The sequence below is a fragment of the Streptomyces glomeratus genome (assembly GCF_021462825.1).
Taxonomy (GTDB): domain Bacteria; phylum Actinomycetota; class Actinomycetes; order Streptomycetales; family Streptomycetaceae; genus Streptomyces; species Streptomyces glomeratus.
On record NZ_JAKEEB010000011.1, the window covers coordinates 169,591 to 226,556 of the forward strand.

Below are 56,966 nucleotides of genomic sequence, written 5' to 3' on the forward strand. Positions count from 1 at the left end.
TATCGAGTTCAGCTCCTTCGTCCACTTCGCGCGGACCGCCGAACGCGCCAAGTTCGACTTCCTCTTCCTCGCCGAGGGCCTGCGTCTGCGCGAACAGGGCGGGCAGATATACGACCTGGACGTCGTCGGCCGGCCCGACACCTTCACCGTGCTGGCCGCGCTCGCCGCCGTCACCGAGCATCTCGGCCTGACCGGCACCATCAACTCCACGTTCAACGAGCCGTACGAGGTGGCCCGCCAGTTCGCCAGCCTCGACCACCTCTCCGGCGGTCGTTCCGCGTGGAACGTGGTCACCTCCTGGGACGCCTTCACCGGCGAGAACTTCCGCCGCGGCGGCTTCCTGCCGCAGGAGGAGCGCTACTCCCGTGCCAAGGAGTTCCTGGCCACGGCGAACGAGCTCTTCGACTCCTGGCACGGTGACGAGATCGTCGCCGACCAGGAGACCGGGATCTTCCTGCGCGATGCCAAGGCGGGCTCGTTCGTCCACACGGGGAAACACTTCGACATCCGTGGTCAGTTCAACGTTCCGCGCTCCCCGCAGGGCCGCCCGGTGATCTTCCAGGCCGGTGACTCCGAGGAGGGCCGTGAGTTCGCCGCGTCGAGCGCCGACGCCATCTTCAGCCGGTACGCGACTCTGAAGGAGGGCCAGGCGTTCTACACGGACGTCAAGTCGCGGCTCGCCAGGTACGGCCGCGGCTCCGACCAGCTGCTCGTCCTGCCCGCCGCGACCTTCGTGCTCGGCGACACCGACCAGGAGGCCGCCGAACTCGCCCGCGAGGTGCGCCGGCAGCAGGTCAGCGGCGCCACTGCCATCAAGCACCTGGAGTTCGTCTGGAACCGGGACCTGTCGGCGTACGACCCGGAGGGGCCGCTGCCCGACGTCGACCCCGTGGTGAGTGAGGAGCACATATCGCGGGGCCGCGCCCAGGTGCGGATGTACCGGGACCCGATCGCCGTTGCCCGCGAGTGGCGGCAGCTCGCCGAGGCCAACAAGTGGTCCATCCGCGACCTGGTCATCAACACCGGTAACCGGCAGACGTTCGTCGGCTCCCCGGCCACCGTCGCGCACACCATCAACGACTTCGTGCAGGCCGACGTCTCCGACGGCTTCATCCTCGTCCCGCACATCACCCCCGGCGGCCTCGACCCCTTCGCCGACAAGGTCGTCCCGCTCCTGCAGGAACGGGGCGTCTTCCGCACCGACTACGAGGGCACGACCCTGCGCCACCACCTCGGCCTCGCCCTCCCCCACTCTCGGCTTCGCTCGAGCGGGGGGACCCCCATGGACGACCTGCGGGGCGAGGAGCGGGTGGCGTCGTGAAATTCCTGGCCATCACACTCATCGTGCACCGCCCGGATCCCATCACCGGGATACAGAAGCCGACCCACGACCGCTTCCGCGAGGTCCTCGACAACGCGCTGCTGTCCGAGGAGCTGGGCTTCGACGGCTTCGGCGTGGGGGAGCGCCACGAGCGGCCGTTCATCTCCTCGTCCCCGACCGTCGTACTCAGCCATGTGGCCGCCCTGACGAAGCGGATCCGCCTGTTCACGGCCGTCACGACGCTCAGCCTGCTGGACCCGGTCCGGGCATACGAGGACTACGCCACGCTGGATCACCTGTCCGACGGGCGCCTCGACCTGATCATCGGCAAGGGCAACGGCGCCGCTCAGCGTGACCTGTTCCACGTCACGCCCGAGGACCAGTGGGACCGCAACGCCGAGAGCTACGAGGTCTTTCGCAAGCTGTGGCGTCAGGACAAGGTCACCGCCGCTACCCGCTTCCGTCCCCCGCTGACGGACGCCGAGGTGTGGCCACGGCCGTACCAGCGGCCGATCCGGGTCTGGCACGGCAGTGCCACCAGCAAGGAGTCGGTCGACCTGGCCGCCCGCTACGGCGACCCGCTCTTCTCGGCGAACGTCACCAACCCCATCGAGCCGTACGCCGAGTTGATCCGCCACTACCGCGAACGCTGGAAGCACTACGGCCACGACCCGGCGAAGATCGCCATCGGCGCGGGCACGGCGGGCGTCCACGTCGCGCCCACCTCGCAGGAGGCGCTGGCCGCGTACCGGCCGGTCTTCGAGGCCAATCTGGCGTTCTTCAAGAAGGCCGGCCTGCCGGTCGTCTTCGAGACCCTGGAGGACTTCGCCGAACGCAGCTCCGCTCTGATCGGCAGCCCGCAACAGGTCATCGACAAGGTGCACCGCTACCACGAACAGTTCGGGCACACCGTGCTCCACCTGAACGCCGACGCGAGCGGGCTGACGGAGTCCCGGCACCGTGCCTCCCTCGAGCTGTTCCAGTCCAAGGTCGCCCCCGTGCTGCGCCACGAGATCCCGGACCCGCCGTTCGCATGGGGACCCGTGCTTCCGGCGCCACCGCTCACCCAGGAGTCCGCCCATGTCTGACATCCCCCTCGGCATCCTCGACCTGGTCCCGATCCCGTCGGGCTCGACGGCAGCCGACGCCCTGCGCAACTCGATCGACCTCGCACAGCGGGCCGAGCGCCTCGGATACGCCCGCTACTGGTTCGCCGAGCACCACCTCAACCCGGGCGTGGCCGGCACGTCACCCGCCGTCGTCCTGGCGCTGACCGCCTCCGCCACCTCCACCATCCGGCTCGGCTCCGGGGCCGTACAGCTCGGGCACCGCACCGCGCTGTCCACCGTGGAGGAGTTCGGACTGCTCGACGCACTGCACCCGGGCCGCTTCGATCTCGGACTGGGACGCTCGGGCGGCCGCCCACCGGGACAGCCGGCCGCACCGTTGCCGACGGCGACCCCGGTCGTCGACGGCCGCACCCCGAACGGCCTGCTGATCCCACCCCGCTTCTCCTTCGAGCACCTGCTCGGCTCACCCCGCATCGCGCTGCAGCGCAGACTGCTCCTGCTGCCGGGCGCCGAGTCACAGGACTACGCCGATCAGATCGACGACATCCTCGCCCTGCTCGCCGGCACCTACCGCTCCCCGGAGGGCGTCGAGGCGCACGTCGTGCCGGGGGAGGGCGCCGACGTGGAGGTGTGGATCCTGGGCAGCAGCGGTGGTCAGAGCGCCGCTGTTGCGGGCCGCAACGGTCTGCGGTTCGCGGCGAACTACCACGTCAGCCCGGCCACGGTCCTGGAGGCGGTGGAGGGTTACCGCGCCTTCTTCCAGCCTTCCGAGTTCCTCGACAAGCCGTACGTCAGCGTCTCGGCGGACGTCGTCGTCGCCGAGAACGACGCCACCGCCCGCGCACTCGCCACCGGCTACGGTCCGTGGGTCCGCAGCATCCGCACGGCCGAGGGCGCCATCGAGTACCCGACGCCGGAGGAAGCGCGCGCCCACCCATGGACCGACGAGGACCAGGCCCTCGTCCAGGACCGCCTCGACACCCAGTTCGTCGGCTCACCGGGCCGGGTGGCCGACCAGTTGGAACAGCTCCAGGAGGCCACGGGCGCGGACGAGTTGCTCGTCACGACGATCACCCACGAGCACGCCGACCGGGTCCGTTCGTACGAACTGCTCGCGGAGGAATGGCGCCGACGGGGGCACTCCTTGCAGCCGAGCTGACGTTGGGGTGACCTCACCGGCCGGCTGCACGCGACCGCTTCGGCGCGGCCCTTCTCGTCTCCGCGCCGACAGCGGAAGACCTCTGTCTCAGCCCGATGCCAGGCCGCGAAGGAGCACAGCCAGTGACTGTTGCGGGCTCTGTCCCGCGGTGTCGACGACGACGCGCTCGCGGTCCCACGGCTCGTACTCCCGGTCGACGACCTGCTGCCAGTCCGGCAGCGGGCAGATCCGGAGTGTCGGCCGACCGCGAGGTCACGCGGCGCCGGTGCTCCGCCGGATGCGAGCACACCACCTCAACCTCGACGACACGCACGCCCGTCCCGGCGGCCGTGTCCCGCCAGGCGTCATGCGTCACACTCAGCGGATTGGCCGATTCCGCGATCACGGTCAGTCCCTGCCGCAGATGTTCCCCGGCCAGGGCATATCCGACGACGTAGCCCACGGGACCCACGGGGTGCCGGGCCACTCCGGAACGGACGATCGCCTGCTCGATCGTGTCGGCCCGCAGATGCACCGCACCGATCCGGGCCGCCAGGAGACGCGCGAACGTGGTCTTGCCGGTGCCGGGCAGGCCGCCCATGACGATCAGCACCGGATCATTCCTCCGTCAGCCGTCGCGACGAAGCGCCGTACGCCTGGGCGTTGCGCACGAAGAGCTCGTGCAGGTCGCGGACCGCCCGCGGCACGGCGCCGGAGTGGCGGCGCTGCAGTACCAGCAGCACGTCGGTCGCATCCCGCGCGAGCGGCCGCACAGTGATCGCGCCCCGTCGCTCCAGCGGGTCGCCGACGACGCTGAAGTCCGGCAGCACCGTGGCCCCCAGCCCCTCGGCCACCATCAGCTTGCCCATCTCCGCGCCGTCGGTGGAGTACGAGAAAGACGGCGTCCGGCCGCGCAGCAGCCGGTGCACGAAACGGTGCATCACATACCCGGACCGCATCACGATCAACGGCTCGGCCAGGAGGCTGTCCGCGTCCACCGCATCCAGGGCCGCCAGCGGACTGTCCGGACGCACGCACACCACCGGCCGCCCGCAGAGCAACTCCGTCGTCTCGAAGCCGGGCGGCAGGTCGTCGCCCCGCAGGTAGTTCACCAGTCCCAGGTCGAAGGCGCCCTCCAACAGCCCGCGGTGGATGTCGGCCTGCTGCGCGCCGACCAACTCCACCTGGGTGACCGGGTGCGAGGCCCGGAACTCGCGCACGGTCGGGATGACCAGCGGCACGGTAGCTGTGTTCACCGTGCCGAGCCGGACCATGCGGCTGATGCGGTGCTGGTCGCTGGCCGCGCCGCGCAGCCGGTCGACCGCGTCCAGCACGCTCATGATGTGCGGCAGCAGCTCGCGTCCCTCGTCGCTGATCTTCGCCCCGGACCGCTTGCGCTCCAGCAGGTCCACGCCGAGCTCGCGCTCCAGATTGCGTACGGTTTCGCTGAGCGCGGGCTGGGACAGGTGCAGTGCCTCGGCGGCGCGCCGCAGCGAACCGAGCCGCGTGACGGAAGCGATGTATTCGAGCTGTTCGGTACGCACGAAAAGGAGACTGCGCCGTCCCCGGACCGGGTTCAAGGGAATCCCTGTCACAACCTCGTGAATACCGACTCTCACCATGTGGAATCACCACCGGTCATTCTTGACCGGCCGGACTCCCTCCTGGTTCGATCGGTTGCATGAAGCGACAGGACCTCACGCGGCGACGCCACGTCGACCTTGCGCGTGTCTCCAGCGCCTTCTGTCGCTGTCGAGCCTGAGCGCACCCGAGGGAAACCCTCCCACCCGCTCCCTCTGTGACTTCCTTCCGTGAATTCCGGTCCCGGCTTGTTTCCGTCGTGACGACGGCTTTCCCGGAGACGCCGCTCCAGCGTGCCTGAATTCCGCGGAGCTCATTCGTCCTGCCCGCGCAGCATTCTCCTGCCAGGAGTTCCCATGCCCGCATCCTCCGCACACCCCGGATCCGACCCCGTCCGCTTCGCCTACTGGGTGCCGAACGTCAGCGGTGGCCTCGTCACCAGCACCATCGAGCAGCGCACCGACTGGGGCTACGACTACAACCGCGAACTCGCCGTCCTCGCCGAGAACAACGGCTTCGACTACGCGCTCAGCCAGGTCCGTTACATGGCCAGCTACGGCGCCGAGTACCAGCACGAGTCGACCAGTTTCAGCCTGGCCCTGCTGCTCGCCACGCAGCGGTTGAAGGTCATCGCCGCCGTCCACCCCGGCCTGTGGCACCCGGGCGTCCTGGCCAAGCTCGGCGCCACCGCCGACCACCTGTCGAACGGCCGCTTCGCCGTCAACGTCGTCAGCGGCTGGTTCAAGGGCGAGTTCACCGCGCTGGGCGAGCCTTGGCTGGAGCACGACGAACGTTACCGGCGCTCGGAGGAGTTCATCCGCGCCCTGCGGAAGATCTGGACCGAGGACCACGCCGAGCTCGCCGGTGACTTCTACCGGTTGCGCGACTTCTCCCTCAAGCCCAAGCCGCTGAACACCCCCGAGCGTCCGCACCCGGAGATCTTCCAGGGCGGCAACTCCACCGCCGCCCGTGCCATGGCCGGCCGCGTCTCCGACTGGTACTTCTCCAACGGCAAGGACTTCGACGGCGTCACCGAGCAGATCGCCGACGTCCGTGCCTCCGCCGTCCAAGCGGGGCGTACGCCGCCGAAGTTCGGCCTCAACGGCTTCCTCATCGCCCGCGACACCGAGGCCGAAGCCCGCGACACGCTCCGCGAGATCGTCACCAAGGCCGACACGCAGGCCGTGCACGGCTTCCGCGACGCCGTTCAGCAGGCCGGTCCGTCCACCGGCGACGGCAAGGGCATGTGGCAGGACTCGAGCTTCGAGGACCTCGTCCAGTACAACGACGGCTTCCGTACGGGTCTGATCGGCACCCCTGAGCAGATCGCCGAGCGGATCGTCGCCTACAAGCGGCTCGGCGTCGACCTCTTCCTCCTCGGCTTCCTGCACTACCTGGAGGAGGTCGAGTACTTCGGCAAGCGGGTGCTGCCCCTGGTGCGCGAACTGGAGGCACGGGAAGCCGCGTACGAGCCCGCCGCCGCCCACGCCTGACCGCGGCCCGCACACGAAACGACCCACCGAAAGGTCCCACCATGGCCACGATCCTGTCCGTCTCCGGAAGTCCCTCCGCCTCCTCCCGCACCGCTCGGCTGCTGCGCCACCTGGACGAGCGGCTCATCGCACAGGGGCACGAGGTGGTCCCGCTGGACGTTCGAACCCTCCCCGCCGAGGCGCTGCTCGGGGCCGACTTCGCTCACCCGGCGATCGTCCGGGCCACCGCCCTGTTCGAGCAGGCGGACGGGGTGGTGATCGGTACCCCCGTCTACAAGGCCGCCTACTCCGGGCTGCTGAAGTCCCTGCTCGACCTGCTCCCGCAGTACGCCCTGGCGGGCAAGACGGTCCTCCCGCTGGCCACCGGCGGCTCCACCGCCCACGTCCTGGCCATCGACTACGCCCTGCGCCCGGTGCTGGCCTCCATGGGCCCCGCGCACATCACGCCGGGCTGGTTCACCCTCGACAAGGACATCACGGTGGGCGAGGACGGCACGCTGACCGTCGCGCCGGGATCGGCCGAGGCTCTGGCGCAGGTCACGGACCAGTTCTCGGCCGCGCTGGGCGGGCGTACGACGCTGCTGGCGGCCGCCGGATGAGCGCCGCGCACGTCATCGCGGATGACGCCGAGGCCCTTGCCGTGGCCGCGGAGCTGGCCGCGGACTTCCGCAAGGGCGCCGCCGAGCGGGACGCGCGGCGCAGGCTCCCGCACACGGAGCTGGAGCGGCTGTCCGCCTCCGGGCTGCTCGCCGTGACCGTGCCCGCCCGGTTCGGCGGCGCGGACATCCGTGCGGACGCGCTCGCCGAGATCTTCCGACTGCTGGCCGCCGCCGACGCCAGCCTGGCCCAGATCCCGCAGAGCCACTTCGTGTACGTCAACGTGCTGCGTCGGCAGGGGACCGACGAGCAGCAGGAGTTCTTCTTCGGCGAGGTGCTGGCGGGCAGGCGGTTCGGCAACGCCCAGTCCGAGGCGGGCACCCGGCACGTCCAGGACATCCGCACCCGTCTCGCCCGGCTCCCGGACGGGTCGTACGTCCTCGACGGCGTCAAGCACTACTCCACCGGCGCGCTGTTTGCCCACTGGATCCCCGTCCTCGCCCGTACCGAGGACGACACCCTGCAGGTGGCGTACGTTCCGCGTGACGCGCCCGGCCTCACGGTCGTGGACGACTGGGACGGCATGGGACAGCGCACCACCGCCAGCGGAACCGTCCGCCTGGAGTCAGTGCCCGTGCCGGCCGACCGTGTCGTGCCGCACCACCTCACGTTCCAAGGTCCCCAACTCCACGGCGCGGTGGCCCAGTTGCTGCACGCGGCCATCGACGCCGGGATCGCCTCGGGGGCGCTGGCCGAGGCGGTGGAGTTCGTCCGCACGAAGAGCCGCCCCTGGTTCGAGAGCGCGGCCGAAGGGCACGAGAGTGCCGCGGAGGATCCGTTGCTGATCCAGCGGTTCGGCGAACTGGCGATCAGAGTACGGGCTGCCGAAGCGCTGCTGCGCGAGGCCTCCCGCGCGGTCGACGCCGCCCGCGCCGACCTGACCGACGACTCGGCCGCTGAGGCCTCGATCGCGGTGGCCACGGCCAAGGTGACCGCCGCCCAGGCCGCCGTCGAGGTCGCCGGCGCCCTCTTCGAGGTATCCGGCACCCGCTCCGCGCTCGACTCCCTGAACCTGCACCGCCACTGGCGCGACGCGCGCACCCACACCCTGCACGACCCGGCCCGCTGGAAGGTCCAGCACATCGGCCGCTATGTGCTCAACGGCACCAGGCCGCCCCGCCACGGCCTCCTCTGACAACCAACCTGATCGCACTCCTGATCGGAGACGCCGCGTGTCCCTCATCTTCCACTGGTTCCTGCCCACCAACGGAGACAGCCGCCACGTCGTCGGCGGCGGCCACGGCACCCCGGCCACCGCCTCCGGCCGGGATCGGCCGCCCACGGTCGCCTACCTGAGCCAGATCGCCCGCGCCGCCGAGGACCTCGGCTTCGTCGGAGCGCTCACCCCGACCGGGGCGTGGTGCGAGGACGCGTGGCTGACCACCGCCATGGTCAGCCAGAACACCGAGCGCCTGAAGTTCCTCGTCGCCTTCCGCCCCGGCTTCGTCTCCCCGACCCTCGCCGCGCAGATGGCCTCCACCTTCCAGCGGCAGACCGGCGGACGGCTCCTGCTCAACGTCGTCACCGGCGGCGAAAGCCATGAGCAGCGGGCCTACGGCGACTTCCTCGACAAGGACGCGCGGTACCGCCGTACCGGCGAATTCCTGCAAATCGTCCGGGGATTGTGGGAGGGCAAGACCGTCGACCTCGCCGGCGAGCATCTGCTGATCGAGGACGCGAAGCTGGCGCGCCTGCCCGATCCGATCCCCGAGGTGTATTTCGGCGGATCCTCGCCGATCGCGGGCGAGGTCGCGGCACGGCACGTCGACGTCTACCTCACCTGGGGGGAGCCGCCCGCACAGGTCGCCGAGAAGATCGCCTGGATCAGGAAGCTCGCCGCGCAGGAGGGGCGCACGCTGCGCTTCGGCATCCGCCTGCACGTCATCACCCGCGACACCTCCGAGCAGGCCTGGGCGGAGGCCGACCACCTCTTGGCGGGCTTCGACCCGGAGACCGTTCGGGCCGTCCAGGCCGGCCTCGCCCGCAGCGAGTCGGAGGGACAGCGGCGGATGCTGGCCCTGCACGGAGGCGGGAGCCGGGACGGGCTGGAGATCCACCCCAACCTGTGGGCGGGCATCGGGTTGGTGCGGGGTGGGGCGGGGACCGCCCTGGTCGGCAGCCACGACGAAGTCGCCGAGCGGATCAAGGAGTATGCCGCGCTGGGGATCGAGGAGTTCATCCTCTCCGGCTATCCGCACCTGGAGGAGGCCTACTGGTTCGGCGAGGGCGTCCTGCCGAAGCTTCAGGCGCAGGGTCTGTGGCAGCACCCGTACGGGCAGCAGGCGGCCCTCTCGGCCCAGGTGCCCTTCGCCGGCACCGGGACCCCGGGTTGACCCACGTGATCGCGGCGGAGACCAAGGCCGGGAAGGCCGACATCGCGAACTCGCCATCTCACCCCGGAGAGCTGAAGCCCGGAAACCTTCCAGCGGCGGCAGGGGCGCCGCTCGATGACGACCGGCGCGAAGGACTGGATGTCCCGCCGCCACGGATGCTGGACGCGAACGGATGCGGAAACGTTCGCGTGGTCACGAGGGACGGCGCCCTCGGCGCCCCTTCCGGGAGGCACGGACCGCAAACACCTTCAAGAAGACCGCCGCCGCCCCGCTCGTCGCCATCCTCGCCGCGGACAATGAGTCCACGAGGAACTGCCCAGCCAGTTCCCGCACTTCCCACGGGCCAGGGATCTCTTCGCCGAGCGTGCGGTGCTCGAGCGGTCCGCGAAGCTCAACGCGCTTCTCCAGGTCGGCTTCCCGCGCTCCCCGCGTCTGGCGTACGCGCAAGTGGTCACTACCGTCTGATCACGGGGCAACGGCCGGCAGGCGGCGCACCCGCGTCAGAGCCGGTGGGGGACCACGCCGGTGAGCGGGAACCGCCCCACCGCGGCGGGTAGGGTCTGACGCAGGCTGGGCACCCGGCCTGCACGATCATGAGCGGCCCAGGAGACACGGTGCGGCAGGAGCACGGCAGCCCGGACAGCGAACTGCGCTACCGCAGGGTCGCGGCCGAACTCCGCGAGGCGATCATCGCAGGCGAGTACGCCACCGGCGCGAAGCTGCCTCCCGAGGGGACGCTCGCCGAGCGCTACGGCGTCTCCCGGGGCACGATCCGGCACGCGCTGGCCGTGCTGCGCTCGGACGGCCTGGTCACCTCCCGGCGCGGCACGCGGCGCACGGTGCTCGGCGGCCCCCGGGCGCAGAGCTTCTCGGAGCTGCTGAGCTTCACCAACTGGGCCCGGTCCATCGGCGAGACGCCGGGCGGCCGGCTGGACCGCGTGGTGCGCCGACCGGCCGAGCCGGACGAAGCCGCGCAACTGGGCCTGGAGGCAGGGGCCGAGGTGTATCTGGTACTGCGGCTGCGGACCCTGTCCGGGGAACCGGTCATGGTCGAACGATCGCTCTACCCGGCCCGCGTAGGAGCGCTGGTGGCCGAACTGCAGCCGGACGTCGTCTCGCACACCGAGGCACTCGTCACCCACGGCGTGCTCTTCACCGACGCCGACCACACGATCGACCTCGCGTGCGCCGACGCCGACGACGCCCGGCTGCTGGACTGCCGGCCCGGGCAGGTCCTGCTGCGCGAGCGGCGCCGCACCACCGATCCGGAGGGGGTGCCGGTGGAGTGGTCCGAGGACCGGTACCTGCCCGGCACCATCGCCTTCACCGTGCACAACTCCGTGGCCGCCTCCCCCCTGGGCCGCCGCCACAGGCCGGGCTCGGTCACCCCCTAGCCGCGCAGCAGTGCGGTGAGCATCGGGAGGAAGTGCTCGAACGGCGGTGTGACGGCGTCCGGGTCCTTCGCCTCGTCGTCCCAGCGGCGGACGGCGACCGCGTCGGCGGCGCCCGGCAGCGCGGCGAACTCGGCCGCCTGCGCGGGGGTCATCACCCCGCCCTGGACCGCCAGCGTGTACTTGGACGCCTCGGACAGCCGGTCGTGGTAGCCCGGTTCCACCGCGCACAGGTAGCGCTTTGCGGCCACGTGCAGGCGCACGGGCTCGGTGACCTCGGGCCCGAACCAGCGGCTCAGCATCCCGGCGCCGGTGTGACTGTGCCGGTTGTCGGTGCCGGCCATCAGCTCCCGGCCGGTGACGACGTCATCCTCGACGTGCCCGACGTCGTGCAGCAGCGCGGCGGCCACCAGGTGCGGCGGGGCGCCGGCGGCCTCGGCCCTGGCCCCGGCCTGCAGCATGTGCTGGGCCATGGAGACCGGCTCGCCCAGGTACTCCGTCGTCCCCGCCCCGGCGAACAGCTCGGCCAACGGCTCCAGGGTGTCCGCGCGCCTGAGCACCGCCAGGGCGCTCGCCAGCCCGTCCAGGTCGGCGTAGCAGCCCTGCAGGTGACGCTCCCCGTCCTGGGCGAACGCGGTGCGGGCGTGCAGCAGCCGGGTGTTGTCGAACACCAGGCAGTCGCCCGGGGCGAGGCGCAGGTCCAGGCGCAGCTCCGGGCGGAGCAGCAGTTTCGCGAACGTGCGGTAGGCCGCGTAGAACGACTCCAGCGCGTCGGCGGGCAGCCGCAGCGTGCCGGACGAGCGGTTGTTGAAGCGCACCTCGCGCACATGGCCCAGCGGGTCGGTGCCGATCAGCGGACGGTCGGCCCGCAGCTCGGTCCCCGCGTCACGGAAGACGAACGGCACGGGAGTACGGGTGAGCACCTCGAACGCCTCCGGGTCCTCACGCCGCAACAGCGCCGCCGCGCCGAAGCCGTCGACGAGGCCCGAGTCGCCACCATCCGCCTCATTGACCAGGCAGTGCAGCAGCTGGAGCGTCGGAACGGGGTCGCGGTAGGGGTTGTCGGTGTGGGGCGCGATGGCGGCCGAGGTGAAGGCGAGGTTGTTCGGGTCCGGCTCGACGCGCACGTCGAAGAGCTTCCCGTAATTCGTCTCGCGGACGTAGCCGAAGGTCTCCGCCACGGCGAGCACCTGGCCCTCGCGCTCGGGCACCCCGCGGAGCACCATGAAGCCCACCCGCAGCACGGACTCCAGCATCCGTGCCCGCACGGCCGGTTCGCCCAGGTACGCCTCCCAGTCCGCCTCCGGCAGCCGCCCGGCCAGATCGCGCGCCGTCCACAGCTCCTTCCCGGCCTCGGTGCGCCGGTCCCGGTGTCCCGGTCCGCCCGGCCGATTGGCTTCCAGCCAGGCCGACGGATATGCCGAGCAGTGCCCGTCGGGGGCCCAGACCACCTCGACGGCGGGCTCCCCGGCCCTCTCGGCGGCGGCCACCGTCGCGACCCGCAGCCCGTCGGGCAGGGCGTCGATCTGAAACAGCTTCTGCCCGGTGCGCGGATCTCGGCACTGCGCGCACGGGCAGTTGTCTCGGAGCCACAGAACCGGCAGATCGCCGATCGCGTCGCTGGACAGGGCGGGCATGGTCACTCCTCGGGGCAAAGTTGTATAGCCAACTTCTCCGACCGTCACAGGCGGACACGTCAAGGAGGTGTCCCAGACATGGCGGCGGGGCAAATCCCATGACCGGCGGCGGACGGGACGTCACCTGTCCGGCGGAACTCGCGGCCGGCCGGGTCATCGCGCCTCCGGAAGGGGAGGCGGCGTCCCGGCGGAGTGCGGTCGTCCTCCCACGCCTCGTCACCCGCGCTACGGCGGTGGCGGCTTGAGGGAGCCGGTGGGGCCGGCCCCATGGTGCCGACGGGGGAGCGCCGCCGGGCGTGTGCTTACCTCAGGGTCGCGGCATGGGGGCGCTCGACACGCGGGTCTCTCGGTAAAGGATTAGCGTGGAACGCGGACGCGCGGTCAGAGCCACAGCAGACCGGAACCCCGGCCCGATTCCGGCGGGCCGGGGTTCTCGTTGTGTGGGTCACCACGAGTGACCATGTCAGTCGGGATCAGTACCCCTTGTCGTCACGGCGCACGACACGGAAGCTGGCCACGACGCCGTTCCGGACCCTCACGCCGCCACGGACGCGGCGGGGAACGAGGCCGTTGCTGGAGCTGTGCGGGCCGACGGTGGCGATGGGAGCGCCGTTGTCGCAGGTCGCACCGTTGAAGACCTCGACGGTCCTCTTGCTGTCGTTGCGGACGTTGATGCTGTTCGCCCCGAGCCCGCTGATGATCACGATGCAGCCCTGGTCGTGGGCGTTGTACTCCCGCTCGTTGACGTAGATCTTCTTCTCGTAGTTCTTCTTGTGGTCGTTGTCGTTCTCGTCCTCGTCGTTGTCGTGGTCCCGGCCCTCGTTGCCCTTGGAGTTGTCGCCGTAGTTGTTGTTGTTGCCGTTGTTGTTGCCGCTGCCGTTGTTGCCGTTATTGCCGTTGCTGCCGTTGCTGCCGTCGGGGTAGGCGGCGGCAGCCGGCGCGCCCGCCGCCGGAGCGGCGACCGGGGCGGCGGCGGGGGCCGCGGCAGGGGCGGGGGCCGCGACCGCGGCCGCCTGGGCCGGCTCGGAAGCGGCGTTGGCGTAGGTGATGCCGGTCGCCACCAGAGCCGCGCCGGCCGCCAGCGCGGCGGTCACCACAGTGGAACGCGTTGCCATGTTGTTTCTCCTGTCTGAGAGACGTCGGCTGTTAGCCGATGCGAGTCTGAACGTACAGATCATCTTCTTGTGTGTCATATCAGACATGCTGAAAATATTACGAACAATCCGTTTGGAGTAATGGCGGCGCTGACGCCCCGTCATTCCGGTGGTTCCGCCGAGATCCAGGGTGAGGCGCCCGCGGGCCGCGCGCTCGTCGGTCGCCGACCGGTCGCGGGCCGGATGAGTGAGATGACGCCTTATCGGTTCCTTATGAGTCGTTAACTCCCGGTCTGCCGCAGCTCGTTGTCGTCGTCATCGCGGTGGACGGACCGGCGGGGCCCACTCCGGCGGGCGGGTGGACCGACCGGATGACCGGCGGCCCCGGCGGCGGGCGGAGCCGCCGTCGGACGGGGCTGAGATGCGATCCGTCGCGACGCCGGACGGCGGGTGCGGCGAACGGGTGAGCTCTCGCGGCTCCGGCGTGTCGCGTCTCCGAACGGCCGGGACCGGGTGACACGCCGACAGGCGGGGTGTAGGGGGCGCTCCTATGCTGACCTGGAGGCCCGTGGCCCGCGTTCTGCGCAGAGCCACGGGTCCGCTCACGGTTGGAGGCGGCCCATGGCGCGTGTGTGCGGACGGTTGCGTAGGGGTGTGGCGATCACCGCTGCCGTGGGGACGCTCGCACTGCCGGTCGCGGTCGGAGCCGTGTGGGGAGCCGTGCGAGGGGTGGTGGAAGTCGGTCCCGCCGCCGTCGATGTCGCGCTACCCGGTTCCGTGTCACCGTCCGCCGCCGAGGCATCCGCCCCGGGGGCGGAGAGGAAACGGCAGCTCGATGCGGCCGTTCGGCGGATCATGAGGGAGGCGCGCGTCCCCGGTGTGACGGTGGGGCTGTGGATGCCCGGGAAGGACAGTTACGTACGCTCGTTCGGAGTCGCCGACCAGCGCAACGGCCTGCCGATGGCACCGGATCTGTACATGCGGATCGGCAGTGAGACCAAGACCTTCACCGTGACGGCGCTGCTCCAGCTGGCCGACCGGGGCAGGGTGTCCCTGGACGACCCGATCGGGATATACATCGACGGTGTGCCGGGCGGAAGCCGGATCACACTGCGTCAGCTGGCCGGGATGCGCAGCGGGCTGTTCAACTATTCCGAGGACGAGGGGTTCGTCAAGGCGCTGACCTCCGATCCGAGGCGGTCCTTCACACCGCAGCAGCTGCTCGGCTACTCCTTCGGGCACCCCGTACTGTTCCGGCCCGGGCGGAAGTTCGACTACTCCAACACCAACCTGATCCTGCTCGGTCTGGTGGTGGAGCAGGTCAGCGGTCAGCGGCTCGGGGACTTCATCCGGCAGAACATCCTCCAGCCGGCCGGCCTGGACCATACGCTCCTTCCGGCCGGCGCCGACTTCCCGGGCCCGCATGCTCAGGGGTACACGAACCAGACCGCGAGCGGGAAGGTCGAGGACGCGACCGACTGGAACCCCTCCTGGGCCTGGGCGGCCGGTGCGATGATCTCCGATATGAGGGATCTGCGGGTGTGGGCGCGCACGGTGGCCACCGGCACCCTGCCCGGCCGAACCCCCCTGATCGGCCCGGCCCTGCAGAGGCAGCGGCTCAGGGCGCTTCCGACCACCGTCCCCGGTGCCGGGTACGGACTCGGCATCTTCGACGTCAACGGCTGGATCGGGCACAACGGTTCGCTGCCGGGCTACGAGTCCTTGACCGTGTACCTCCCGTCGGCGCAGGCGACGCTCGTGGTACTTCTGAACACCGATATCCGCCATGACGGGCAGGAGCCCGCCACTCTCTTCGGCGAGGCCATCACGAAGATCGCCACGCCGGGGCACGTCTTCCGTCTGCCCGAACGGCCGCCGGCCGGGTGAGGGTCCGCCGCGGCACGCCGCGGACAGCGCGCCCGGCGGGTCGCGGGGGATCGCAGCGGCGGCCCCGCGTCGCCTGGGGACCGCCCGTGCGTGGCTCACATCACAGCCGGCCGCGGGGGGAATGTGGAGCGGGGCTTCACATCTTCATGGCATGCTCACGACTTGTTACCCGTCGGTATTAACCGACCGCCGGGTTCTTTCGGCAACCCCCCACCACCACAGGACAGGTCTTGCGTATCCGCAAGTGGCACCTGCGTGCCCTCATGCCCGCACTCACCGCATCCGCCCTCCTGCTCGTCACCGGCTGCTCGTCGGGGCCCGGCCCTTCCTCCGGCTCCGGCGCGGCGCCCGCCGGGCGGGCCGAGGCGTCCGCCGCGGCGGCCCAGGACGCCGACCGGCCCCTCGCGGTCGCGGCGGCGCCCGCCGCCACGCCCACCGCGCTCGCGCGGCCGGACCAGACCGGCGGGCGGGCCCATCGCAGCACGCTCAAGGTGAGTTCGTACGACCGTCACACCCGACGGGCCGTCATCTCACGCGTCGTCAAGGCGACGCCCCCTCCGTCCGGGTCATCGACGGCACCGGGGGTCTCCACGGGGCCCGCGTCGCCCACGGCAACCCCGTCCGGAACCCCGAGCCGTTCCGCCGAGCCCGGACGGATCGCCGTCGGCGACGTCATCGCCAGCGCACCCGCGCCCGGTGCCCCGGACGGTCTCCTCGCGAAGGTCACCGAGGTGATCGGGGAGACCGGCGACGGCACCGAGGTGCAGACCGCGCCGACCACCCTCGACACCCTGCTCGGCGGCGACAAGGCCAAGGGCACGGTTCCCGTCGACCCCTCGTCCTTCGACGTCGAGCGACTGCTGCCCGATGTGAAGGTCTCCTGGACCAAGACGGGGAACGTGCACGCGGGGCCCGAGGGCGCGAAGGTCCCGCTGGGCAGCCTGCGTGTCGACCTCCGGGCCGACGTGCCCACCCCCGCGGGCGCCCCGGTGTCGGCGGACGCCTCCGTCGCCGGGTATGTGCAGGTCGCCCCCGAGGTCGACTTCTCCTACGGCGGGGGCGGCTCCGGCAGTGCCAACGGACAGGCCGGGCCCGCCTCGGCGCATCTGGGCGTGTCGGGCAACTGGAGCTCGCAGTGGTCCCTGAAGGGCCGCGCCGGGGTCTTCGCCAAGCCGGTGCGGGTGCCGTTCGCGAAGCTGCACGCCGACCCCGTCCTCCAGGTCGGCCCGATCCCGGTCGTCGTCAACCTCGACCTGACCTGCTACTTCCAGATCAGCGGCGACGGCAGTGTGACCGTCGCGGTGGAACAGGACCTCAAGGGCGACTTCAAGGCCGGCGGCACCTTCGCCCCCGGCAAGGGCTGGACACCCGTCAACGAGTCCACGATGACGAGCACGCCGGTGCGGACCTCCCTCACGGCCGCGGGGAACGTCAAGGCGGCGCTGGGTGCGCAGGCCACCGTCGGTCTGTACGGCGCGGTGGGCGTCACCGCCGACCTGGCGCCGTACCTGCGCGGCGAGGCGTCGATCGCGGCGAGCGCGGCGGCGGGTCCGGGCGCCCGGCCCACGGCCACCGCGGCGGGGTCGTGGGCTCTGTACGGCGGCGTCGATCTGACCGGCGCGCTGCAGCTTCAGCTGTCCGTGTTCGGTACGCCCGTCTTCCAGCACACGATCCCCCTCGGCGCGCTCCACCGGGAGTGGAGGCTCGCCGGCGGCAGCGTGTAGCTGCTCCTCCGTCCCACGGGACGTTCCGCCTCGCTCCGGGACGGGGAAACGGAATTCCCGGCCCTCGGTATGGAAACGCTGGGCGACGTGAGATCACGCCTCGTGATCGGCAACGTCAGCACGGAGGTTTCCATGATTCGTCGGACACTGCAGGGCGGCCTGCTGGCCGCGGTCACGATGCTCGCGCTCGTGCCCGCGGCCGCGGTCGCCGCTCAGGGCGACCGGGCCGCCCCGGCAACGGTCGTCGCGTCGGTCGCGCAGAGCCCGCACACGCTCCCCGCCCCCGTCCGGCACGTGCCCGCCCGGCAACGCGCCCACCGCCTCGCTTCCTGCTACCGCTCCATCGGCCACGGAAGCCGCCTGCGCCACCTCGGCCGCGTCGGACACCTCGGCTACGCCTGCCACCTGCGCCACATGCCGCGCACGTCGTACTCGCACCGCATCCACTCCGGCACGCGTACGGCGTACCACCACCGCATCGGTTACGCCGCCTACCGGCACCACGCCTACCGGCACCAGGCGTGCCGGCACCACGCGTACCGTGTCGCCGGGCGTGTCGTCACACGCCATGTTCCGCTGAACATCCGCTCCGGCCCGGGTACCGGCTACCGCGTGGTGGGACACCGCCACGCGCACGCCCGGCTGTTGCTGGTCTGCGAGAGGAGCGGCTCGTACGTCCACGGTAACCGGGGCTGGTACCGGCTCGCGGGCGGCAGGGGCTATGTCTCCGCGCACTACGTCCGCACCCGGAGCGCCGTGCCCTGGTGCTGACCCACCCCTTCCCTCCCTCCGGGGAAACGGCCTGCCCGTCACCTGTGCGTGCCGGGCAGGCCTTCGGCGCGCCTCGATCCCGCAACTCACCTTGTTCATACCGGTTCCCATGTGTGGCGGCACCACAGTCCCGGGAACACATCACGACAAGCAAGGGCGAACCGCCCAAAGTGGCATCGGCGTTGAGGGACGGGTCATGCGACAGCCTCAAGGATCCAGACCGTGAAGACCGGCGCAGCACGGGCGGCGGCGCTCCGCCGGCCGGCGGCGGGTCGGCCGGTGGAGCCGGACGGACCGTTCGTGACGGAGCTGCGCGGCCTGAGAGAGCGTACCGGTCTGAGCCTCGCGGCACTCGCGGCGCGCACCCCGTACAGCAAGTCCGCCTGGCACCGCTATCTCAACGGCGCCCAGCGGCCGCCCCGTTCGGCCGTGGAGGCGCTCGCCCTGCTCGCCGGCGTCGACGCGGCCCCCGTACTGGCCCTGTGGGAGGCGTCCGACCGCCCGCAGGGCCCGGACCAGCCCTCGGACCAGCCCTCGTACGACGGCTCCGCGCCGCCCGTCCGGTCCCGGCGGCTGCCGTTGCCGGCCCTCGCTCTGGTCGTCGCGGTGGCCGCGGTGGCTCTCACTCTCGTCGCGGCACATCGCTCCGGGGCGCCGACCGGCCGTCCCGCCGCGCCCTCGCCCCGCTGCCGGGGCACCTCCTGCCAGGGGCAGCTGCCCGACGTCTCCGCCTGTGACCGGGACGCACAGACCAAGAGCACGGTCCGCGCCGCCGGCTACGCGGTGCGGCTGGAGTACTCGCCGTCCTGCCGCGCCGTCTGGTCCGAGGTCCAGGCGCGGGCCACCGACGCCCGCGTCATCTCCGTCCGGTCGGGGCGGGATGTGCTCTCCGCGGCGTACCCGGGAGACGGCACCGCCGGCTCGAGCAGCCCCATGCTGGCCGTGACTTCACCCGAAGGGGTGGAGGCGTGCGCCGAGGTGGACGGCAAGGTGGCGTGCACCGGCCTGGATGCGCAACCCTCCGAGGTGCGCTGAGCGGAGGATCGGCCCGGGGCGGACGCCGCCAGTGCGCCGTGTCAATACTTTGCCCCTGGCGGATGTCCTACATGTTGTAGGGTTTGGCTCGTCCGCCCGGCCGGTCGGTTTCGGCCGGCCCGTTGTCGCCGATCGGGGGATCCGCGTGCAGGAGTCCGACCAGCCGTCGCCCGTGGCCGGCCCGACCTTCGAGCGGATGGTGGACCGGGCGCTGGACTTCCCGGAGGTCGCGGCGGCGATCGACGCCGCCGGTGCGGGCGCGTCCCGCGCGGAGCTGCGCGCCGGGGCCCTGGAGGCGCGCGTCCGCCTCGTCGGCGTCGCCGCCGTCGAATACGGCCACTACCTCGCGCTGCGGACCGCCGCCGCCTGTGGCGATCCGGGTCACGCCGCTTCGGTCGACGACGACCGTAAGAAGAGGATCTTGCCCGTCCTGGCGGTGCTCGTGCCCAGCCTCGGAGCCGTGGCCACCGGTGTGTTCCTGCTGTGCGGATTCGGGCTGCGGGCCTTCGCCGTGCGCCCGCACATCGACGACGGGCTCGTGATGGCCGGTGTGATCGCCGCCGCCGTGACCGCGGGAGCGGCTCTCGGGGACCTCGCCTGGATCGTGGTGATGGGCGCGCGGGGCCGATCCGGCCGCGGCGGCGACGACTGCGCCGACCGTGATCCCGAGGTGCGCCGGGCTCGTGAGGCCTGGGAGGACGCCGTGCTGGAACGGGGACTCGTGCCGTTCCTGCTCCAGGACGTGCAGGCGGCGCCCACCGATCCCGCGCGCGTACTCGAGGGGCGCGCCGTGGGCGCGGAGGACAGCGCTCAGTAGTCGACGCCGCTCGCCTGCCCGGCCCGACCGGTGCCGCAGGGGTGGACCGGTCCTTGTCTGACTCCTACCCTCATCAGGGTCCCCCGTGCCCCTACGCAATGTAGTGTCGGTAGGAGTGCCCGGGAGAACCAAGGACAGACCGTCCCGCCCCCAGTGTCCGCTTCCGTCCACGCCGGTCGCTCCGGCCTCTTCTCAAGGTGAGTCATCGCGGTGCCCGCACAGCAACAAGCAGTGATCCCCCAGCAGCGCGCCCGGCATCCGCAGGGCGCGCCGGAGGGGCGACCGCCGCTCCTCGCACGCCTGCGCCCCGGGGCGGCCGCCGCCACGGTCTGGTACCTGCGGCTGCAGGCCGTGCTGAACATCGTGGCGGTACTCTCGCTGCCCTTCCGCGAAGAGGTCCAAGAGCACAACGCCGGTGAGTTCTTCACCCCGTACCTGGCCACCGCCGGACTGGTCTCGGCGGCCCTCGCCCTGTTCCTGGCATTGGTGATGCGACGCCGGAAGCGGGCCGCATGGATCTTCAACATGCTGCTGGCCGGGCCTCTCTTCGCGCTCTACGTGCTCGCCCTCACCCAGGACGACTACCGCCGCCATGTCTTCAACTGGATCTCCGCTCTGCTCACCGGCCTGTTCGTGGCCGCCCTGCTGATCGGCCGCAGGGAGTTCCAGGCCGTGGGCGACCGCTCCAACCCCCGGCTCGCGCTGGTCGTGGGCGCCTGCGGCATCCTCGTCAGCGGCGGCGTCGGCACCCTGCTGGTCAGCGCCACCAACAAGGTGGCCGGGGCCTCCCTGACGGACAAGATCGCATACACGCTGCTGCGCGGCGTCAGCGTCGGCCCGCTCGCCGACCGGATCGACGCCGTGCACGCGCCGCGCTGGGTCGACATCACCATCAACATCCTGATCGCGGTCTCCTTCCTGCTCGTCCTGTACGCCTGCTTCCGCGCTCCCCGCGGCCGGGAACTCCTCGGCGAGGCGGACGAAGAGCGCCTGCGCGCCCTGCTCGCCAAGCACGGCGAGCGGGACTCCCTCGGCTACTTCGCGCTGCGCCGCGACAAGGCCGTGATCTGGTCCCCGACCGGCAAGGCGGCGATCACCTACCGGGTGGTCGGCGGCGTCACCCTGGCCTCCGGCGACCCGATCGGTGACCCCGAGGCATGGCCCGGCGCCATCGACGCGTGGCTGGCGGAGGCCCGCCGGCACGCCTGGACGCCCGCCGTCATGGGGGCGAGCGAGGAGGCCGGCACGATCTACGCCCGGCACGGCCTGGACGCCCTCGAACTGGGTGACGAGGCGATCGTCGAGGTCGCCGACTTCAGCCTCGAGGGGCGCGCGATGCGGGTCGTGCGGCAGGCGCACAACCGGGTCCGCCGAGCCGGCTGCACCGTGGACATCCGCCGCCACGGCGACATCCCCGAGTCCGACATGGCCACCCTGATCGAGAGGGCCGACCACTGGCGCGACGGCGGCGGCGAGCGCGGCTTCTCCATGGCCCTGGGCCGCCTCGGCGATCCGGCCGACGGGAACTGCGTGATGCTGGAGTGCCGCGACGACCAGGGCGAGCCCCGGGCCCTGCTCAGCTTCGTCCCCTGGGGCGAGCACGGGCTGTCCCTGGACCTGATGCGGCGCGACCGGGGATGCGAGAACGGCCTCATGGAGTTCATGGTGATCGAGCTGCTGCGGCGCGCCCCCGAACTCGGCATCAAGCGGGTGTCGCTCAACTTCGCCATGTTCCGTTCCGTCTTCGAACGTGGCGCACGCCTCGGCGCCGGCCCCGTCCTGCGGCTGTGGCGCTCGGTGCTGACCTTCTTCTCCCGCTGGTGGCAGATCGAGTCCCTCTACCGCGCCAACGCCAAGTACCGGCCTGTATGGGAGCCGCGCTTCCTGCTGTTCGAGAAGAGCAGCGACATCCCGCGCATCGGCATCGCCAGCGCCCGCGCCGAGGGATTCCTGACCGTGCCGAGCCTGCCGTCCCTCTTCCGCCGACGGCATGTCGCGGCCGGAGGGCAGGGGCAGCCCCCGCTCGCGCACGACAAGGGTCATTGAGCGGCAAAGTTCCGGACCCGGGGTGAGACGGGGCGCGCGGGGCGACGTACAGCAGGGGAGGGGCTTCGGCCCCCTGCCGCGCCGCCCGTTCCTCCCGGAGGTACCCCGCCCGTGACGATCGTCAAAGCACCCCCGGCGCCGGTCGACCGGCGCCATGACGAGGAGCCTTCCCAGGGCTGGCAGTTCACCTCCTCCCACGGACTGGTCCTGCTGCTTCTGCTGCTGGTCGTCGGGCAGGGCCCGATCCGGCGGGTGCTGGCGGCGCCCGTGATGCAGAGCTGGATGACCGTGTTCCTCGCGGTGGTCGTCCAGGCCCTGCCCTTCCTCGTCCTCGGCGTCCTGCTGTCGGCGGCCCTCGCGGTGTTCGTCCCGCCGTCGTTCTTCGCGCGCGCCCTGCCGAAGCGGCCCGCCCTCGCGGTGCCGGTCGCCGGGATGGCCGGGGCGGTCCTGCCCGGCTGCGAGTGCGCCTCGGTACCGGTCGCGGGGGCGCTGGTGCGCCGGGGTGTCACGCCCGCCGCGGCGCTGGCCTTCCTGTTGTCCGCCCCGGCGATCAACCCGATCGTGCTGACCGCCACGGCGGTGGCGTTCCCCCGCAACCCCGAGATGGTCCTCGCCCGGTTCGCGGCGAGCCTGCTGGTGGCGTGCGCGATGGGCTGGATGTGGCAGCGGCTGGGCCGTACCGACTGGCTGAAGCCGCCGGTCCGCGCGTCCTACGAGGGGCGGAGCAAGGGGGCCGCGTTCTGGGGGTCCGTACGGCACGACGTGATGCACGCGGGCGGCTTCCTGGTCGTCGGCGCCATGGCAGCGGCCACCCTCAAGGCCGTGGCGCCGGCGAGCTGGCTGCGGACGGCGGCGGGCAACCCGGTGGTGGCGATCCTCGCGCTCTCGGTCCTCGCGGTGCTGCTGTCGATCTGTTCCGAGGCGGACGCGTTCGTCGCCGCGTCGCTGTCCCAGTTCTCGCTCACCGCCCGGCTGGTGTTCCTCGTGGTGGGGCCGATGATCGACCTGAAGCTGTTCGCGATGCAGGCGGGCACGTTCGGGCGCTCCTTCGCCCTGCGGTTCGCGCCCGCCACCTTCGCGCTGGCGATCCTGGTGTCGGTGCCGGCCGGGGCGGTGCTGCTGTGAACCGTCAGGCGCAAGCGGCCGTACTGTTCCTGGTCGGCGGGGCGATGCTGCACGCCGGCACGACCTCCCTGTATCTGCGCTACGTCAAGGCCGGCCTCCAGCCGTTGCTGCTCGCCGCCGGGGCCGTCCTGATCGTGGCCGCGCTCGCGACGGTCTGGTACGAACTGCGCCGGCCGCGGCCGGTCCGGCGCCTTCGGGACGGGGGAGAGCCGCACGACACCGTCCTCGGCGACCCCGACGGCGGCCCCGATGACGGCCGAGGCGACGGCCATGGCGACGGCCACGATCACGGTCACGGCGAGGGCCCCGGCAGCGGCCACGGTCACGGTCACCGCGAGCCGCGGATCTCCTGGCTGCTCGTGCTGCCGCTGTTCGCCCTGATCCTGGTCGCCCCGCCCGCGCTCGGCTCGTACAGCGCCCTGCGCGCCGGAACCGCGCTCCAGCCTCCCCTGGCCTCCCCGGCTCTGCCGTCCGGTGACCCGGTCCCGCTGAGCCTGGTGGACTACGCGGGCCGCGCGGCGTACGGCCACGGACACTCCCTCGGCCACCGCAAGGTGGAGATCACCGGGTTCGTCGCGCTCGACCACGGCGGTACCCCGTATCTCGTCCGCATGGCCCTCAACTGCTGCGCCGCCGACGCGCAGCCGGTCAAGGTCGGCCTGTCCGGAAAGCTGCCGCCGGTCCTGCAGCCCGACTCCTGGCTCCAGGTCACCGGCACCTTCAGCGCCCGGCGCACCAAGGACCCCGTCAACGGCGGCATCATCCCGTTCCTCGACGTGATCGAGGCCAAGCCGGTCCCGACGCCGAAGGACCCCTACGACGAGAGCTGGAACCAGTGACGCCCACGGCCGCGGCGCCCCGTCCGTGAGGTGAGCGGCCGGCTCAGACGGCGGGTGTCCGCACTCCGTCCAGGGCCACGCCCAGGACCCGGTCCCGCTGGGCGTCGTCCAGGAAGTTCGTCGCGGTGATCCCGGCGACCATCCGGAGCAGATCGTCGAAGTTCAGGTCCGTGCGGGCCGCGCCCGCTTTCTGAGCCCGCTCGAACAAGGGGCCGCCCGCCTGGTACATGGACTCCCGGCAGGCGAGGAAGATGTCCGACTCGTCGTCCATCGCCTCGCGGATGGCCCGCTTGGTGACCGTGTAGTCCACGAACCGGTGCAGCCAGGAGGTGAGCGCCTCCCACGGCTCGCGGTCCGCCACCTGTCCGGCCACCCGGCACAGGTCGTTCACCTCGCCCGCGTAGACGCTCTCGAAGAGGTGACGGCGGGTGGGGAAGTTGCGGTAGAGCGTGCCGATGCCGACGCCGGCGCGGCGGGCGATGTCCTCCAGGGACGCCTCCGCGCCATGCTCCGCGAACGCCTCGCGTGCGGCGGTGATCAGGGCGTCGTAGTTGCGGGCGGCGTCTTTCCGGTGCGGCCGCTGGGCCGCCACGATCTCGCTGACGGGGAACGGCTGGGCCGTCACTGCTGCCTCCCTGGACGGAACCGGGTTGAAGCGGAGGTCTGCCTCCGTTACAGTGGAGGCGTACCTCCACTTTAGCAGTCGGGGTGCGCTCGGCCTGGATGCGTGCGGCCGCACGCGTCGCCGACGCCCTCGTATTCCTCGATCCGGCGTCGGACCCGCGCAGACCGCGGCCGCCCGGTCCCCATCCGCTCGCGACCGCTCCCCGCGGTCGTCGGAGTGCCCCGCGCCGCCCCGCGGCGCGACCGAGTCCGTACGACCGCGGCCCGACGACCTCGGCCGCACCCTGCCCCGAGAGGCTTTTCGATGCCCCGGAAGTCCACCCGTCTCACCTTCGCCGTCCTGGCGACCGGTGCGGGCGTGTTCTCCATGTTGCAGTCCCTGATCGCGCCGGCCCTGCCGACCGTTCAGCACGCGCTGCACGCCTCACAGTCCACCGCCACCTGGGTGATGACGGCGTATCTGCTGTCGGCCTCGGTGTTCACGCCGATTCTCGGCCGGATCGGCGACCTCGTCGGCAGGAAGCGCACGCTCGTCGCCGTGCTGTTGACCGTGCTGGCCGGGTGCCTGCTCGCCGCGCTCGCGCCGAACATCGGAGTACTGATCGTCGCCCGGGTGATCCAGGGCGCCGGCGGCGCCCTGTTCCCCCTGTCCTTCGGCATCATCCGCGACGAGTTCGCCCCGGGCGAGGTCAGCGGCAGGATCAGCAACCTGTCCGCCGTGATCGCCGCCGGAGGTGGCGTCGGCATCGTGGCGGCGGGCCCCATCGTCTCCGCGCTCGACTACCGCTGGCTGTTCTGGATCCCGGTCGCCGTCGTCGCCGTCACCACCCTGATCGCCCTGCGCTGTGTGCCCGAGTCGCCGCGCCGGAGCCAGGGCCGCGTCAACTGGTCGGGCGCCGTGCTGCTTTCCGCATGGCTGGTGGCCCTGCTGCTGCCGATCAGCCAGGCCGGCCAGTGGGGCTGGGGCTCGGCCCGGGTGATCGGTCTGCTCCTCGCCGCGGTGGTGCTGTTCGCGCTGTGGCTGTTCTCCGAGGCACGCTCCCGCAGCCCGCTGATCGACCTGCGCGTCATGCGGCTGCCCGCCGTGTGGACCACCAACGCCGCCGCACTGCTGTTCGGCGCGGGGATGTACTCGATCTGGTCCTTCCTGCCGGGCTTCGTCCAGACGCCGTCCTCCGCCGGATACGGCTTCGGTGCGTCCGTCACCGCGTCCGGACTGCTCATGCTGCCGATGCTGGTCGCCATGTTCCTCTCGGGTGTGCTGAGCGGTCGCCTGGAGCCGGTGCTCGGAGCCAAGACGCTGCTCACGGCCGGTGCCGCTCTGGGCGCCGTCGCCTGCGGCTTCCTCGCCCTGTGGCACGATCGGCAGTGGCAGGTCGCCTTCGTCGCGGGCGTGTTCGGATTCGGCATCGGACTGGCCTTCGCGTCGATGGCCAACCTGATCGTCGGCAGCGTGCCGGTCGAGCAGACCGGCGCCGCGACCGGCATGAACGCGAACATCCGGACCATCGGCGGCTCCCTGGGCGCCGCCGTCACCAGCGTCCTGGTGACCGGTCGCCTCCAGCCTTCGGGACTGCCCTACGCCTCCGGCTACACCCATGGCTTCGGCCTGCTGGCCCTGCTCTGTCTCGCCGCGGCCCTGGCCGCGCTGCTGGTGCCGGTCCGACGCGCCGCCCGGGTCACCGGCGCCCCGCGCGCGTCCGAACAGCAGGCCCGCACCGAGCCGGAGGCCGCCGCGCAGGGAGCGCGCGGCTGACGCCTCCGCTTCGGTGACACCTTCGACACGGCGGCGGTGCCGGGGATGGTCTCCAGGACGATCGCGGCGATCGTCCCCGGCCCTCCACCGAGACCGCCGGGACGAACGTGATGCCCGGCCGGCAGGAGATCCCTTCGCCACGGTCCGGGGCGACCGCTCCGGACCGTGGCGGCACGGGCCGAGGCCGATCACTTCGTCCGGCTGTCCGCGGCGACCTGGGCGAGCGTGCGGCCGCTGCACACCGAGCGGGCGCGCCGGGGATCCGGCGTGCCGTGCCCGCCGGACCGGGCGTGGCCCGCCCGCACCAGGAGCCAGGAACCGTCCGCGTCGCCGCCCTTGCCGTCCCGGAAGCGGGTGAGGGCGTATTCGCCGTGGAGTTTCGACCCCTTCAGCCGGAACGTGGCGTGGCCGTGCTCCAGTGCCTCGGCGAAGGGAACGGGCCGCCCGCGGCGGTCGTGGCTCGACGGCCGGTAGGTGCCGCGGTCCCAGACGATCACGGCGCCGCCGCCGTACTCGCCCGGCGGGATGACGCCCTCGAAGTCCTCGTACTCCAGGGGGTGGTCCTCGGTGGGTATGGCGAGCCGCCTGTCCCCGGGATCCGTGGAGGGCCCCTTGGGGACGGACCAGGACCGCAGTACGTCGCCGACCTGGAGCCGGAAGTCGAAGTGCAGGGTGCTCGCGTCATGGATCTGCACCACGAATCGGGGCTCCGCGTCAGAGGACGCGCCGCTGCCCGGGGGCTCACCGGTCCGGCCGAAGTCCCGTTTGCCGCGGTACTCCCGCAGCCGATCGTCCTCACCCACGTCCGGCTCCTCTCCGCCCGCCGGCCGGCACGTGCCGGGCCGGGCCGTGTCGGGCCGTGCTCCGGTCCGAGTACCCCGTCGGCCGTCCTGGGCACGTGCACCTGCGAAGCCGCGCCGGGTCTGCGACATGACGGCCTTGTGAGCCGCACCCTCGGGCCGTCGCCGCCGGGCGGGTAGTCTCCGGAGCATGCGGATCTCCGTTTCCTCGGACATGGACGAACCCGTGGCCCGCAGCCTGGTCGGGGAATTGCGCGGCCGTGGCCACGAGGTGCTGGTCCACGGCGCCCTGCGCCCCGGCGACGACACCCAGTGGGCGTCGTGCTCGGAGGCGGCGGCCCGCGAGGTCGCCGACGGGACGGCGGACCAGGCCGTCGTGTGCTGCTGGACGGGCACCGGGGCGTCGATCGCCGCGAACAAGGTGCCGGGGGTACGGGCGGCGCTGTGCACGGACGCCTACACGGCCGACGGCGCACGCCGCTGGAACGACGCCAATGTGCTGGCGCTCAGCCTGCGGCTGACGTCCGAGGCGCTGCTCAAGGAGATCCTCGACGCCTGGTTCGCGGCCGAGGCGAGCGAGGACGCCGACGACCGGGAGAACGTGGCCCGGATCGGACGGCTCGACCTCGGCAGGCCGGCGCCGTAGCGGGCCGCCGAGGGACGAGTGCCGTGACGGACCGCCAGGGGATCCGGTGCCGCGGCGGACGGCCCGCGGACCTCGCCGGGCCTGCGGTGACGGGGGCGCGCCGACGGCCGGCCCCCGCCAACTCCACGGTCAGCGGCTGCCGTTGAAGTAGGTGGCGTCCCAGTGCGAACCCTCACGGGCGCAACGGGCGAACTCGTGCAATGGGGGCGTGAGGGAGTGTCCGGAGCATTCCGCATCCCCTTGCGCGCGGCCGGGCACGCCAACACCGCGGGCGTAGGCCGCATCGGGCGTGGGCCCAGGCGCCGGATCAGCCGCCCGCCACCAGTTCGGGCACCGGCTGCACCCTCCTGTCCCCGGCCGCAGCCGCCGCCCCCGCCAGGTCCTCGCGTCGGCCCCGCACGCTCCACAGCCACAGCACATCCCGGCCGAACGACCACGCCAGGGACGCCAGCGCGCACGCGACGATCCCCGCGGTCGCCACGTACGGCAGGTACCCGGACCCGGCCACCAGCAGCGCGACGCCCTGCAACGCCGCCACCGCCTTGCGCGCCATGCTCGGCGGCAGCCCGCCGTTCAGCCACGGCAGCACCCGGGCCGCCGCCACGAACACGTACCGCATTCCGCCGATCAGCAGCACCCACGGGCCCAGCGACATCGACACATAGACGCTCAGCACCAGGATCAGGAACGCGTCGACCTCCATGTCGAAGCGGGCGCCCAGCTCTGTCGACGTGCCCGTGCGGCGGGCCACCTTGCCGTCCACCCCGTCCAATATGAGCGCCACCGCGGTCAGGCCCACCAGCAGCGTCACCGGCGGCGAGCTCTCGAACGAGTCCGCCACCAGCGCCGTGACACCGCCCACCAGGGTCGCCCGGCCCAGCGTCACCCGGTTGGCCGGTCCGAAGGAGCGCAGCCGGGAGCGGACCACGGCACGGGTGAGCACGGCCCAGGTGGCGAGTGCGAAGGCCAGGCCCGTCAGCCAGCCGGCCGGGCCCATGCCGATCGCCGTGCCCAGCAAGGTCAGCAGCAGCACCTGCACGCCCGCCCCCACGGTCGTCTCCTGCTGCAACAGCCTCGCGTCGTACATGTGGTTCAGGGCCACCGCTCACCCTCCGGCCAAGTGACAGATTCGATCTTCGCCGCGTACCTTGTGCGCGACTTCTCGTAGTTGCGGTACGTGAAGAGTCGGCCGATCGTTCAGGAGGACGCACATGGACCTCACAGCTCGGGCCTTCTGGCTGCGCTCACCGGGGCACGGGGAGGTGCGGGACGTCGAGCTGCCGGAGCCCGCTGACGGGGAAGAAGTGCTGGTACGCGCGCTGTACTCGGGCGTCAGCCGCGGCACCGAGACCCTGGTCTTCCGCGGCGGCGTGCCGGAGAGCCAGCACGCCGCCATGCGCGCCCCGTTCCAGGAGGGCGACTTCCCGGCCCCCGTGAAGTACGGCTATCTGAGCGTCGGGACGGTGGAGGTGGGTCCGGCGGACCTGGTCGGGCGCACGGTCTTCTGCCTGTATCCGCACCAGAGCCGGTACGTCGTCCCGGCCTCGGCCGTCACCGTCGTACCGGACGCCGTGCCCGCCCACCGTGCCGTCCTCGCGGGCACCGTGGAAACCGCCGTCAACGCGGTCTGGGACGCGGGCCCCCTGCTCGGAGACCGGATCGCCGTGGTGGGCGGCGGCATGGTCGGCTGCTCCGTCGCCGCCCTGCTGGCGCGCCATCCCGGCGTCCGCGTCCAGCTCGTCGACGCCGATCCCGCCCGCGCCGAGACCGCCCGGGCGCTCGGAGTGGACTTCGCTCCGCCCGAGGACGCGCTCGGGGAGTGCGACCTCGTCGTCCACGCCAGCGCCACCGAGCAGGGGCTCGTACGGTCCCTGGAGCTGCTCGCCCCGGAGGGCACCGTCGTCGAACTCAGCTGGTACGGCGACCGGCGAGTCACCCTGCCGCTCGGCGAGGCGTTCCACTCCCGCCGACTCACCCTGCGCAGCAGCCAGGTCGGCACCGTCTCGCCGCGCGCGCGGTCCGGACGCACCTACGCCGACCGCATCGCCGTCGCCCTCGAACTGCTCGCCGACCCGGCCTTCGACGCGCTCATCACCGGCGAGTCCGCCTTCGAAGACCTCCCTGACGTGCTGCCACGCCTCGCGCGGGGCGAACTCAGGGGGCTGTGCCACCGCGTCCGGTACGCCACGGACTGAAGTTCCGGCCGAGAGCCCGCCGCCCGAGTTGTCCGGACTCCTGGGAAACCCCGAGGGAATTCACAAAGAACCTCGAAACAAGGAGAACGGGCAGCTGAACAACGCGCCGGGACCGGCCGTACTACACGACATGCCCCGGCAGGGGGCAGACGCACCGCACCTGGAGGGTCGTCCGTTGTTCAGCATCACCGTCCGTGATCACCTGATGATCGCCCACAGCTTCCGCGGCGAGGTCTTCGGGCCCGCGCAGCGCCTGCACGGAGCGACGTTCCTCGTGGACGCCACCTTCCGCCGCGCCGAGCTGGACGACGACAACATCGTCGTCGACATCGGACTGGCCACACAGGAGCTGGGCGCCGTGGTGAGCGAGCTCAACTACCGCAACCTCGACAACGAGCCCGACTTCGCGAACACCAACACCTCGACGGAGTTCCTGGCCAAGGTGATCGCCGACCGTCTCGCCGAGCGGATCCACAAGGGGGCGCTGGGCGAGAGCGCACGGGACATAGCCGGTATCACCGTCACGCTCCACGAGTCCCACATCGCCTGGGCGAGTTACGAGCGTGCCCTGTGACCGACACCACCATCGACCACGCGTCCCCGGGTTCCTTCGGCCGGACGCCCCAACCCCGGCTGAGCTACGTGCCCGTGCAGAACGCGGCCCTGGGCAACGCCGACATCATCCCCATGTCCCTGCGCACCGTGCACTTCGTCATGCCGGCCGGCGTCGACGACCCGGCCGGCCCCAGCGGCGGCAACGCCTACGACCGCCGTATCTGCCTCGACCTGCCCGGCTTCGGCTGGCAGGTCGACCGGCACACCGTCGACGGCTCCTGGCCCCGGCCCGGGGCGTCCGCCCGCGCGGAACTCGCCCGGACTCTGCGGGAGCTGCCCGACGGCACGGTCGTCCTTCTCGACGGCCTGGTCGCCTGCGGCGTCCCCGAGATCGTCACACCCGAGGCCGAACGACTGCGCCTCGCCGTCCTCGTGCACCTGCCGCTCGGCGACGAGACGGGCCTCGACCCGCGGACCGCGGCGGAACTCGACGCCAAGGAGCGCGCCACGCTGCGGGCCGTGCCCGCGGTCGTCGCCACCAGCGACTGGGCCGTGCGCCGGCTCGTCTCCCACCACGGACTCGCCCCCGAGCGCGTCCATGCCGCCGCGCCCGGCGCCGACATCGCGCCCCTGGCCCCCGGCACCGACGGCGTCTCCCGGCTGCTGTGCGTCGCCGCGATCACCCCGCGCAAGGGCCAGCACCGGCTGATCGAGGCCCTCGCGGCCGTCAAGGACCTGCCGTGGAGCTGCCATTGCGTCGGCGGTCTCGGCCACGACCCCGAGTACGTCGCACGGCTGCGCGCCCTCATCGACGAACACGGCCTCGGCGACCGGCTGCACCTGGTCGGGCCGCAGTCCGGCGCCGAGCTGGACGCGAGTTACGCCTCCGCCGACCTCATGGTCCTGACCTCGTACGCGGAGACGTACGGCATGGCCGTCACCGAGGCACTGGCCCGCGGCATCCCGGTCCTCGCCACCGATGTCGGCGGCCTGCCGGAGGCGGTCGGTCGCGCGCCCGACGGCGGAGTGCCCGGCATCCTCGTACCACCGGAGGACCCCGCCGCGCTGGCCACGGAGCTGCGCGGCTGGTTCGGCGAGGCGGATGTGCGGCGCCGGCTCAAGGCGGCCGCGCGTGGCCGCCGGGCCGCACTGGACGGATGGGCGACCACGGCCCGCAGCCTGGCCGGTGTCCTGGCCGGCCTGCGCCACGAGCCCGGGAGGGCGGCATGAGCACGAGTACGACTCCCACCGGGCCCCAGGCGCACACGCCGCCCACGGACGGCCCCGTGCCGGCGGCACTGCCCGCCATACCGTCGCCCGGGGACACGGAGCCCGAAGTCCCCCGGTACGCCCCGCAGTGGCTCCAGCTGCGCGAACCCGCGGACGCGGCGGCCCGGGCGCACGACCTGCTCGACCCGCTGCGGATCCGGCTCGCCAACCGGTCCGGGCGCTCCGGCGACCTGGTCGTGCACGACCTGGGCTGCGGCACCGGCTCGATGGGCCGCTGGCTCGCCCCGCTCCTCGACGGCGCCCAGCACTGGATCATGCACGACCGGGACCCGTATCTGCTGCACTTCGCCACCGTGGGCGCTCCCAAGGCGGCCGCCGACGGCAGCCGGGTCACCGTCACCACCCAGCGCGGCGACATCGGCAGGCTCACCCCGGACGCCCTGGCGGGGGCCTCGCTGGTGACCGCGTCCGCGCTGCTCGACGTCCTCACCGCCGACCAGACGGAGACGTTCGCCGAGGCCTGCGTCGGCGCCGGCTGCCCGGCGCTGCTGACGCTGTCCGTCGTCGGACGCGTGGACCTCACGCCCGCGCATCCTCTGGATCAGGAGATCACCGAGGCCTTCAACGCCCACCAGCGGCGCGGTGACCTCCTCGGCCCGGACGCGGTGCATGCGGCCTGCGAGGTCTTCGGGCGGCTCGGCGCGAGCGTACGGGTGCATCCGAGCCCCTGGCGGCTCGGGGCCGAGCAGGCGGAACTGACCGGGGAATGGCTGCGCGGCTGGGTCGGCGCGGCCGTGGAGCAGCGCCCCGAGCTCGCGGCCCCCGCCGAGATGTATCTCCAAGCCCGTCTGGCCGACTGCGCGGCGGGCCGACTGCGTGTCGTGGTGCATCACAGCGACGTTCTGGTCCTGCCGCAGCCGACAGGAGGGGCGGGATGACGGTGCGGACGCTCGCCCCGGAGGAGGCCGGGAAGGCCGGGGAAGCGGAAAGAGGGGCGGAGGGGATGCACGGGCGTTCGGCCCCCGCGGTCCTGCCCGCGGACGCCGTACTCCCCGAGCCCGCCGCGCCGGGCGCAGGACCGGCCACGGACGAGGCGCCGCCGGCCCGGCGCCGCTCTCTCATGCGCGTCCTGCGCTCACAGCTCGGCACGGTCGCCGGAGCCGCCATCCTCGGTGTGCTCCTGTGGCGGCTCGGCACCGGCGTCTTCCTCGACGGGCTCCGGCGGATCGACGCCCCGACGCTGCTCGCGGGGCTCGGGATCGGCGTGCTGACCACCGTGTTCAGCGCCTGGCGCTGGTGCCGCGTCGCCCGTGCCCTGGACATCAGGCTGCCGTTGGGCGCCGCCGTCGCCGACTACTACCGCGCCCTGTTCCTCAACGCGGCGCTCCCCGGCGGCGTGCTCGGCGATGTGCACCGCGCGGTGCGGCACGGGCAGAGCGCCGGTGACGTCGGACGCGGTGTGCGCGCCGTGGTCCTGGAGCGCACCGCCGGCCAGGTGGCCCTCGTGGTGATCGGAGTACCGGTCCTGCTCACGATGCCCTCGCCGGTGCTCGCCCAGGCCCGTCACCTCGCCGGTCTGCTGGCGCTCGGCGCCCTCGGCGCGCTCGCCGTGGTGGCGGCGGTGCGGATGGGCCGGGCTCCCCGCCCGTCGCGCCGGACCCGGGCGCTCGCGGCCGCGCTCGCCGAGGCGCGCACCGCCCTGCTGGCCCGCGGCAGCCTGCCCGCCGTACTGCTCTCGTCCGCCGTCGTGCTCGCCGGGCATCTGCTGATGTTCCTGGTGGCCGCGCGGGCCGCCGGGTCGCACGCGTCCCCGGCCACGCTCCTGCCGCTGGCGCTGCTCGCCCTCATCGCCATGGGGCTTCCGCTGAACGTCGGCGGCTGGGGTCCCCGCGAGGGCGTCACCGCCTGGGCGTTCGGTGCGGCCGGGCTCGGCGCGGAGACGGGGCTGAGCGTCGCGGTGGTGTACGGCGTCCTCAGCTTCGTCGCGAGCCTGCCCGGCATCGTCGTACTCCTCGCCCGGTGGTACGGGGGACTTCGGGGTCCGCGTGCGACGGCGGAGGCGCAACCGGCCGGGGACGGCGCAAAGGGCCCCTCCGAGGCGGAGGAAGCATCCTCCGAGGCGGAGGAAGCACCCACCGAGGCGCCGAGTGGACCCTCCGAGGCATCGAAGGGGTCCCCCGACCGGGGCCCGGAGCGTACCCCCCACACGCTCCGTGCCCCGGTACCGTACGCTCCCTACCCGCGCTCACCCCCCGGGCCGCGCACCCCGCTGCTGACGCGATGTCAGGCCGGCCGTGGCTCCCCGGAAAGCGTGGTCCCCGGCAGGCCGCCGGCGGGCTCCTCCGAGGTGACGAGGGAGAAGTACGCCGCGAAGGAGCCGGCGAGCGTCGCGAGCAGCTGCTTCCCCTTCTCCGCGGAAGCCAGCGAAGGGCGCCCGATGACACCGGACTCCGTATAGGCCGACATGCCGAGGGTGAGGAGATGCCTGCGGTCGTCGGCGATGAAATCCGTGGTCTCGTAACCGGGCCCGACCAATTCGGGATGGCAGTGCAGAAGAATGGAGGTCTCGATTTCCCCGGCATGCATGTCGCTGAGCAGCGAGGTCCGCACACCGGCCCACTCCCGGGCCGCCTCCCAGTCCTCCGGGGCCGGGAAAAGCGCCATCCGCACACCGCTGTCCGCGGATTCCTGGACGACATTGCCGAGGACGTAATTCCCGCCGTGACCGTTGACCAGCACCAGGGCCTCGACGCCCGAACGGCGCAGCGATGCCGCGATGTCCCGTACCACCGCGTGGAGAGTGACGGAGGAAATGCTCACGGTTCCCGGCCAGTCCGCGTGCTCGTGCGAACAGGAGATCGTCACCGGAGGGAGGAGGTGAACCGGATACGCCGCGGCGACCTCGCGGGCGATCGCACAGGCCACCAGCGTGTCGGTGGCCAGTGGAAGGCAGGGGCCGTGCTGTTCGAAGCTGCCCACCGGAAGGACGGCGACCTGACGACGGAGACCCTCCGCCCGGGACCGTACGTCCTGGGAGGTGTCCGACGGCAGCACAGCCGCGCCGCGCCCCGGCACATGTGCGGGCGCAACCGCGTCAGCGGCCTGCCGCGTCCCAGAAGTATCCGTATTTCCCGAACCGCTCATGGTTCCACGGCCTTTCGTCTCGTACCGCCTGCACTTACAGATAGGAACAGATCATGACAGACATCGATGGGGTGCTCGGCGGGAATGCCCACCTCTCGGAAGTGCCCCGAGTGGTGAATGGCCCCACCACCGGGGTCACCCGGGTCGTGAATGCCCCCCTGCCGACCAAGTACGGTGATTTCCAGGCCGTCGGCTACCTCGACCACGACCGCGGGGACGAACAAGTCGCCCTGGTGTACGGGGACATCGAGGAAGAGGGCATGCTCGTCCGCCTCCATTCCGAGTGCCTGACCGGGGACGCCTTCGGCTCCACGCACTGCGAGTGCGGACCCCAACTCTCCACCGCACTCCGGGAGATCGTGGCCGCGGGGCGCGGCATCCTCGTCTATCTGCGCGGCCACGAGGGCCGCGGCATCGGACTGCTCGCCAAGCTGCGCGCGATGAAGCTCCAGTCCGAAGGCCTCGACACGGTGGAGGCGAACCTCGCCCTCGGTCTGCCGGTGGACGCGCGCGACTACCGGGTCGCGGCGGAGATCCTGCACGACCTCGGCGTCCGGTCCGTGCGGCTGCTGTCCAACAACCCGCGCAAGCGGGAGGCGCTCCTGCGGCACGGCATCAAGATCGACGAGCAGGTGTCGCTGCTGATACCGCCGTGCGAGAACAACATCACGTATCTGCGCACCAAGCGGGAACGGCTCGACCACTATCTGCCGCACCTGGACGCAGTGGTGCACTCCTCGTGAGCGGGTGCGCGGCGGCCGCCCGGCGCCGGCCGCCGCGCCCGCACCCCTGCCGCACCCCGGGGTGACGCGGACCCGGATGCGCTGATGACGTCGGCGCGGATCCCGGAAACAATCAAGGAATGACCGACGACGTCCTGCGCCTGACCGGCGAGCGGATCCTGGAACTGCTCGACACCGACCGGGCGATCCGCTCCCAGCGCGCCGCCTTCACCGCGCTCGGGGAGGGAACCGCAGAACTCCCCGGCAAGATCATGCACCCCAGCCGCTTCGACGACAGCGTCGTCTTCTCCTACGTCGCCCGTCTGTCCGCGGACACCGGGCCCGTCGCCAAGTTCGGCAGCGTGAACCCGGGCAACGCGGCCGCCGGACTGCCGACCGTCCACGCGGTGATCAACGCCCTCGACCCGGTGACGGGACAGCTGGTCGCCGTCCTGGACGGCACCGCCGTGACCACACTGCGCACCGCAGCCGCCAGCGCCGTGGCCTTCGACGTCCTCGCCACCGCCGACAGCGCCGATCTCGGCCTGCTCGGCGCCGGAACCCAGGCACTCGCGCACGCCCGGGCCGTCGCCCGGATACGCCCACTGCGCTCCGTGCGCGTCTGGAGCCGCACGCCGGACCGGCGCGAGCGGGCCGCCCGCGTCCTCGCCGACGAACTCGGGGTCCCCGTCAGGGCGGTCGTCACGGCGCGCGAGGCCGTGACCGGGCTGCCCATGGTCGCCGTCTGCACCCTCAGCCGCACTCCCGTCCTGCACGCCGACTGGCTCACCCCCGGATGCACGGTCGTCAGCGTCGGCTCCTTCGAGCCCACCCGCAGCGAGGTCGGCCCGGAGACGGTACGACGGGCCACGGCCGTGGTCGTGGACGACCCGGCGACGGCGCGGGACCACGCGGGGCCGGTCGTGGCAGCGCTGCGCGACCGGCTGCTCGCCGCCGAGGACCTGATTCCGCTGGGCGGCGTGGTCACGGGCCGCCGCGAGGCGCGGACGAGCACCGACGACATCGTCCTGCACCTCAGCGTCGGGCTCGGCGTCCAGGACGCGGCGGCGGCCTGGGCCGTGATCGACGCCGCCCGCGGAAGGGAGCCCCGCCCATGACCCCGCCCCCGGTCTCGCGCGCGAGCGTCGTCGTCATCGGCGGCGGGGTGATGGGCACCAGCGCCGCCTATCACCTGGCCCGCGCGGGCGTCCCCGACGTCGTCCTGGTCGAGCGCGACGAACTCGCCGCCGGCTCCACCTCCCGGGCCGCCGGCGGCGTACGGGCCCAGTTCTCCGACGAACTCAACATCCGGCTCGGGGCGCGCAGCCTGGAGGCGTTCGGGCGCTTCGCCGAGGAGCCGGGGCAGGACATCGGGCTGCACCGGGTCGGCTACCTGTTTCTGCTCTCCACCCCCGAGGAGGTCGCCTCCTTCGAGGCCGGGGTGCGGCTGCAGAACTCCCTCGGTGTGCCGAGCCGCATGATCGACCCGGCTCAGGCGCGGCGGCTGTCGCCGCTCATCACCACGGACGGGCTGCTGGCCGCCGCCTACTCACCCGAGGACGGGCACTGCACCCCCGAGTCGGTGGTGCACGGCTACGCCGCGGGGGCCCGCCGGCACGGCGCGAGGATTCTGCGGCACTGCGAGGCCACCGGCATCGAGCTGCGCGGCGACACCATCACCGCCGTCGTCACCGAGCGCGGCCGTATAGCGACCGACACCGTGATCTGTGCGGCGGGCGCCTGGTCGCGGGCCGTCGGCGCGATGGTGGGCGTGGAGCTGCCGGTGGAGCCGCTGCGCCGCCAGATCGCCGTCACCGAGGCCGTACCGGACCTGCCGCCCGGACTGCCCATGACCATCGACTTCACCACCAGCTTCTACTTCCACACCGAGGGTCCGGGGCTCCTCGTCGGCATGTCCGACCCCGACGAGCGGCCCGGTTTCGCCACCGAGACCCACGACCGCTGGATTCCCCGGCTGTGCGCCGCGATGGAACACCGGGCTCCCGCTCTTCTGGACCTGCGCCGCACCGGCGGCTGGGCGGGCCTGTACGAGGTCACCCCCGACCACAACGCGCTGATCGGTGAGGCGACTTCTCCCTCCCGCTTCCTGTACGCCACCGGGTTCTCCGGCCACGGCTTCCTCCAGGGGCCGGCCGTCGGCGAAATCCTGAGGGATCTCTACCTGGGCCGCGTACCCTTCGTCGACGTCAGCCCCCTGAGCGTCGACCGTTTCGCCGCCGACGCCCCGCGCCCGGAGGTCAACCGCGTATGACCGCACTCCACCTGTGGCTCCGCCACGAGACCCGCACCACCGAGCGGCGCACACCCCTGGTGCCGTCGGACGCCCGACGGCTCGTCGACAGCGGGGTGACCCTGACCGTCGAGGACTCACCGCAGCGGGTCTTCCCGGCCGAGGAGTACGCGGCGGTGGGCTGCCGCATCGCCGCGCCCGGCTCGTGGGTGACGGCACCGCGGGACGCGGTGATCGTCGGCCTCAAGGAACTTCCCGAGGAGCCGGGAGCGCTGATCCACCGTCATCTCTTCTTCGGGCACGCCTACAAGGGGCAGCCCGGCGCCGAGGCCCTGCTGCGCCGGTTCCTCGCGGGCGGCGGCACCCTGTTCGACCTGGAGTACCTGGTGGACGACGCCGGGCGCCGGCTCGTGGCGTTCGGCTACTGGGCCGGGTACGTGGGCGCTGCTCTCGCTTTGCTCCACCACCGCGACCGGCTGACCGTGCCGCTTCGGCCGACCTCCAAGGAGGAGCTCGACGAGCGGCTGCGCACGGTCGCGGGCGAGGCACGGGCCCTGGTGATCGGCGCGCTGGGGCGCAGCGGACGCGGCGCCCGGGCGGCACTCGGCGTGGCCGGCGTCGACCCCACGTGCTGGGACCTGGCCGAGACCCGTGAGCTGGACCGCCCGGCCCTGATGGACCACGAGCTGATGGTCAACACGGTGCTCACCACGAGCCCGGTGCCGCCGTTCCTGACGGACAAGGACCTCGACGACCCCGGCCGGCGGCTGCGCACCGTGTGCGACGTGACGGCCGACGTGGGATCGCCCCTGAACCTCCTGCCCGTCTACGACACCACGACCGACTGGGACCACCCGGTCCGCCGGCTGCGCGAGGAGCCCGCCCTCGACCTCATCGCGATCGACAACCTGCCGTCCCTGCTGCCGCTGGAGGCCGGCACGGACTTCTCGGCGGCGCTGACACCGCTGCTGCTGGACTTCGAGGCGGGCGGCGCATGGGTGCGCTGCCGGGAACGGTTCGATATGGCGGTCCGTCAACTCGGTGGCCCCGGAGGGGAGCAGAGCGATGTCTGAGTCCACGAAGGTGCCGGTTCCGGCGAGCGGCACGGTCCACTGGATCGGCGCGGGGCTGTCCACGGGCAGCGGCTTCGCGACGGTCTGCGACGCCGCCGCACGGGTCCGGCTGTGGCACCGGACCGAGGAGCGCGCCGCGCGGGCCCTGGCCGGGCTCGGCCTGGCGGGGCGCGCCGAACCCCGCGCGTTCACCCTGCCCGCGCTGGCGGCGGAGCTGGCGCCGGGCGACGTGGTCGTCTCCATGCTCCCGGCGCCCGAGCATGCGGCCCTGCTCGGCGTCTGCGTCGAGCGGCGGGCCCACTTCGCCTGCTCCAGCTATGTGTCGGACGCGGTCCTCGATCTGGTGCCGCCGGCCGCCGCGGCGGGTCTCGTGGTCCTGACCGAGGCGGGCCTCGATCCCGGCATCGACCACCTCTTCGCGCACGCCCTGATCGCCCGGGCCCAGGAGGAGATCGGCGCCGCGACGTCCGCGGAGGTGAGTCTCACCTCGTACTGCGGTGGTGTTCCCGCGGTCCCGAACGACTTCCGGTACCGCTTCAGCTGGGCCCCCCTCGGCGTTCTCAACGCACTGCGCTCACCGGCGCGTTACATCGAGGACGGTGAAGAGACGACGGCGGCCCGGCCCTGGGAGGCGACGCGCCCGCATGTCATCGACGGCGAGACCTTCGAGGCCTACCCGAACCGCGACAGCGTGCCCTTCGTCGCCCAGTACGGCCTGCCGCCCGCGTGGAGGCCGCGGACCTTCGTCCGGGGCACTCTTCGCCTCGAGGGGTGGCTGCGCGCCTGGCAGCGGGTCTTCGAGGAGCTGAAGGCCGGCGACGACATGCGCATCGCGGCCCTGGCCGCCGAACTCGCGGCCGCGTACCCCACCACGGACGAGGACCGCGACCGGGTCGTCCTGGCCGTGTCCCTCGACGTACGGGCCGGCTCGGGCAAGACGTGGTCGGGTCGCTACCTGCTGGACCTGGAGGGCACGAAGCAGGAGAGCGCGATGGCCCGCTGTGTCTCCCGTCCCCTGGCCCTGGGCGTCCGCCACATCCTGGCCGGCGCTCTGCCCGCAGGGCTCAGCCGGGCGGCCGAGACGGCCCGGCGGTCCGAGGAGTGGCTCGCCGAACTGGCCGGGGAGGGCCTGGAGTTCATCCTGGACACCGGAGCGTGAGGGCTGGGGGAGGGGCGACAGGGCGCCGTCCCTCCCCTGGGGGCCTCCGTCCCTTTCCCGGACGTCTGGAGGCCGTGAGGTTCCCCCTTTGGCCGGCCGGAGTCCGTCTGGTTCCGCCCTTCGGGTGGCCGGAGCCCGTCGGTTCCCCGGCGTGCGACCGGAGCCCGTCAGCCGGTCAGTGCCTCGTGGACGAGGCGCTTCAGCTCCGGGTAGACCGTGTGCGAGCCCTTCGGGCGCAGCTGGGTCAGGAACTGGACCGTCAGGTCGTGCTCCGGGTCGACCCAGAACGTCGTGGTCGCCACCCCGCTCCAGCCGAACGCGCCCCGCACCGCGGGCGACCGGGTGAGCGCGGGATCGGTGACGACGGAGACGCCGAGCCCGAATCCGAGGCCCGCCTTGCCGGGCACGCGATGCACCGGGCTGCCGTAGGAACACAGGTCGGCGTCGCCGGGGAGCTGGTTGGAGACCATGGCGGCGACCGTGTCGGCGGTCAGCAGACGGGTACCGTCCAGTTCGCCGCGGCGGCGCAGGAACTCCATGAAGCGGTGGTAGTCGTACGCCGTCGCGACCATACCGCCGCTGCCGGAGAGCAGCCGTGGCCGGCCGTGCAGGGGCAGGCCCGGGACCGGGGTGATACCTCCGTCCTCCGTCTCGCCGTACAGCTCCGCGAGCCGTGGCGCCTGCTCCCCGGTGAGCCACAGGCCCGCGTCCGTCATGCCCAGCGGGGCGAAGATCCGCTCGGCGAGGAAGTCGTCCAGGTCCCGGCCCGAGACCACCTCCACGAGCCGGCCGAGCACATTGGTCGCCACCGAGTAGTTCCACTGGCTGCCCGGTTCGAACTGAAGGGGGAGCCCGGCATAGACCTCGCATGTCCGGGCGAGGTCCGTGCCGGGCACCACGGACGACTCGATGCCAGCCTCCCGGTACAGGGCGTCGACGGGGTGTGCGTGGTAGAAGCCGAACGTCAGCCCCGCCGTGTGGGTGAGCAGATGGCGGACCAGCAGGGGCCGCTCGGCGGGGCGGGTCCTCAGGTCCGGGCCGGAGCCGTCGACGTACACCCGTGGCTCGGCGAAGGCGGGCAGGAAGTCCGCGACGGGCGTGTCGAGCCCGAAACGGCCCTCCTCCAGCAGGATCAGCGCGGCGACCGAGGTGACCGGCTTGGTCATCGAGTACATCCGCCACAGCGTGTCGGTCTCGACCGGGAGCCGTTCCCTCACATCGCGGTGCCCGTAGGTGGTGAGATGGGCCGTGCGGCCGTGCCGGGAGACGGCCACCAGGTAGCCGGGCAGCCTGCCGTCGTCGACCTGGTCCGCGAAGTGCCGGTCGAGGCGGGCCAGCGCCTTCGCGTCCAGGCCGACCTCTTCCGGCTCCACCTCTTGACGCAGGTGTCCCATCGTTCTCCTCCGGTTTTCCCCGGCGCCGTCCCGGGGCTTTCCGGATCCAACCTTTCACGGCCCCCGCCCGGCCGGGCCGATCCCACTCCGGCTGCGACCGGGATCACGGGCCGGCCCGGCCACCGTGAGCGGTGTTCCCGTCGGGAATGCATGGCCCGGGCCGGTGAGTTGACCGGGGTATGACCCAGGAAGCCACACAGAACGCGCTGCTCGCACTGCTCTCCGAGGGCCACGGCGGGGTGCTGGTCACCCTCAAGCGCGACGGACGGCCACAGCTCTCCAACGTCAGCCACGCCTACGACCCGCGTGAGCGGATCATCCGGGTCTCGCTCACGGACGACCGGGCCAAGACCCGCAATCTGCGCCGGGACCCGCGGGCCTCCTACCACGTGACCAGCCCCGATCGGTGGGCGTACACGGTCGCCGAGGGCACGGCCGAGCTGTCGCCGGTCGCGGAGGACCCGTACGACAAGACGGTGGAGGAGCTCGTCCGGCTCTACCGCGACATCCAGGGCGAGCACCCCGACTGGGACGACTACCGCGCCGCCATGGTCCGCGACCGGCGCCTGGTCCTGCGGCTGCGCGTCGAACGGGCCTACGGGATCCCCCGGGGCTGAGGTCTTCCGGCAGCCGGGTGCTCGGAGGCGGAAGCGGGGGCCGGGAGCGGGAAGCCGGGAGCGCCTCGGGGTCAGGACCCGGGGGCGTCCTCGGTGCGCGCCTCGATCGCCCGCAGGACGGCCACCATGTCCTCGCCGCCGTACCCCAGCGTCACGGTCTCCTCGAAGAGGGCGTGGCAGACGTCCAGGAGCGGTGAGGCGAGTCCCGCCTTGCGGGCGGCCTCCGCGACCAGCCGGTTGTTCTTCAGGACGTCATGGGCCGCCGCCTGCACGGCGAAGTCGCGTGCGAGCAGCTTGGGCGCCTTCATCCGGGAGACCCCGCTCGCCATCGGCCCCGCGTCCAGGACGTCCAGGAAGAGCCGTCGGTCCAGACCGTGCCGGTCGGCGAAGTGGTACGCCTCCGACAGACCGGTCACCAGGGTGATCAGGAAGAGGTTGACCGACAGCTTCATCACCAAAGCGTTCGGTGCGGCGCCGCAGACGAACGTCTCGCTGCACATCGGCGCGAGCAGCGGCCGTACGGCGTCCACCGACGCTTCGTCGCCGGCCAGCATCGCCACCAGCCGCCCGTTCTCCGCCGGTACCCGCGATCCGGAGACGGGGGCCTCCACATAGCGCCCGCCCGCGGCGCGGACGTCCGCCTCCAGGTCCCGTGAGTATCCGGGTGAGGTCGTGCCCATGTGGACGACGACGCGTCCGGCGACGCGCGCGGCGAAGTCCGGGGTGCCACGGCCCAGGGTGGAGTCGATCGCCAGGTCGTCGGCGAGCATGAGGATCACGACCTCCGCCCGTGCGAACACCCCGGCGGGGTCCGCCGCCACGGCCGCACCGGCCGCGCGCAGCGGCTCGGCGCGTGCCGGGGTGCGGTTCCAGACCACGAGGGGGGTGCCTGACCGGGCCAGGCGGAGCGCCATGGGCTGCCCCATGACCCCGAGACCGATGAAGCCGATGTGCACGATGGACCGCCTCCCACTCGGACCCCCGGGTCTATGACAGCGGTCATAGTAGCCAGTTCTATGACGCCGGTCATAGGGTGGGCGGGAAACGAGGTGCCCAGCCGGGAGGTCGACGATGGCGGCGTCCGAGCGCGGGCCGCGGGAGCGGATGGTCTTCAGCGCGGCCCAGTTGATCCGGCGCGACGGCGTCACGGCGACCGGCATGCGCGAGGTCGCCGCCCACGCGGGGGCTCCGCGCGGCTCGCTCCAGCACTACTTCCCCGGCGGCAAGGAACAGCTCGTCAACGAGGCGGTGGACTGGGCGGGCCGGTACGCGGCGGGGCGCGTCGGGCGCTTTCTCGCGCAACTGCCCGAGCCGACGCCGAGCGGGCTGTTCGCCGCGATGGTCCGGCAGTGGACCGACGAGTACCGGTCGGCCGGGTTCGCCGGGGGCTGCCCGGTCGCCGCGGCGACCGTGGACTGCGCGGAGGGACGCGACTCCACCCGGGCGGCGGCCGCGGCCGCGTTCGCGCGCTGGACGCGCCCGGTGGCCGACGCCCTGACCGGCATGGGCGTTCCGGCGGAGCGGGCCGAGTCGCTCGCGACCCTCATGATCAGCGCACTGGAGGGCGCCCTCCTGATCGCCCGTTCCGAACGGGACGTACGCGCCCTGACGACCGTGGTGCGGGAACTGGGACCCCTGCTCGACGCGAGCGTCGTACGGCAGGCGTCGGGCGGCTGACGTGGTCCTACGCCCTGCGACGCAGGACGCACGGCCGATGGTCCGGCGATCACCGCGCTCCTAGGCTGCCGGAGGGGCCCGCTCACATCCTCCGCGCCCCCGTGAGGAGAACCGCCATGGCCGTCGACGCCCGAAGCCACATCCGGATCGCCCGCCCGTCCCGGGACCTGGCCGCAGCCGAGCGGTTCTGGACCGGAGGGCTCGGACTGCCGGTGGTGTGCCGGATCGAGGGAGGTCCGCAGCCGGGTGAGCACGACCTGCTCATGCTCGGGCTGCCCGGGGCCGGATGGCATCTGGAACTCGTCCACGAGGCAGGCCGGCCGGTCGAGCCCCGTCCCACCGAGGAGGATCTCCTCGTCGTCTACCTCGACGAGCCGGTCTCCGACGAGCTGGTCGCCCTGCTGGAGAAGCACGGCGGCAGGCGGGTGCTCTCGCCCAACCCGTACTGGAACGAGTGGGGTGTCACGATCGAGGACCCCGACGGCTACCGGCTGGTGCTCTGCCGTCGCGGCTGGTCCAACGCATAGGTGCGGCGTGCCGCGCCGGAAGGACCCCGCCCTGCCGTTAGCCTCCGCCCGTGATCAATGGCGCGCACATCGTGATGTACTCCCGCGACGCCGAGGCGGACCGCGGCTTCTTCCGGGACGTGCTCGGCTGGCCGTACGTCGACGCGGGCCACGGCTGGCTCATCTTCGAGGCACCGCCCGCCGAACTGGCCTTCCACCCGGCCGAGGGCGAGCCCTCGCACGAGCTCATGCTGATGTGCGACGACCTCGATGCCACCACAGCCGAACTCACCGCGAAGGGAGTCGAGTTCACACAGCCGGTCACCGAGGCCGGCTGGGGCAGGGTCACCGCCTTCCGGCTGCCCGGCGGAGGGCACATCAGCCTCTACCAGCCGCTCCACCCGCGGGCGCACGGCCGGTGACCACACGTTCCTGCGGATCCGGGGACGCTCCGGTCCCTCCCGCCCTGTTGAGGTGGTCGCGGAGTGCCTGGTGGCGGAACTGGTAGACGGGACCCACCGCCCGCAGCAGACCCAGGCGGTGCGCATCGTCCAGGAACGGCATGAGCGGGTACGGCAGGCGACCTTGCCGGGACAGCCGGTACGTGGCGGCCGAGAACGCCAGCCAGGCGTGGTGGGGACCCGCGAGCATCCCGGTGGTGACCGCGATACCGAGACCGCCGATGGCGCCCGACAGGAAGCCGATCCCGATCCCGAGGAACAGTCCCACGCCCACCGCGATCGTGAGGCCGTAGGTGAGTCCGAACACGCACGCGCGCAGCACCTCCAGCCGCCGGTCGGCCGCAAGATGGTCGGGCGGGGTCAGCGGGCCGTCCTCGGCCGAGGGGCTCTCGATCCACTCCATGAAGCCGGTGGTGAAGGCGTGGGCCAGGGCGGCCGCGACCACCAGGGCGGCGAGCCGGTCGGCGGGCCGCATACCCATCAGGTACAGCAGGGATCCGAGCGGGAGGCCGAGCCCGAGAGCGAAGGTGGCATGGTGCAGCAGAGCGTGGACCAGTCCCCGGAAGCGCCCCCGCACACGCCGCCTGGCGTAGGCCGGGACGCTGTCCGGCCAGTGGCGTGCCCCCAACCAGGCCGCGCAGCCGCTGGAGGCCCCGAACATCACGCTGCCGAGGTAGCTCCCGGAGGGGAAGAAGAGCCAGGAGGCAGTCGCGAGCGCCAGGCCGGAGAGCACGGCCACGACGACGCCGAAGGCGGCGCAGACGGCGGGGCTGAGAGCGCCTGTGGTCCTGGCCAGTCCCCACCAGGGGAGGTCCGGCTTGTCCGGGGTCAGGGACGCCAGGTAGCCCAGCCAGCGTGTGATGTCCCGGGGCTCATGGCGACGGCTTGGCGCCGTGCGGTCGAAGGGTTCGTCACGGGGGCCGCGACGCTCGACGACGGCGGGGATCAGTGCGTCGAAGAGATGGCCGCGCAGTTCGTCCGCGTCGCGGAAGCCGTCCGGTGCGAGGAGCACGGCCGGATCGGCGTCCTCGTAGGCGGTACGGAGAAGCCAGAGGCCGAGCGGTGACGCGGCGACCTCCGCGAGCACCGCGGCCGGTGCGTCGGGCGGGCAGGTGGTGCGCAGCGCGTCGAGGACCGACTCCCAGGAGGGTTCCCGGTCGACGCGCAGACAGCGGTCCAGGTAGTCCGCCGCGGCCTCGGGGGAGAGGCGGTCGGGCTCGATGACCAGCGCCGAGGTGAAGGGCTTCCCCGGTTTCCGTACGGCCTGCTCGTACTCGGCCGTGCGGCAGGTGAGGATCAGCCGGGCGTCCTCGGCACAGGATCTGTTGAGCGCCTTCACGGCGGCGGTGCGGGCGAGCGGGGGGAGTTCGTCGAGTCCGTCCAGGACGGGCAGGACATGCCGCTGGTCGACGAGCTTCCGGCAGATCGCGGGCCGCTGGGCCTTCGGGGCCAGCGTGGGGTAGTCGTGCGCCAGCCGGTGCGCGACCCAGTCGTTCAGCCGCTCGAACGTCGCGGGGTTCCAGTCGGCCACCGACAGCAGGACCGGAACGGCGTCGTCGGCACCGTCTTCGGCACGGCGCTCCAGCAGCTCCCGTACGAGTTGCACCGCCAGCGTGGTCTTGCCGGAGCCCGCCTCCCCGATGATCACCAGTCGGCGGCGCGTCATGCGCAGGAACTCGGTGACCAGCGGCTCGAGGTTCTGCCCGGTGAACCGGAGCTTCAGCGAGGACGGCGTCAGGTTCCGCGCGCCGGCCATCAGCGTGCGGTCGGTCACGGTGTGCCAGGGCACGGCGATCGCGTCGGGATCGTCGAGTTGAAGACGGTCGACGGCCTCCTGCCGCCACTGCCGGGTCACCAGGTCCGCAAGTTCCTGCCGTGCTCTGGACAGCGCCGATGCCGGATCCAGATGCACCCCGCCGAGGATGAGCCCGGAATTGGCGAACGAGCCGTCCACGGCGATCGCCGGGCCGCTGTCCCGTACCTCCGCACGGCGTCGGCGGAATCTCCCGAGGAAGCTCATGCCCGCCCCTCAGTCCCAGCGGATACCGGTGTTGGCGTCCGAGTCCCGCGACGCGTGCGCGTCCCCGGTCCGCTCCGCGGTGATCTCACCGCTTGCAGGGGCGTCGTCGCCCTTCGGCGCCACCACGCCGGAGTTGGCCCGGCCTCCGGGCCCGGCGATGGCATGTCCCGTGTCGGACGCCCGGATCACCAAGCGCCGTTCCGGGTCCGTGGCTCCCGCGGGGTCCGCGCCGGTCGGGGTCGGTCGCGCCGGGAGCGCGGCCCAGATTCCCACGCCCACCGCGGCGACGGCCGCCAGGCAGGACACCACCGTCGCCAGGTGGTCGGCCCGGCCCCAGCGCAGCACCGTGAGCAGCACACCCAGCCCGGCCACGGCCGCGCAGCTCACTATGAGGACGATTCGTCGAACGTTCACTCCCCTCATCATGCTGAACGCCATGACCGGCGTGGAGCGTTGACCGTAAGTGACCGCTTCTGAACGAAGGGTCTCAGTCTTCGGTGCGGTCCGTCGTCAGATACGCGATGACCATGCCGCCGAGCATCCTGCGGGAGTGCGGGCGCAGGTCCGCGGCCAGCAGGTCCCGGCCGAACAGCGACCCGAACGTATGCCGGTTGGCGACCCGGAAGAAGCAGAACGAGCTGATCAGCGCATGGAGGTCGACGGCGTCGACGTCGGCCGTGAACAGCCCGGAGGCGCGGCCCGCGGCCAGGATGCGGACGGTCACCTCCAGCGCCGGCGAGCCGATCGTGCCCAGCTCCTGCGGCGCGGCGATGTGCCGGCCCAGCCGATCCCGCTCGCCGCGTAGCCCAGCATGAGCAGTGGCAGAGCGGGGACCAGGGCCGCCGCCAGCGGCATGAGCGGGAACAGGGACATCGCGAGTCCGCCGCCGAACAGCGGGCGGGACGGACGGATGCGGATCGGCGACCAGGCCGCCGGCCGGTTTCAGGGTCTAGACCACAATGGTTCGCGCCCGCCGGGTCATCCCGTGCCGTTCCCGTCCCACAGCTCCGCGTGCCGCCGGTGCGCCTCCGTCAGTCCGTGACGGAAGTACCGGTCGTAGTACTCGTCCTCCACGTGGTGGGCCTGGAGCCAGATGCCCGGGACGTGAAGGGCGTCGGTGTGCGCGGGGAAACGGCCGTGCGTCGAGAGGACGTACGCACACACGTCCCTGGCGCAGTCGACGACCCGCTCGTCGTACTCACGGGCCTCGGCCAGATAGCGCTGCCCGTAGTCGTCCTTGTAGATGCGGGTGAAGACGTCCTTGTCGGTGTAGATGCCGTCGGGGCCGAACTTCGACCTGACCACCGTGTCCACGGCCTCCGCCATGGAGGGGTACGCCGGCGGGCAGGCGGCCGTGATCAGCGGCTCGCCGTCGGGCGAGGCGAGGCCGACCGGGTGTGCGCGCAGCGTCGCGTACCGCGGCAGCGGGACATGCCAGCGCCAGACGTCGGCGAGGCGCCAGCGCGGGGTCACGAACGTGAAGCCGAGCATCCTGCCGTACGTCCGCGAGAACTTCGGGTCGCCCAGCGCGATCTGCGGATTGAGGGAGGCGTGGATCCAGGCGCCGAGGCCCATCGCCTCGGCCGTCAGCATCAGGTTCTGCAGCAGCAGGTCCGCCTCGATCTGGGTGCGCACGGGGCCGAGCGCGCCCAGCGGCAGTTTCAGGTCCGCGTTCAGGAACCCGTTCGCGATCCACTTCCGCACCCCGGCCGGGCGGTAGAAGTTCCGGTCGTCGACCAGCGTGGGCCGTACCCCGTCCGGCTGCGTGAGCAGATACATCAGGGCGTTGATGTACTGGTGGGACAGATCGACGACCGGGAAGAAGACGGTGCTGCCCGGCACATTGGACAGGAACCGGTTGGAGTCCAGGTACGCCGGGAAGTCGCGCATCCCCTCGGCGACGTCGAGGCGGTGGTCGAGCACCCGCACCTTGGCCCGGCGCGCCCGGGCCACCAGCGTCCCGGCGTCGAACGGCTCCTGCGGCGCCGGGGGCAGTCTGCGCAGGAAGTAGGTGCCCGTGTCGTTGATCATGAAGAAGTGGGTGCCCTGCGCGTTGTCCGGGCTGCCCGCGGTCCGCCCCGTCATCGTGAGGTTGGGTTTGGCCATGATCGGCGTCCCGTTCCGCGGGTCCTCGAAGGGCCGGTCGGGCATGGTCAGGCCGGTGGAGCCGGTCATCGCGATCAGCACCGCCTCCTCCAGCTCCGACAGAGGTTGCGGGGCGTGCGGGGAGCGGTAGGTCATGGACCCGGCGGACACCGTGGCGCCCCGGCTGACACGATGGGTACGGCGGTGCCAGACCGTCTCCAGCAGCGGCCGGGTGAAGAGGTCCCGCAGACCGCGGGTGTGGTCAGTCATCCGAGCCTCCGTCCGCCGTCGGCCGTACCGTGCGCCAGGGCGCGAACGCGCTCGCGTCCCGCGGCAGCAGCGCCGCGAGCTCCGGGCAGTGCCGCAGGATCACGGACTTCATACCGCCCTTCTCCACCCAGTCGATGCCCAGCGGGGTGTACACCTCGGGCCGGTAGTCGACGGTCAGGAAACGGTCCGACTGCAACCGGCGGCTGGCCATCAGGACGAAGACGCGGAACGCGGTGTCGCTGAACCCGAATCCGGTCGGCGGGTTCTCCGCGAACAGGCCCACCACCGTGTCGATCTCGTCGACCGAGCGGTACACCTCCTTCAGCCGGGTCAGCGTCTCGGCGTTCTCGGTGAGTTCCTCGAATGAGCGGATGCGCCGCCTGTGCAGACCCGCGCGGAAGTCGTTGTAGCGGGGCACTCCGCGGCGCCGGGTGCGCACCAGGTCGACCACCGACAGATCGATGATCTCGCCGTCGCGCTCGAAGTGCTGGAGCGCGCGCGGGAAGTTGTGCAGGGTGATGGCGCCAGGGTGGGCGATGCCGAACGAGTAGAGCGTGTTCGCCAGGCCCGTCTTGCGGATCCGCGGCTCGGCCGCGCCGCCCTGGATGTCCGCCAATTCGACCGTCTCCAGCCGCTGGCCGAAGTGATGCTCGCACAGCTCGAAGTCGTCGGGGATCAGCGGATGCATGCGATAGACGGTGACGAAGTCCTCGGTCAGCGAGTACGGCGCCGCATGGTGGTCCGGCAGCGTCCGCGGGATGCCCTTGAGGGAGTGCGCCTCGAACAGCCACAGGCCGAGCTGGTCGAGCCAGTTCCTGGGCGGACCCTGCCAGTTGGTCCTCAGCGCGAGGTCGATGGCCTCCGTGGCGAGGATCGCCGGTGTCCACTCCACCGTGTGGATCTTGGCGATCAGCGCCGAGACCACCAGCCGCGCGGTCTGGTGGACGCGCTCCTCGCCCATCGACGGGTACTCGGCGCGCAGTGCCTCGCAGACCGCGTTGTGCTCCCGCGCGAACAGCGTGTGCATCGCGCTCAGACCCATCCACCAGTTGTCCTGGAAGCCGGTGAGCGGGATGCCCTGGGGTCCGACCGGGAGGTGGCCGTCCTCCAGACGCAGCCCCGCCCCGCCGTCGGGCTCGCGCAGCAGACGGGCGGTCCGCTCGTCCCCGCCGTACACCTCGGAACCGTCCCACCAGTGCGAGACGGTGTTGCCGAACAGGACCGGGGGCCGGCCCCCGGGGACCTCGACGCCCACGTTGTCGGCGAACCGCATCACCCGTTCGGCCGGTCCCCCCGGGGTGTTGTGCCAGGGCGCGCCGCCCGGCGGCAGCGGCACCTCGACGGACGGGCCGCCCGGCGCATGGCGGCGGTGGTTGACCCAGTCGTGCACCTGGAACTGGATCCAGGCGGCCGCGAGGACGTTCAGCGAGGTCGCCGGCAGGAACCGGTCCCGGTCCAGCAGTGCGCGGCTGACCGTGACCGGGTTCGGGGTGTCGAAGAGGCCGGGCCGGTAGTCGGGCTTCAGATTGCGGCCGAAGGTGGCGCCCACCGCGCCCATGCGGGGGTCGGACAGATCGCCGTACGTGCCGTCGTACGACCGCTCCGTGCGCAGCCGCTCCGGAGGCGGCTCCGGCACCGGCTGGGCCTTCGGCGGGGCCTCGCGGGGTTCGGTGTCGATCAAGTTGCGCCGGCGCAGCGTCCTGCGCAGGAACACCAGGTTCAGCAGGCTCAGCGGCAATGGCAGCCGGTGCCAGGGGACATAGCGGTTCAGCAACCCGAAGGCCGCGCTCGCCGGCGGTGCCAGTAGCCGGTTGCGCAACGGCTCGGGGGTCACGAACGCGAGCCCCTGCCGGTGGGCGCTGCTAGCCCGGTAGGCGGCCTTGCGGGCACGGTTGATGTTGCCGAGCGGGCGGAACTCGTCCGTGGTGTACCAGGGGTTGAAGGAGAGCGCGTCGATGCGCTCGGCGGCGGCCCGGGCCCGGGCCTCGTCCACGTCCTGACTCGGAACGGTCAGCCGCGCGACGGGTACGACCGGCGCGTGCGCCCACTCCACCGAGGCGTCCTCGACCGGTGTGCGCCGCTCGTCCACGAACCGCTGGACGCACAGCTCGAAGACGACGTCCGTCCTCGCCAGCCGCTGCGCGATCTCACGGTGCAGGAAGTCGGGGTCCTTGCGGTCGGGCGGAAGCGCGGGCGCGGTGCCCGGCGCCGGGCGCAGCAGATAGCGCACCGGCCCGGCGGCGCCCCACAGGACCGCCCCCCGGCTGAAGTAGGTCTCGGCGGCCAGGGAGGTGACCGTGTGCCGGGTCGCGGCGCGGACGGTGCGGCGCATACGGTTCGCGGTGACGAGGCCCACCGCCAGCGGCAGCTTCACGAACAGCCCGAACGCCTTCTGCAGCGGGGTGCGGGCCCCCGCCATCGCCCTGGCGAACGCCACGAACTCCCGCGCGTCGCGGGCGTGCGAGACCGGGTGGCTGGTCGCGAGCAGATCGTGGCTCTCCCGCTCCGTCACCCGCACCCGTACGGCCGCCCCGCGCAGGTCGGGCGACCCGTCACCCTGCCGGATGCCGCTCGCGTTGGAGAGCCGCACGATCGCCGGGTACTCGGCCCCCGGCCGGGCGAACCCGACCCGCAGATCGGCGGGCAGGTCGTCATGGAAGCGCAGCCGGGCGTTCTCCACCGCGAGCGGCGCCTTGGCGTGGAAGGCGCGCGACACCCCGCCGCCGGCGGCCCGGCCGTTGCGTATCTGGACCTCCATCAGCTCCTTGGCAAGGCGCTCGAACACCAGCCGTTCCGCCTCGGGACTGCCGCCTTGGTATCGCTCGTACTGCTGATCGTGCTGCTGCTCGCGCTGCTCGCCTTGGGCCATCGGTCGTTTCCTTCGTGCGGATACCTGCACAGGGAGCCAGCACGGTATCGGCCCTGCGGGGTGTGCCCACAGTGGCGGTTCCCGCCGATGTGCGCGGTCTCTTCTGGTCTACGAACATTGCGGCGAACAGCGGTGTATGCGCATGTCACGGTGACGGCCGGAAACCAGTTCGGAAACCGGGAGGTACCTCGCCTTCTCCTCCTCTCCCAGCAGCCCCAAGCGGCGCGGGCCGAGGTTGGCCGAGAAATGACTGGTCCTCGCCGACGACAGGGCCCGGGCCACCGCGTGCGGACGTGGCGAGTGCCGCGAAGCGGGTGGCCCGGGCCGGAGCGGTCCTAGAGGTCGAACTCGTGCGGCGGCAGGTCGAGCGCGAAGCACGCCTCCCGGACCACCGCCTGCTCGTCCTTGTCGAAGTTCCCGTCGGCGCCCCCGATGACGATGCCGATCTGGATCACGGCGCGGGCCTCGGCGGGCTTCTTCTTGGCCTTGGCGATCTCCTGCAGAACGCTGACCTTGCCGAAGTCGAAGTCGGCGGCCAGCTTGTTCAGATTGTCCTCGAAACGGCGGCGCAGGTCGTCGGCCGGGAAGTTCTGCAACACCTCGTTCGTGGCGATGAGCTGGGTCACCCGCTGGCGCTCCGAGGGGTCCACGGTTCCGTCCGCCGCGGCCACGAGCGCGCACATGGCCATGCTTGCGTCGCGGAACGCGCCGCTCTTCAGATCGTTCTTCTTCGCCACGAGCTGGGTCTGCATCGTCGAGGCGGATTCCTTGATGCGGTCCCACAGGGCCATGGGAACTCCCTACGTCGTCGAGGCCGGTCCGCCCCCGTGGACGGGCCGGGTCCTCGCGCTTCTACGGCAACGTGGAAGGAAACTGACGGGAGGCCGCGGAAGTTCCGGTGGCGTTCCATTCCGCGATCACGGGCCGGCCGTGCTCGGTGGAGAGCCGGCTGACCGTCGCCGTATCCAGTCGCAGCACCCGCCCCTCGGCGGCCGACAGGCCCAGGTGCCGGGCGGCCAGGACGCGCAGGAAGTGACCGTGGGCCACGAGGATCACATCGCCCTCGGCGAGGCCGGGCGCGATCCGGGCCAGCACCCGGTCCGCGCGGGCCGCCACCTTGTCGGGCGACTCGCCCGGATGTCCGGGCGGGCCGGGCGGCACCCCGTCGGTCCACAGGCACCAGTCGGGACGGGTTCGGTGGATCTCGGCCGTGGTGATGCCCTCGTAACCGCCGTAGTCCCACTCGTGGAGCTCGGCCTCCGCAACGGCACCGGACAGCCCGGCGAGGTCCGCCGTGCGTCGTGCCCGGCCGAGCGGGCTGGTGAGGGTCAGCGCGAAGGCGCGTCCGGCGAGCAGCGGGGCGAGGGACTCGGCCTGTTCCTCGCCCCGCCGGGTGAGCGGGAGGTCGGTCCAGCTGGTGTGCTGTCCCGAGCGGCTCCACTCGGTTTCGCCGTGGCGGACCAGCAGGAGGTCGCCCACGGCTCGTTACTCCTTCGCCGACTCGACCGCGTGGCCGCCGAACTGGTTCCGCAGCGCCGCGATCATCTTCATCTGCGGCGAGTCGTCCTGCCGCGAGCTGAACCGTGCGAACAGCGACGCCGTGATCGCCGGCAGCGGCACGGCGTGGTCGATGGCGGCCTCCACGGTCCAGCGGCCCTCGCCGGAGTCCTCGGCGTAGCCGCGCAGCTTCTCCAGGTGCTCGTCCTCGTCCAGGGCGTTGACCGCGAGGTCCAGCAGCCAGGAACGGATGACCGTGCCCTCCTGCCAGGAGCGGAAGACCTCGCGCACGTTGTCCACCGACTTGACCTTCTCCAGCAGCTCCCAGCCCTCGGCGTAGGCCTGCATCATGGCGTACTCGATGCCGTTGTGGACCATCTTCGAGAAGTGCCCGGCGCCGACCCGGCCGGCGTGGACGTATCCGTACGGGCCTTCGGGCTTGAGCGCGTCGAAGATCGGCTGGAGGCGTGCGACATGCTCCTTGTCGCCGCCGACCATCAGCGCGTAGCCGTTCTCCAGGCCCCACACACCGCCGGAGACGCCCGCGTCGACGAAGCCGATGCCCTTGATGCCGAGCTCGGCGGCGTGCTTCTCGTCGTCCGTCCAGCGGGAGTTGCCGCCGTCGACCACGATGTCACCGGGGGACAGCAGGTCCTTCAGCTCGTCGATGACGGACTGGGTGGGGCCGCCGGCCGGAACCATCACCCAGACCACCCGCGGGGCTTCGAGGCTCTCGACCAGTCCGGCCAGGTTCTTGACGTCCGAGAGCTCGGGGTTGTGGTCGTAGCCGATGACGGTGTGGCCCGCGCGGCGGATCCGCTCGCGCATGTTGCCGCCCATCTTGCCGAGCCCGATGAGGCCCAACTGCATCTGTGTCATATCAGTCTCACTTCTTCCTGAGCGTGCGGTAGGCGGCCACGAGGGCGGCGGTGGAGGGGTCGAGGCCCGGCACCTCGGCGCCCTCGGTCAGGGCGGGTTCGACGCGCTTGGCGAGGACCTTGCCCAGCTCGACACCCCACTGGTCGAAGGAGTCGATGTTCCAGACGGCGCCCTGGACGAACACCTTGTGCTCGTAGAGGGCGATGAGCTGGCCGAGGACCGAGGGGGTCAGCTCGGTGGCGAGGATCGTGGTCGTGGGGTGGTTGCCCTTGAAGGTGCGGTGCGGCACCTGCTCCTCGGGCACGCCCTCCGCCCGTACCTCCTCGCCGGTCTTGCCGAAGGCGAGCGCCTGGGTCTGCGCGAAGAAGTTGGCCATCAACAGGTCGTGCTGGCCCCCGAGTTCCTCGCTCAGTTCGTCCACGGGCCGGGCGAAACCGATGAAGTCCGCCGGAATGAGCTTGGTGCCCTGGTGGATGAGCTGGTAGTAGGCGTGCTGGCCGTTCGTGCCGGGGGTGCCCCACACCACCGGCCCGGTCTGCCACTCCACCGGATGCCCGTCGCGGTCCACGGACTTGCCGTTGGACTCCATGTCCAGCTGCTGGAGATAGGCGGTGAACTTGGACAGGTAGTGGCTGTAGGGCAGCACCGCGTGGGTCTGGGCGTCGAAGAAGTCGTCGTACCAGATGCCCAGCAGCCCCATCAGCAGCGGGGCGTTGGCCTCCGCGGGGGCGTTGCGGAAGTGCTCGTCCACGAGGCGGAAGCCCGCCAGCATCTCCCGGAACCGCTCCGGACCGATCGCGATCATCAGGGAGAGGCCGATCGCCGAGTCGTAGGAGTAACGGCCGCCGACCCAGTCCCAGAACTCGAACATGTTGTCCGGGTCGATGCCGAACTCGGTGACCTTGCCGGCGTTGGTCGACAGCGCCACGAAGTGCCGGGCGACCGCCTTGTCGTCGCCGTCCATGGCCGTGAGCAGCCAGGAGCGGGCCGAGGTCGCGTTCGTGATCGTCTCGATCGTGGTGAACGTCTTGGACGCGACGATGAACAGCGTCTCCGCCGGATCAAGGTCCCGCACCGCCTCGTGCAGATCCGCGCCGTCCACATTGGAGACGAACCGGAACGTCAACTCCCGTGCGGTGTAGGGGCGCAGCGCCTCGTACGCCATCGCGGGACCGAGGTCCGAGCCGCCGATGCCGATGTTGACGACGTTCTTGATGCGCTGGCCGGTGTGGCCGGTCCACTGGCCCGAGCGGACCCGGCCGGCGAAGTCGCTCATCCTGTCGAGGACCGCGTGGACCTTGGGCACCACGTTCTCGCCGTCGACCTCGATCACCGCGTCCCGAGGGGCGCGCAGCGCGGTGTGCAGGACGGCCCGGCCCTCGGTGACGTTGATCCTCTCGCCGCGGAACATGGCGTCCCTGAGTCCGAACACATCGGTGGCGGCGGCCAGTTCCTGGAGCAGGGCGAGGGTTTCGTCGGTGATCAGGTGCTTGGAGTAGTCGACGAGGAGGTCGCCGACGCGCACGGTGTAGCGCTCGGCCCGCCCCGGGTCCCGGTCGAAGAACCCACGCAGGTCGGGGTGGAGCAGCGGGCCCGCGCGGTGGTCCTCCAGGGCCGTCCACTCGGGGCGTCGGGTGAGCCTGGGTGTGTCAGACATGGCCGGCGTTCTCCTTGGCGCCCTCGCCGCGCAGGGCGATGGCGTACATCTCGTCCGCGTCGAGGCGGCGCAGCTCCTCGGCGATCAGTTCGGAGGTGGGGCGCACCTTCAGCGCGAGGGTGCGCGGGGGCTGGCCCGGCAGGGTCAGGGTGGCCAGCGGGCCCTCGGGGCGGTCGATCACGATCTCGCCCTTCTCGGTGCCCAGCCGCACCGCCGTGATGACCGGTCCGCCGGTGACGATCCGCTCCACCGGCACCTCGAGCCGGACGCCCAGCCAGCGGGCCAGCAGTTCGGCGCTGGGGTTCTCGGCCTCGCTCTCGATCGCCGCGTAGGTCACCTTCGTACGGGCCTGGTCGAGTGCCGCGGCCAGCATGGACCGCCACGGCGTCAGTCGTGTCCACGCCAGGTCGGTGTCGCCCGGGGCGTAGGAGGAGAACCGGGCCTTGAGGGCGTCGAGCGGGTGCTCGACGGCGTACATGTCGGTGATCCGGCGCTGGGCGAGGGCGCCCAGGGGGTCCTGGGACGGGTTGTCCGGTGCGTCCACCGGCCACCACACGACGACCGGCGCGTCCGGCAGGAGCAGCGGCAGGACCACCGAGTCGGCGTGGTCGGACACCTCGCCGTACAGCCGCAGTACGACCGTCTCGCCGGTGCCCGCGTCCGCGCCCAAGCGGATCTCGGCGTCGAGCCGGGAGGCGGTGCGGTCCCGGGGGGTGCGGGCGTGCCGCTTGATGACGACCAGCGTGCGGGAGGGGTGCTCCCGCGATGCGTCCTCGGCGGCCTTGACCGAGTCGTAGGCGTTCTCCTCGTCGGTCACGATGACCATGGTCAGGACCATGCCCACGGCGGGGGTGCCGATGGCGCGGCGGCCCTGCACCAGCGCCTTGTTGATCTTGCTTGACGTGGTGTCGGTCAGATCG

General features: G+C 72.0%; 51 protein-coding genes and 4 pseudogenes (2 of these 55 only partly in view). 34 read left to right on the forward strand and 21 right to left on the reverse strand.

Annotated features, from left to right (window positions below; genetic code table 11):
• The 3 genes in view from LZ604_RS16250 to LZ604_RS16260 are tightly spaced (each overlapping or abutting the next) and all read left to right on the forward strand, a layout consistent with a single transcriptional unit that may run on beyond the window.
• Positions 1–1,321: the 3' portion of an NtaA/DmoA family FMN-dependent monooxygenase gene (locus tag LZ604_RS16250; protein ID WP_234515818.1), read on the forward strand. The gene continues 92 nt to the left of window position 1, outside the view; the window shows 1,321 of its 1,413 coding nt (coding positions 93–1,413); its start codon lies off the left edge, out of view; its stop codon occupies positions 1,319–1,321.
• The gene (locus LZ604_RS16255; protein ID WP_234515819.1) at positions 1,318–2,409 is read left to right on the forward strand and encodes an LLM class flavin-dependent oxidoreductase; all 1,092 of its coding nucleotides are present in this window, start codon (positions 1,318–1,320) and stop codon (positions 2,407–2,409) included. The genes LZ604_RS16250 and LZ604_RS16255 overlap by 4 nt, the downstream gene beginning before the upstream one ends.
• Entirely contained in the window at positions 2,402–3,550 is a 1,149-nt protein-coding gene (locus LZ604_RS16260; protein WP_234515820.1) for an LLM class flavin-dependent oxidoreductase, read from the forward strand. The genes LZ604_RS16255 and LZ604_RS16260 overlap by 8 nt, the downstream gene beginning before the upstream one ends.
• A gap of 87 nt (positions 3,551–3,637) precedes the next feature.
• Here the strand turns inward: LZ604_RS16260 and LZ604_RS16265 are convergent.
• A pseudogene (locus tag LZ604_RS16265) lies at positions 3,638–4,142 on the reverse strand (P-loop nucleotide/nucleoside kinase family protein).
• A gap of 4 nt (positions 4,143–4,146) precedes the next feature.
• Positions 4,147–5,073 (reverse strand): LysR family transcriptional regulator, encoded by a 927-nt coding sequence (locus LZ604_RS16270; protein ID WP_234515821.1) that lies wholly within the window; start codon positions 5,071–5,073, stop codon positions 4,147–4,149.
• A 137-nt stretch (positions 5,074–5,210) separates the two neighbouring features.
• On the opposite strand from LZ604_RS16270, the gene LZ604_RS36265 reads away from it, so the two are divergent.
• The 7 genes and pseudogenes from LZ604_RS36265 to LZ604_RS16300 all read left to right on the forward strand — a co-directional run bounded on the left by LZ604_RS36265 (position 5,211) and on the right by LZ604_RS16300 (position 10,987).
• Positions 5,211–5,291 (forward strand): putative leader peptide, encoded by an 81-nt coding sequence (locus tag LZ604_RS36265; protein ID WP_361690182.1) that lies wholly within the window; start codon positions 5,211–5,213, stop codon positions 5,289–5,291.
• A 175-nt stretch (positions 5,292–5,466) separates the two neighbouring features.
• Entirely contained in the window at positions 5,467–6,603 is a 1,137-nt protein-coding gene (gene sfnG, locus LZ604_RS16275) for a dimethylsulfone monooxygenase SfnG (protein ID WP_234515822.1), read from the forward strand.
• A 41-nt stretch (positions 6,604–6,644) separates the two neighbouring features.
• Positions 6,645–7,202, forward strand: a complete 558-nt coding sequence (gene ssuE / locus LZ604_RS16280; RefSeq protein WP_234515823.1) for an NADPH-dependent FMN reductase — start codon at positions 6,645–6,647, stop codon at positions 7,200–7,202.
• Positions 7,199–8,395: an SfnB family sulfur acquisition oxidoreductase gene (locus LZ604_RS16285; protein WP_234515824.1), complete on the forward strand. Its 1,197-nt coding sequence runs from the start codon at positions 7,199–7,201 to the stop codon at positions 8,393–8,395. Before ssuE ends, LZ604_RS16285 begins: the two co-directional genes overlap by 4 nt.
• A gap of 37 nt (positions 8,396–8,432) precedes the next feature.
• A complete protein-coding gene (locus LZ604_RS16290; protein ID WP_234515825.1) occupies positions 8,433–9,593 on the forward strand; it encodes an LLM class flavin-dependent oxidoreductase in 1,161 nt (386 codons plus the stop codon).
• Between the two features lie 253 nt (positions 9,594–9,846).
• Positions 9,847–10,058: pseudogene (locus tag LZ604_RS16295) on the forward strand (malonic semialdehyde reductase); the annotation flags it as partial.
• Between the two features lie 128 nt (positions 10,059–10,186).
• The gene (locus LZ604_RS16300; protein ID WP_234515826.1) at positions 10,187–10,987 is read left to right on the forward strand and encodes a GntR family transcriptional regulator; all 801 of its coding nucleotides are present in this window, start codon (positions 10,187–10,189) and stop codon (positions 10,985–10,987) included.
• On the opposite strand, the gene tmpA is transcribed toward LZ604_RS16300, so the two are convergent.
• Together tmpA and LZ604_RS16310 are read right to left on the reverse strand one after the other, a co-directional pair.
• Complete coding sequence (gene tmpA, locus LZ604_RS16305) at positions 10,984–12,621, reverse strand: 2-trimethylaminoethylphosphonate dioxygenase (protein ID WP_234515827.1); 1,638 nt, start codon at positions 12,619–12,621, stop codon at positions 10,984–10,986. The two genes, LZ604_RS16300 and tmpA, sit on opposite strands and share 4 nt — an antisense overlap.
• 473 nt (positions 12,622–13,094) lie before the next feature.
• Positions 13,095–13,736, reverse strand: a complete 642-nt coding sequence (locus tag LZ604_RS16310) for a hypothetical protein (RefSeq protein WP_234515828.1) — start codon at positions 13,734–13,736, stop codon at positions 13,095–13,097.
• A gap of 639 nt (positions 13,737–14,375) precedes the next feature.
• Here LZ604_RS16310 and LZ604_RS16315 point away from each other — a divergent pair.
• The 8 genes from LZ604_RS16315 to LZ604_RS16350 all read left to right on the forward strand — a co-directional run bounded on the left by LZ604_RS16315 (position 14,376) and on the right by LZ604_RS16350 (position 23,959).
• Positions 14,376–15,602: a serine hydrolase domain-containing protein gene (locus tag LZ604_RS16315; protein ID WP_372482150.1), complete on the forward strand. Its 1,227-nt coding sequence runs from the start codon at positions 14,376–14,378 to the stop codon at positions 15,600–15,602.
• A gap of 263 nt (positions 15,603–15,865) precedes the next feature.
• The gene (locus LZ604_RS16320) at positions 15,866–17,326 is read left to right on the forward strand and encodes a hypothetical protein (RefSeq protein WP_234515869.1); all 1,461 of its coding nucleotides are present in this window, start codon (positions 15,866–15,868) and stop codon (positions 17,324–17,326) included.
• A gap of 132 nt (positions 17,327–17,458) precedes the next feature.
• Positions 17,459–18,097, forward strand: a complete 639-nt coding sequence (locus LZ604_RS16325) for an SH3 domain-containing protein (protein ID WP_234515830.1) — start codon at positions 17,459–17,461, stop codon at positions 18,095–18,097.
• Between the two features lie 222 nt (positions 18,098–18,319).
• A complete protein-coding gene (locus LZ604_RS16330; protein ID WP_234515831.1) occupies positions 18,320–19,132 on the forward strand; it encodes a helix-turn-helix domain-containing protein in 813 nt (270 codons plus the stop codon).
• A gap of 145 nt (positions 19,133–19,277) precedes the next feature.
• Entirely contained in the window at positions 19,278–19,949 is a 672-nt protein-coding gene (locus LZ604_RS16335; protein WP_234515832.1) for a hypothetical protein, read from the forward strand.
• 210 nt (positions 19,950–20,159) lie between these two features.
• Positions 20,160–21,995: a phosphatidylglycerol lysyltransferase domain-containing protein gene (locus LZ604_RS16340; protein WP_372482147.1), complete on the forward strand. Its 1,836-nt coding sequence runs from the start codon at positions 20,160–20,162 to the stop codon at positions 21,993–21,995.
• 111 nt (positions 21,996–22,106) lie between these two features.
• A complete protein-coding gene (locus LZ604_RS16345; RefSeq protein ID WP_234515833.1) occupies positions 22,107–23,120 on the forward strand; it encodes a permease in 1,014 nt (337 codons plus the stop codon).
• Entirely contained in the window at positions 23,117–23,959 is an 843-nt protein-coding gene (locus LZ604_RS16350; RefSeq protein ID WP_234515834.1) for a TIGR03943 family putative permease subunit, read from the forward strand. Before LZ604_RS16345 ends, LZ604_RS16350 begins: the two co-directional genes overlap by 4 nt.
• A 43-nt stretch (positions 23,960–24,002) precedes the next feature.
• Here LZ604_RS16350 and LZ604_RS16355 read toward each other — a convergent pair whose 3' ends face one another.
• Positions 24,003–24,584 carry a TetR/AcrR family transcriptional regulator gene (locus tag LZ604_RS16355; protein WP_234515835.1) on the reverse strand — a complete coding sequence of 194 codons (582 nt, stop codon included), beginning with the start codon at positions 24,582–24,584 and terminating at the stop codon, positions 24,003–24,005.
• A gap of 303 nt (positions 24,585–24,887) precedes the next feature.
• Between LZ604_RS16355 and LZ604_RS16360 the strand changes: the two genes are divergently transcribed.
• Positions 24,888–26,339, forward strand: a complete 1,452-nt coding sequence (locus LZ604_RS16360) for an MFS transporter (protein ID WP_234515836.1) — start codon at positions 24,888–24,890, stop codon at positions 26,337–26,339.
• Positions 26,340–26,527: 188 nt separating this feature from the next.
• On the opposite strand, the gene LZ604_RS16365 is transcribed toward LZ604_RS16360, so the two are convergent.
• Complete coding sequence (locus LZ604_RS16365; RefSeq protein ID WP_234515837.1) at positions 26,528–27,142, reverse strand: DNA polymerase ligase N-terminal domain-containing protein; 615 nt, start codon at positions 27,140–27,142, stop codon at positions 26,528–26,530.
• A 187-nt stretch (positions 27,143–27,329) separates the two neighbouring features.
• Here LZ604_RS16365 and LZ604_RS16370 point away from each other — a divergent pair, with 187 nt between their 5' ends.
• Positions 27,330–27,785 carry an RpiB/LacA/LacB family sugar-phosphate isomerase gene (locus LZ604_RS16370; RefSeq protein ID WP_234515838.1) on the forward strand — a complete coding sequence of 152 codons (456 nt, stop codon included), beginning with the start codon at positions 27,330–27,332 and terminating at the stop codon, positions 27,783–27,785.
• Between the two features lie 307 nt (positions 27,786–28,092).
• Here the strand turns inward: LZ604_RS16370 and LZ604_RS16375 are convergent, their stop codons facing one another.
• Positions 28,093–28,887 (reverse strand): CDP-alcohol phosphatidyltransferase family protein, encoded by a 795-nt coding sequence (locus tag LZ604_RS16375; RefSeq protein ID WP_234515839.1) that lies wholly within the window; start codon positions 28,885–28,887, stop codon positions 28,093–28,095.
• A gap of 109 nt (positions 28,888–28,996) precedes the next feature.
• Here LZ604_RS16375 and LZ604_RS16380 point away from each other — a divergent pair, with 109 nt between their 5' ends.
• From LZ604_RS16380 to LZ604_RS36055, 5 genes and pseudogenes are all read left to right on the forward strand, one after another.
• Entirely contained in the window at positions 28,997–29,980 is a 984-nt protein-coding gene (locus LZ604_RS16380; protein WP_234515840.1) for a zinc-dependent alcohol dehydrogenase, read from the forward strand.
• Between the two features lie 175 nt (positions 29,981–30,155).
• Complete coding sequence (locus LZ604_RS16385) at positions 30,156–30,554, forward strand: 6-pyruvoyl trahydropterin synthase family protein (RefSeq protein ID WP_234515841.1); 399 nt, start codon at positions 30,156–30,158, stop codon at positions 30,552–30,554.
• Positions 30,551–31,765 (forward strand): glycosyltransferase family 4 protein, encoded by a 1,215-nt coding sequence (locus tag LZ604_RS16390; RefSeq protein ID WP_372482148.1) that lies wholly within the window; start codon positions 30,551–30,553, stop codon positions 31,763–31,765. The genes LZ604_RS16385 and LZ604_RS16390 overlap by 4 nt, the downstream gene beginning before the upstream one ends.
• Positions 31,762–32,703, forward strand: coding sequence for a class I SAM-dependent methyltransferase (locus LZ604_RS16395; protein WP_234515842.1), 942 nt, complete (start codon positions 31,762–31,764; stop codon positions 32,701–32,703). Before LZ604_RS16390 ends, LZ604_RS16395 begins: the two co-directional genes overlap by 4 nt.
• 182 nt (positions 32,704–32,885) lie before the next feature.
• Positions 32,886–33,704, forward strand: a pseudogene (locus tag LZ604_RS36055) (lysylphosphatidylglycerol synthase transmembrane domain-containing protein); the annotation flags it as partial.
• 344 nt (positions 33,705–34,048) lie between these two features.
• Here the strand turns inward: LZ604_RS36055 and LZ604_RS16405 are convergent.
• Positions 34,049–34,816, reverse strand: a complete 768-nt coding sequence (locus LZ604_RS16405; protein ID WP_308283595.1) for a creatininase family protein — start codon at positions 34,814–34,816, stop codon at positions 34,049–34,051.
• A 146-nt stretch (positions 34,817–34,962) separates the two neighbouring features.
• Here LZ604_RS16405 and ribA point away from each other — a divergent pair, with 146 nt between their 5' ends.
• The 5 genes from ribA to LZ604_RS16430 all read left to right on the forward strand — a co-directional run bounded on the left by ribA (position 34,963) and on the right by LZ604_RS16430 (position 40,114).
• A complete protein-coding gene (gene ribA / locus LZ604_RS16410; RefSeq protein ID WP_234515843.1) occupies positions 34,963–35,652 on the forward strand; it encodes a GTP cyclohydrolase II in 690 nt (229 codons plus the stop codon).
• A gap of 119 nt (positions 35,653–35,771) precedes the next feature.
• The gene (locus LZ604_RS16415; protein WP_234515844.1) at positions 35,772–36,749 is read left to right on the forward strand and encodes an ornithine cyclodeaminase family protein; all 978 of its coding nucleotides are present in this window, start codon (positions 35,772–35,774) and stop codon (positions 36,747–36,749) included.
• The gene (locus tag LZ604_RS16420) at positions 36,746–37,903 is read left to right on the forward strand and encodes an NAD(P)/FAD-dependent oxidoreductase (RefSeq protein ID WP_234515845.1); all 1,158 of its coding nucleotides are present in this window, start codon (positions 36,746–36,748) and stop codon (positions 37,901–37,903) included. The genes LZ604_RS16415 and LZ604_RS16420 overlap by 4 nt, the downstream gene beginning before the upstream one ends.
• The gene (locus tag LZ604_RS16425; RefSeq protein WP_234515846.1) at positions 37,900–38,955 is read left to right on the forward strand and encodes a saccharopine dehydrogenase; all 1,056 of its coding nucleotides are present in this window, start codon (positions 37,900–37,902) and stop codon (positions 38,953–38,955) included. Before LZ604_RS16420 ends, LZ604_RS16425 begins: the two co-directional genes overlap by 4 nt.
• Complete coding sequence (locus tag LZ604_RS16430; RefSeq protein WP_234515847.1) at positions 38,948–40,114, forward strand: saccharopine dehydrogenase family protein; 1,167 nt, start codon at positions 38,948–38,950, stop codon at positions 40,112–40,114. The genes LZ604_RS16425 and LZ604_RS16430 overlap by 8 nt, the downstream gene beginning before the upstream one ends.
• A 167-nt stretch (positions 40,115–40,281) precedes the next feature.
• On the opposite strand, the gene LZ604_RS16435 is transcribed toward LZ604_RS16430, so the two are convergent.
• Complete coding sequence (locus tag LZ604_RS16435; protein ID WP_234515848.1) at positions 40,282–41,508, reverse strand: serine hydrolase domain-containing protein; 1,227 nt, start codon at positions 41,506–41,508, stop codon at positions 40,282–40,284.
• Between the two features lie 179 nt (positions 41,509–41,687).
• Here LZ604_RS16435 and LZ604_RS16440 point away from each other — a divergent pair, with 179 nt between their 5' ends.
• Positions 41,688–42,125: a PPOX class F420-dependent oxidoreductase gene (locus tag LZ604_RS16440; RefSeq protein WP_234515849.1), complete on the forward strand. Its 438-nt coding sequence runs from the start codon at positions 41,688–41,690 to the stop codon at positions 42,123–42,125.
• A gap of 71 nt (positions 42,126–42,196) precedes the next feature.
• Here the strand turns inward: LZ604_RS16440 and LZ604_RS16445 are convergent, their stop codons facing one another.
• A complete protein-coding gene (locus LZ604_RS16445) occupies positions 42,197–43,081 on the reverse strand; it encodes an NAD(P)-dependent oxidoreductase (protein WP_234515850.1) in 885 nt (294 codons plus the stop codon).
• Positions 43,082–43,196: 115 nt separating this feature from the next.
• Between LZ604_RS16445 and LZ604_RS16450 the strand changes: the two genes are divergently transcribed.
• The 3 genes from LZ604_RS16450 to LZ604_RS16460 all read left to right on the forward strand — a co-directional run bounded on the left by LZ604_RS16450 (position 43,197) and on the right by LZ604_RS16460 (position 44,730).
• Entirely contained in the window at positions 43,197–43,802 is a 606-nt protein-coding gene (locus LZ604_RS16450) for a TetR/AcrR family transcriptional regulator (protein ID WP_234515851.1), read from the forward strand.
• Between the two features lie 116 nt (positions 43,803–43,918).
• Positions 43,919–44,329, forward strand: a complete 411-nt coding sequence (locus LZ604_RS16455) for a VOC family protein (protein WP_234515852.1) — start codon at positions 43,919–43,921, stop codon at positions 44,327–44,329.
• A gap of 50 nt (positions 44,330–44,379) precedes the next feature.
• On the forward strand, positions 44,380–44,730 hold the full coding sequence (locus tag LZ604_RS16460; protein ID WP_234515853.1) for a VOC family protein: 351 nt from the start codon (positions 44,380–44,382) through the stop codon (positions 44,728–44,730).
• Here LZ604_RS16460 and LZ604_RS16465 read toward each other — a convergent pair.
• The 11 genes and pseudogenes from LZ604_RS16465 to opcA all read right to left on the reverse strand — a co-directional run.
• Positions 44,687–46,789, reverse strand: coding sequence for an NACHT domain-containing protein (locus LZ604_RS16465; RefSeq protein ID WP_234515854.1), 2,103 nt, complete (start codon positions 46,787–46,789; stop codon positions 44,687–44,689). The genes LZ604_RS16460 and LZ604_RS16465 overlap by 44 nt on opposite strands.
• A gap of 9 nt (positions 46,790–46,798) precedes the next feature.
• Positions 46,799–47,203, reverse strand: a complete 405-nt coding sequence (locus LZ604_RS16470; RefSeq protein ID WP_372482149.1) for a hypothetical protein — start codon at positions 47,201–47,203, stop codon at positions 46,799–46,801.
• A 73-nt stretch (positions 47,204–47,276) separates the two neighbouring features.
• Positions 47,277–47,564: pseudogene (locus tag LZ604_RS16475) on the reverse strand (TetR/AcrR family transcriptional regulator); the annotation flags it as partial.
• A complete protein-coding gene (locus tag LZ604_RS16480; protein ID WP_234515855.1) occupies positions 47,510–47,662 on the reverse strand; it encodes a hypothetical protein in 153 nt (50 codons plus the stop codon). The gene LZ604_RS16480 and the pseudogene LZ604_RS16475, both read right to left, overlap by 55 nt.
• A 105-nt stretch (positions 47,663–47,767) precedes the next feature.
• Positions 47,768–49,144, reverse strand: coding sequence for a hypothetical protein (locus LZ604_RS16485; RefSeq protein WP_234515856.1), 1,377 nt, complete (start codon positions 49,142–49,144; stop codon positions 47,768–47,770).
• Positions 49,137–52,013 (reverse strand): peroxidase family protein, encoded by a 2,877-nt coding sequence (locus LZ604_RS16490; RefSeq protein WP_234515857.1) that lies wholly within the window; start codon positions 52,011–52,013, stop codon positions 49,137–49,139. Before LZ604_RS16490 ends, LZ604_RS16485 begins: the two co-directional genes overlap by 8 nt.
• A 335-nt stretch (positions 52,014–52,348) precedes the next feature.
• A complete protein-coding gene (locus LZ604_RS16495) occupies positions 52,349–52,804 on the reverse strand; it encodes a tellurite resistance TerB family protein (RefSeq protein WP_234515858.1) in 456 nt (151 codons plus the stop codon).
• Positions 52,805–52,865: 61 nt separating this feature from the next.
• A complete protein-coding gene (locus tag LZ604_RS16500; RefSeq protein WP_234515859.1) occupies positions 52,866–53,492 on the reverse strand; it encodes a histidine phosphatase family protein in 627 nt (208 codons plus the stop codon).
• Between the two features lie 6 nt (positions 53,493–53,498).
• Entirely contained in the window at positions 53,499–54,380 is an 882-nt protein-coding gene (gene gnd / locus LZ604_RS16505) for a phosphogluconate dehydrogenase (NAD(+)-dependent, decarboxylating) (RefSeq protein WP_234515874.1), read from the reverse strand.
• Between the two features lie 16 nt (positions 54,381–54,396).
• Positions 54,397–56,046: a glucose-6-phosphate isomerase gene (pgi, locus tag LZ604_RS16510; RefSeq protein WP_234515860.1), complete on the reverse strand. Its 1,650-nt coding sequence runs from the start codon at positions 56,044–56,046 to the stop codon at positions 54,397–54,399.
• Positions 56,039–56,966: the 3' portion of a glucose-6-phosphate dehydrogenase assembly protein OpcA gene (opcA, locus tag LZ604_RS16515; RefSeq protein ID WP_234515861.1), read on the reverse strand. The gene runs 8 nt beyond the window's last position; only the last 928 of its 936 coding nucleotides appear in the window; the start codon falls outside the window, past its right edge; the stop codon is at positions 56,039–56,041. Before opcA ends, pgi begins: the two co-directional genes overlap by 8 nt.

Bases quoted from the DNA above. Each gene is read 5' to 3' on its own strand.
- LZ604_RS16360 (WP_234515836.1), top strand. From the start codon at position 24,888: ATGCCCCGGAAGTCCACCCGTCTCACCTTCGCCGTCCTGGCGACCGGT.
- LZ604_RS16380 (WP_234515840.1), top strand. From the start codon at position 28,997: ATGGACCTCACAGCTCGGGCCTTCTGGCTGCGCTCACCGGGGCACGGG.
- pgi (WP_234515860.1), bottom strand. From the start codon at position 56,046: ATGTCTGACACACCCAGGCTCACCCGACGCCCCGAGTGGACGGCCCTG.
- LZ604_RS16260 (WP_234515820.1), top strand. From the start codon at position 2,402: ATGTCTGACATCCCCCTCGGCATCCTCGACCTGGTCCCGATCCCGTCG.
- LZ604_RS16395 (WP_234515842.1), top strand. From the start codon at position 31,762: ATGAGCACGAGTACGACTCCCACCGGGCCCCAGGCGCACACGCCGCCC.
- LZ604_RS16320 (WP_234515869.1), top strand. From the start codon at position 15,866: ATGCCCGCACTCACCGCATCCGCCCTCCTGCTCGTCACCGGCTGCTCG.
- LZ604_RS16430 (WP_234515847.1), top strand. From the start codon at position 38,948: ATGTCTGAGTCCACGAAGGTGCCGGTTCCGGCGAGCGGCACGGTCCAC.
- LZ604_RS16370 (WP_234515838.1), top strand. From the start codon at position 27,330: ATGCGGATCTCCGTTTCCTCGGACATGGACGAACCCGTGGCCCGCAGC.
- tmpA (WP_234515827.1), bottom strand. From the start codon at position 12,621: ATGCCCGCCCTGTCCAGCGACGCGATCGGCGATCTGCCGGTTCTGTGG.
- LZ604_RS16455 (WP_234515852.1), top strand. From the start codon at position 43,919: ATGGCCGTCGACGCCCGAAGCCACATCCGGATCGCCCGCCCGTCCCGG.
- LZ604_RS16285 (WP_234515824.1), top strand. From the start codon at position 7,199: ATGAGCGCCGCGCACGTCATCGCGGATGACGCCGAGGCCCTTGCCGTG.
- LZ604_RS16450 (WP_234515851.1), top strand. From the start codon at position 43,197: ATGGCGGCGTCCGAGCGCGGGCCGCGGGAGCGGATGGTCTTCAGCGCG.
- LZ604_RS16325 (WP_234515830.1), top strand. From the start codon at position 17,459: ATGATTCGTCGGACACTGCAGGGCGGCCTGCTGGCCGCGGTCACGATG.
- LZ604_RS16425 (WP_234515846.1), top strand. From the start codon at position 37,900: ATGACCGCACTCCACCTGTGGCTCCGCCACGAGACCCGCACCACCGAG.
- LZ604_RS36265 (WP_361690182.1), top strand. From the start codon at position 5,211: ATGAAGCGACAGGACCTCACGCGGCGACGCCACGTCGACCTTGCGCGT.
- LZ604_RS16465 (WP_234515854.1), bottom strand. From the start codon at position 46,789: ATGAGCTTCCTCGGGAGATTCCGCCGACGCCGTGCGGAGGTACGGGAC.
- ssuE (WP_234515823.1), top strand. From the start codon at position 6,645: ATGGCCACGATCCTGTCCGTCTCCGGAAGTCCCTCCGCCTCCTCCCGC.
- sfnG (WP_234515822.1), top strand. From the start codon at position 5,467: ATGCCCGCATCCTCCGCACACCCCGGATCCGACCCCGTCCGCTTCGCC.
- LZ604_RS16440 (WP_234515849.1), top strand. From the start codon at position 41,688: ATGACCCAGGAAGCCACACAGAACGCGCTGCTCGCACTGCTCTCCGAG.
- LZ604_RS16495 (WP_234515858.1), bottom strand. From the start codon at position 52,804: ATGGCCCTGTGGGACCGCATCAAGGAATCCGCCTCGACGATGCAGACC.
- LZ604_RS16310 (WP_234515828.1), bottom strand. From the start codon at position 13,736: ATGGCAACGCGTTCCACTGTGGTGACCGCCGCGCTGGCGGCCGGCGCG.
- LZ604_RS16415 (WP_234515844.1), top strand. From the start codon at position 35,772: ATGACCGACGACGTCCTGCGCCTGACCGGCGAGCGGATCCTGGAACTG.
- ribA (WP_234515843.1), top strand. From the start codon at position 34,963: ATGACAGACATCGATGGGGTGCTCGGCGGGAATGCCCACCTCTCGGAA.
- LZ604_RS16435 (WP_234515848.1), bottom strand. From the start codon at position 41,508: ATGGGACACCTGCGTCAAGAGGTGGAGCCGGAAGAGGTCGGCCTGGAC.
- LZ604_RS16485 (WP_234515856.1), bottom strand. From the start codon at position 49,144: ATGACTGACCACACCCGCGGTCTGCGGGACCTCTTCACCCGGCCGCTG.
- LZ604_RS16420 (WP_234515845.1), top strand. From the start codon at position 36,746: ATGACCCCGCCCCCGGTCTCGCGCGCGAGCGTCGTCGTCATCGGCGGC.
- LZ604_RS16300 (WP_234515826.1), top strand. From the start codon at position 10,187: ATGAGCGGCCCAGGAGACACGGTGCGGCAGGAGCACGGCAGCCCGGAC.
- gnd (WP_234515874.1), bottom strand. From the start codon at position 54,380: ATGCAGTTGGGCCTCATCGGGCTCGGCAAGATGGGCGGCAACATGCGC.
- LZ604_RS16480 (WP_234515855.1), bottom strand. From the start codon at position 47,662: ATGTCCCTGTTCCCGCTCATGCCGCTGGCGGCGGCCCTGGTCCCCGCT.
- LZ604_RS16490 (WP_234515857.1), bottom strand. From the start codon at position 52,013: ATGGCCCAAGGCGAGCAGCGCGAGCAGCAGCACGATCAGCAGTACGAG.